Annotated in this window: 56 protein-coding genes and 1 pseudogene (2 of these 57 cut by a window edge); 43 read left to right on the top strand and 14 right to left on the bottom strand. The window is 53.4% G+C overall.

Features of this window, described 5'->3' with window-relative positions; translation table 11 throughout:
- From ptsP to A3EQ_RS0113575, 3 genes are all read left to right on the top strand, one after another.
- Nucleotides 1–1,602, top strand: partial view of a phosphoenolpyruvate--protein phosphotransferase gene (gene ptsP, locus A3EQ_RS0113585; RefSeq protein ID WP_020155722.1) — the 3' portion only. The gene continues 114 nt to the left of window position 1, outside the view; 1,602 of the gene's 1,716 nt are visible here — the last part of the coding sequence; its start codon lies off the left edge, out of view; its stop codon occupies nt 1,600–1,602.
- A 101-nt stretch (nt 1,603–1,703) separates the two neighbouring features.
- Nucleotides 1,704–2,483, top strand: coding sequence for an SDR family oxidoreductase (locus tag A3EQ_RS0113580; protein ID WP_020155721.1), 780 nt, complete (start codon nt 1,704–1,706; stop codon nt 2,481–2,483).
- Nucleotides 2,484–2,518: 35 nt separating this feature from the next.
- The gene (locus A3EQ_RS0113575; RefSeq protein ID WP_020155720.1) at nt 2,519–3,400 is read left to right on the top strand and encodes an NAD(P)-dependent oxidoreductase; all 882 of its coding nucleotides are present in this window, start codon (nt 2,519–2,521) and stop codon (nt 3,398–3,400) included.
- Between the two features lie 410 nt (nt 3,401–3,810).
- Here the strand turns inward: A3EQ_RS0113575 and A3EQ_RS0113565 are convergent, their stop codons facing one another.
- Complete coding sequence (locus A3EQ_RS0113565) at nt 3,811–4,947, bottom strand: aminotransferase A (protein WP_020155718.1); 1,137 nt, start codon at nt 4,945–4,947, stop codon at nt 3,811–3,813.
- A 289-nt stretch (nt 4,948–5,236) separates the two neighbouring features.
- On the opposite strand from A3EQ_RS0113565, the gene A3EQ_RS21120 reads away from it, so the two are divergent.
- Complete coding sequence (locus tag A3EQ_RS21120; RefSeq protein WP_169382704.1) at nt 5,237–5,692, top strand: chemotaxis protein CheW; 456 nt, start codon at nt 5,237–5,239, stop codon at nt 5,690–5,692.
- A 161-nt stretch (nt 5,693–5,853) separates the two neighbouring features.
- Here A3EQ_RS21120 and A3EQ_RS0113555 read toward each other — a convergent pair whose 3' ends face one another.
- Nucleotides 5,854–6,681, bottom strand: coding sequence for a metallophosphoesterase (locus A3EQ_RS0113555; protein WP_322786161.1), 828 nt, complete (start codon nt 6,679–6,681; stop codon nt 5,854–5,856).
- 942 nt (nt 6,682–7,623) lie between these two features.
- Between A3EQ_RS0113555 and A3EQ_RS0113535 the strand changes: the two genes are divergently transcribed.
- The 8 genes from A3EQ_RS0113535 (at nt 7,624) to A3EQ_RS0113485 (ending at nt 15,679) form a co-directional block, all read left to right on the top strand.
- On the top strand, nt 7,624–7,827 hold the full coding sequence (locus A3EQ_RS0113535) for a hypothetical protein (protein WP_020155712.1): 204 nt from the start codon (nt 7,624–7,626) through the stop codon (nt 7,825–7,827).
- Nucleotides 7,828–8,047: 220 nt separating this feature from the next.
- Nucleotides 8,048–8,290: a hypothetical protein gene (locus A3EQ_RS0113525; protein WP_020155710.1), complete on the top strand. Its 243-nt coding sequence runs from the start codon at nt 8,048–8,050 to the stop codon at nt 8,288–8,290.
- A 231-nt stretch (nt 8,291–8,521) separates the two neighbouring features.
- Complete coding sequence (gene cbpB / locus A3EQ_RS0113515; RefSeq protein WP_020155708.1) at nt 8,522–8,971, top strand: cyclic-di-AMP-binding protein CbpB; 450 nt, start codon at nt 8,522–8,524, stop codon at nt 8,969–8,971.
- Between the two features lie 133 nt (nt 8,972–9,104).
- The gene (locus tag A3EQ_RS0113505; RefSeq protein WP_020155706.1) at nt 9,105–9,986 is read left to right on the top strand and encodes a LysR family transcriptional regulator; all 882 of its coding nucleotides are present in this window, start codon (nt 9,105–9,107) and stop codon (nt 9,984–9,986) included.
- Nucleotides 9,987–9,993: 7 nt separating this feature from the next.
- Nucleotides 9,994–10,704 (top strand): 2,3,4,5-tetrahydropyridine-2,6-dicarboxylate N-acetyltransferase, encoded by a 711-nt coding sequence (gene dapD / locus A3EQ_RS0113500; RefSeq protein WP_020155705.1) that lies wholly within the window; start codon nt 9,994–9,996, stop codon nt 10,702–10,704.
- A gap of 109 nt (nt 10,705–10,813) precedes the next feature.
- The gene (locus A3EQ_RS0113495) at nt 10,814–11,935 is read left to right on the top strand and encodes an N-acetyldiaminopimelate deacetylase (RefSeq protein WP_020155704.1); all 1,122 of its coding nucleotides are present in this window, start codon (nt 10,814–10,816) and stop codon (nt 11,933–11,935) included.
- A 158-nt stretch (nt 11,936–12,093) separates the two neighbouring features.
- The gene (locus A3EQ_RS0113490; RefSeq protein WP_026499976.1) at nt 12,094–13,848 is read left to right on the top strand and encodes an ABC transporter ATP-binding protein; all 1,755 of its coding nucleotides are present in this window, start codon (nt 12,094–12,096) and stop codon (nt 13,846–13,848) included.
- A 7-nt stretch (nt 13,849–13,855) separates the two neighbouring features.
- Entirely contained in the window at nt 13,856–15,679 is a 1,824-nt protein-coding gene (locus A3EQ_RS0113485; RefSeq protein ID WP_020155702.1) for an ABC transporter ATP-binding protein, read from the top strand.
- A 658-nt stretch (nt 15,680–16,337) separates the two neighbouring features.
- On the opposite strand, the gene rnjA is transcribed toward A3EQ_RS0113485, so the two are convergent.
- From rnjA to A3EQ_RS21115, 3 genes are read right to left on the bottom strand one after another with little or no spacing between them, the layout of a single operon-like run.
- Nucleotides 16,338–18,005 (bottom strand): ribonuclease J1, encoded by a 1,668-nt coding sequence (gene rnjA, locus A3EQ_RS0113465; RefSeq protein WP_026499975.1) that lies wholly within the window; start codon nt 18,003–18,005, stop codon nt 16,338–16,340.
- Nucleotides 18,006–18,007: 2 nt separating this feature from the next.
- Nucleotides 18,008–18,217, bottom strand: a complete 210-nt coding sequence (locus tag A3EQ_RS0113460) for a DNA-dependent RNA polymerase subunit epsilon (protein WP_026499974.1) — start codon at nt 18,215–18,217, stop codon at nt 18,008–18,010.
- A gap of 30 nt (nt 18,218–18,247) precedes the next feature.
- Nucleotides 18,248–18,511, bottom strand: a complete 264-nt coding sequence (locus tag A3EQ_RS21115) for a hypothetical protein (protein WP_020155696.1) — start codon at nt 18,509–18,511, stop codon at nt 18,248–18,250.
- Between the two features lie 240 nt (nt 18,512–18,751).
- On the opposite strand from A3EQ_RS21115, the gene A3EQ_RS0113445 reads away from it, so the two are divergent.
- Nucleotides 18,752–19,513 carry a Cof-type HAD-IIB family hydrolase gene (locus A3EQ_RS0113445; RefSeq protein WP_040369478.1) on the top strand — a complete coding sequence of 254 codons (762 nt, stop codon included), beginning with the start codon at nt 18,752–18,754 and terminating at the stop codon, nt 19,511–19,513.
- 89 nt (nt 19,514–19,602) lie between these two features.
- On the opposite strand, the gene def is transcribed toward A3EQ_RS0113445, so the two are convergent.
- A complete protein-coding gene (gene def, locus A3EQ_RS0113440; protein WP_026499973.1) occupies nt 19,603–20,157 on the bottom strand; it encodes a peptide deformylase in 555 nt (184 codons plus the stop codon).
- Between the two features lie 197 nt (nt 20,158–20,354).
- On the opposite strand from def, the gene A3EQ_RS0113435 reads away from it, so the two are divergent.
- From A3EQ_RS0113435 to A3EQ_RS22235, 6 genes are all read left to right on the top strand, one after another.
- The gene (locus tag A3EQ_RS0113435; protein ID WP_020155692.1) at nt 20,355–21,011 is read left to right on the top strand and encodes a YkyA family protein; all 657 of its coding nucleotides are present in this window, start codon (nt 20,355–20,357) and stop codon (nt 21,009–21,011) included.
- 452 nt (nt 21,012–21,463) lie between these two features.
- Complete coding sequence (pdhA, locus tag A3EQ_RS0113430) at nt 21,464–22,612, top strand: pyruvate dehydrogenase (acetyl-transferring) E1 component subunit alpha (RefSeq protein WP_020155691.1); 1,149 nt, start codon at nt 21,464–21,466, stop codon at nt 22,610–22,612.
- A 3-nt stretch (nt 22,613–22,615) separates the two neighbouring features.
- Nucleotides 22,616–23,593 (top strand): alpha-ketoacid dehydrogenase subunit beta, encoded by a 978-nt coding sequence (locus tag A3EQ_RS0113425; RefSeq protein ID WP_026499970.1) that lies wholly within the window; start codon nt 22,616–22,618, stop codon nt 23,591–23,593.
- Nucleotides 23,594–23,665: 72 nt separating this feature from the next.
- Nucleotides 23,666–24,943, top strand: a complete 1,278-nt coding sequence (locus A3EQ_RS0113420; RefSeq protein WP_020155689.1) for a dihydrolipoamide acetyltransferase family protein — start codon at nt 23,666–23,668, stop codon at nt 24,941–24,943.
- A gap of 3 nt (nt 24,944–24,946) precedes the next feature.
- Nucleotides 24,947–26,356, top strand: coding sequence for a dihydrolipoyl dehydrogenase (lpdA, locus tag A3EQ_RS0113415; protein ID WP_020155688.1), 1,410 nt, complete (start codon nt 24,947–24,949; stop codon nt 26,354–26,356).
- A 244-nt stretch (nt 26,357–26,600) separates the two neighbouring features.
- On the top strand, nt 26,601–26,735 hold the full coding sequence (locus A3EQ_RS22235) for a GapA-binding peptide SR1P (RefSeq protein ID WP_370741120.1): 135 nt from the start codon (nt 26,601–26,603) through the stop codon (nt 26,733–26,735).
- A gap of 164 nt (nt 26,736–26,899) precedes the next feature.
- Here A3EQ_RS22235 and A3EQ_RS0113400 read toward each other — a convergent pair whose 3' ends face one another.
- Nucleotides 26,900–28,354 carry an aminotransferase class I/II-fold pyridoxal phosphate-dependent enzyme gene (locus A3EQ_RS0113400; RefSeq protein WP_026499969.1) on the bottom strand — a complete coding sequence of 485 codons (1,455 nt, stop codon included), beginning with the start codon at nt 28,352–28,354 and terminating at the stop codon, nt 26,900–26,902.
- Nucleotides 28,355–28,824: 470 nt separating this feature from the next.
- On the opposite strand from A3EQ_RS0113400, the pseudogene A3EQ_RS23305 reads away from it, so the two are divergent.
- Both A3EQ_RS23305 and A3EQ_RS0113380 read left to right on the top strand, forming a co-directional pair.
- Nucleotides 28,825–29,295: pseudogene (locus tag A3EQ_RS23305) on the top strand (DUF3885 domain-containing protein); the annotation flags it as partial.
- A 291-nt stretch (nt 29,296–29,586) separates the two neighbouring features.
- A complete protein-coding gene (locus A3EQ_RS0113380; RefSeq protein ID WP_026499968.1) occupies nt 29,587–30,558 on the top strand; it encodes an NAD(P)H-dependent flavin oxidoreductase in 972 nt (323 codons plus the stop codon).
- A gap of 402 nt (nt 30,559–30,960) precedes the next feature.
- Here A3EQ_RS0113380 and A3EQ_RS0113370 read toward each other — a convergent pair whose 3' ends face one another.
- Entirely contained in the window at nt 30,961–31,578 is a 618-nt protein-coding gene (locus A3EQ_RS0113370; protein WP_020155678.1) for a DUF1054 domain-containing protein, read from the bottom strand.
- Between the two features lie 303 nt (nt 31,579–31,881).
- Between A3EQ_RS0113370 and A3EQ_RS0113360 the strand changes: the two genes are divergently transcribed.
- A complete protein-coding gene (locus tag A3EQ_RS0113360; protein ID WP_020155676.1) occupies nt 31,882–32,685 on the top strand; it encodes an inositol monophosphatase family protein in 804 nt (267 codons plus the stop codon).
- 58 nt (nt 32,686–32,743) lie between these two features.
- Here A3EQ_RS0113360 and A3EQ_RS0113355 read toward each other — a convergent pair whose 3' ends face one another.
- Nucleotides 32,744–32,935, bottom strand: coding sequence for a YlaF family protein (locus A3EQ_RS0113355; RefSeq protein WP_235597199.1), 192 nt, complete (start codon nt 32,933–32,935; stop codon nt 32,744–32,746).
- 127 nt (nt 32,936–33,062) lie between these two features.
- On the opposite strand from A3EQ_RS0113355, the gene typA reads away from it, so the two are divergent.
- Nucleotides 33,063–34,889, top strand: a complete 1,827-nt coding sequence (typA, locus tag A3EQ_RS0113350) for a translational GTPase TypA (RefSeq protein ID WP_020155674.1) — start codon at nt 33,063–33,065, stop codon at nt 34,887–34,889.
- A gap of 251 nt (nt 34,890–35,140) precedes the next feature.
- A complete protein-coding gene (locus A3EQ_RS0113340) occupies nt 35,141–35,458 on the top strand; it encodes a YlaH-like family protein (protein ID WP_020155672.1) in 318 nt (105 codons plus the stop codon).
- 108 nt (nt 35,459–35,566) lie between these two features.
- Here the strand turns inward: A3EQ_RS0113340 and A3EQ_RS0113335 are convergent, their stop codons facing one another.
- The 3 genes from A3EQ_RS0113335 to A3EQ_RS0113325 all read right to left on the bottom strand — a co-directional run bounded on the left by A3EQ_RS0113335 (nt 35,567) and on the right by A3EQ_RS0113325 (nt 37,128).
- A complete protein-coding gene (locus tag A3EQ_RS0113335; RefSeq protein ID WP_020155671.1) occupies nt 35,567–35,770 on the bottom strand; it encodes a YlaI family protein in 204 nt (67 codons plus the stop codon).
- 173 nt (nt 35,771–35,943) lie between these two features.
- On the bottom strand, nt 35,944–36,537 hold the full coding sequence (locus A3EQ_RS0113330; protein ID WP_020155670.1) for a YhcN/YlaJ family sporulation lipoprotein: 594 nt from the start codon (nt 36,535–36,537) through the stop codon (nt 35,944–35,946).
- 99 nt (nt 36,538–36,636) lie between these two features.
- Complete coding sequence (locus A3EQ_RS0113325) at nt 36,637–37,128, bottom strand: molybdopterin-binding protein (RefSeq protein ID WP_020155669.1); 492 nt, start codon at nt 37,126–37,128, stop codon at nt 36,637–36,639.
- A gap of 247 nt (nt 37,129–37,375) precedes the next feature.
- Here A3EQ_RS0113325 and glsA point away from each other — a divergent pair, with 247 nt between their 5' ends.
- From glsA to pyc, 4 genes are all read left to right on the top strand, one after another.
- Nucleotides 37,376–38,305: a glutaminase A gene (glsA, locus tag A3EQ_RS0113320; protein ID WP_020155668.1), complete on the top strand. Its 930-nt coding sequence runs from the start codon at nt 37,376–37,378 to the stop codon at nt 38,303–38,305.
- A 616-nt stretch (nt 38,306–38,921) separates the two neighbouring features.
- Entirely contained in the window at nt 38,922–39,206 is a 285-nt protein-coding gene (locus A3EQ_RS0113305; RefSeq protein WP_020155665.1) for a YlaN family protein, read from the top strand.
- Nucleotides 39,207–39,365: 159 nt separating this feature from the next.
- Nucleotides 39,366–40,571, top strand: coding sequence for a putative lipid II flippase FtsW (gene ftsW / locus A3EQ_RS0113300; RefSeq protein ID WP_020155664.1), 1,206 nt, complete (start codon nt 39,366–39,368; stop codon nt 40,569–40,571).
- Nucleotides 40,568–44,008, top strand: a complete 3,441-nt coding sequence (pyc, locus tag A3EQ_RS0113295) for a pyruvate carboxylase (RefSeq protein WP_020155663.1) — start codon at nt 40,568–40,570, stop codon at nt 44,006–44,008. The genes ftsW and pyc overlap by 4 nt, the downstream gene beginning before the upstream one ends.
- 145 nt (nt 44,009–44,153) lie before the next feature.
- On the opposite strand, the gene A3EQ_RS0113285 is transcribed toward pyc, so the two are convergent.
- Entirely contained in the window at nt 44,154–45,092 is a 939-nt protein-coding gene (locus tag A3EQ_RS0113285) for a COX15/CtaA family protein (RefSeq protein ID WP_020155661.1), read from the bottom strand.
- Between the two features lie 346 nt (nt 45,093–45,438).
- Between A3EQ_RS0113285 and cyoE the strand changes: the two genes are divergently transcribed.
- The 7 genes from cyoE to A3EQ_RS0113250 all read left to right on the top strand — a co-directional run bounded on the left by cyoE (nt 45,439) and on the right by A3EQ_RS0113250 (nt 52,052).
- Entirely contained in the window at nt 45,439–46,365 is a 927-nt protein-coding gene (gene cyoE, locus A3EQ_RS0113280; protein ID WP_020155660.1) for a heme o synthase, read from the top strand.
- Between the two features lie 132 nt (nt 46,366–46,497).
- On the top strand, nt 46,498–47,568 hold the full coding sequence (coxB, locus tag A3EQ_RS0113275; protein ID WP_020155659.1) for a cytochrome c oxidase subunit II: 1,071 nt from the start codon (nt 46,498–46,500) through the stop codon (nt 47,566–47,568).
- A 109-nt stretch (nt 47,569–47,677) separates the two neighbouring features.
- A complete protein-coding gene (ctaD, locus tag A3EQ_RS0113270) occupies nt 47,678–49,564 on the top strand; it encodes a cytochrome c oxidase subunit I (RefSeq protein WP_020155658.1) in 1,887 nt (628 codons plus the stop codon).
- Nucleotide 49,565: 1 nt separating this feature from the next.
- Nucleotides 49,566–50,195 (top strand): cytochrome (ubi)quinol oxidase subunit III, encoded by a 630-nt coding sequence (locus tag A3EQ_RS0113265; protein ID WP_020155657.1) that lies wholly within the window; start codon nt 49,566–49,568, stop codon nt 50,193–50,195.
- 3 nt (nt 50,196–50,198) lie between these two features.
- On the top strand, nt 50,199–50,534 hold the full coding sequence (gene ctaF / locus A3EQ_RS0113260) for a cytochrome c oxidase subunit IVB (protein ID WP_020155656.1): 336 nt from the start codon (nt 50,199–50,201) through the stop codon (nt 50,532–50,534).
- 128 nt (nt 50,535–50,662) lie between these two features.
- Nucleotides 50,663–51,535, top strand: coding sequence for a cytochrome c oxidase assembly factor CtaG (ctaG, locus tag A3EQ_RS0113255; protein ID WP_020155655.1), 873 nt, complete (start codon nt 50,663–50,665; stop codon nt 51,533–51,535).
- A 55-nt stretch (nt 51,536–51,590) separates the two neighbouring features.
- Entirely contained in the window at nt 51,591–52,052 is a 462-nt protein-coding gene (locus A3EQ_RS0113250) for a DUF420 domain-containing protein (RefSeq protein ID WP_020155654.1), read from the top strand.
- Between the two features lie 49 nt (nt 52,053–52,101).
- Here A3EQ_RS0113250 and A3EQ_RS0113245 read toward each other — a convergent pair whose 3' ends face one another.
- Entirely contained in the window at nt 52,102–52,464 is a 363-nt protein-coding gene (locus A3EQ_RS0113245; RefSeq protein ID WP_020155653.1) for a YugN family protein, read from the bottom strand.
- A 640-nt stretch (nt 52,465–53,104) separates the two neighbouring features.
- Between A3EQ_RS0113245 and A3EQ_RS0113230 the strand changes: the two genes are divergently transcribed.
- The 8 genes from A3EQ_RS0113230 to coaD form a co-directional block, all read left to right on the top strand.
- Nucleotides 53,105–54,127: a CAP domain-containing protein gene (locus tag A3EQ_RS0113230; RefSeq protein WP_456059061.1), complete on the top strand. Its 1,023-nt coding sequence runs from the start codon at nt 53,105–53,107 to the stop codon at nt 54,125–54,127.
- Nucleotides 54,128–54,204: 77 nt separating this feature from the next.
- Nucleotides 54,205–54,576 (top strand): spore coat protein YlbD, encoded by a 372-nt coding sequence (gene ylbD, locus A3EQ_RS0113225; protein ID WP_020155649.1) that lies wholly within the window; start codon nt 54,205–54,207, stop codon nt 54,574–54,576.
- Between the two features lie 20 nt (nt 54,577–54,596).
- The gene (locus tag A3EQ_RS21105; RefSeq protein ID WP_020155648.1) at nt 54,597–54,854 is read left to right on the top strand and encodes a YlbE-like family protein; all 258 of its coding nucleotides are present in this window, start codon (nt 54,597–54,599) and stop codon (nt 54,852–54,854) included.
- Nucleotides 54,855–55,042: 188 nt separating this feature from the next.
- The gene (locus A3EQ_RS22550; protein ID WP_020155647.1) at nt 55,043–55,201 is read left to right on the top strand and encodes a hypothetical protein; all 159 of its coding nucleotides are present in this window, start codon (nt 55,043–55,045) and stop codon (nt 55,199–55,201) included.
- Nucleotides 55,202–55,806: 605 nt separating this feature from the next.
- Nucleotides 55,807–56,253, top strand: coding sequence for a YlbF family regulator (locus tag A3EQ_RS0113205; RefSeq protein WP_020155645.1), 447 nt, complete (start codon nt 55,807–55,809; stop codon nt 56,251–56,253).
- A gap of 25 nt (nt 56,254–56,278) precedes the next feature.
- Nucleotides 56,279–56,557, top strand: a complete 279-nt coding sequence (locus tag A3EQ_RS0113200; RefSeq protein ID WP_020155644.1) for a YlbG family protein — start codon at nt 56,279–56,281, stop codon at nt 56,555–56,557.
- A 296-nt stretch (nt 56,558–56,853) separates the two neighbouring features.
- Nucleotides 56,854–57,450, top strand: a complete 597-nt coding sequence (gene rsmD / locus A3EQ_RS0113195; RefSeq protein ID WP_020155643.1) for a 16S rRNA (guanine(966)-N(2))-methyltransferase RsmD — start codon at nt 56,854–56,856, stop codon at nt 57,448–57,450.
- Nucleotides 57,416–57,671 carry the 5' portion of a pantetheine-phosphate adenylyltransferase gene (gene coaD, locus A3EQ_RS0113190; protein ID WP_020155642.1) on the top strand. It continues 230 nt past the right edge of the window, so the window shows 256 of its 486 coding nt (coding positions 1–256); its start codon is at nt 57,416–57,418; its stop codon lies beyond the right edge, outside the window. Before rsmD ends, coaD begins: the two co-directional genes overlap by 35 nt.

Genomic DNA, 57,671 nt, shown 5'->3' with positions numbered 1-57,671 from the left:
GCGGAAATCGAACGGTTCCGGCAAGCCGTTGAAAAGGCGAAGAATGAACTGAATATCTTGAAATCCCAGACGGAAAAACGGCTCGGGAAAGAGCAGGGGGCCATTTTCGAAGCCCATTTGCTCGTCCTGTCGGATCCGGAATTCGTAGGTGCGGTAGAAGAAAAAATCAAAAGCGAAAGAAAAAATGCCGAGGCGGTTCTCGACGAAACCGCCAAAGGATTCATTCATATTTTAGAAAAATTGGACAATGAATATATGCGGGAAAGGACCGCCGATATCCGTGACGTGACGAAGAGGCTTATGGCCTATCTGCTGGATGTGTCCGTCCCGAATCCGGGCCTGATCTCGGAGGAAGTGATCATCGTTGCCAAAGACTTGACTCCCTCCGACACGGCCCAGCTTGACAGGAAATTTGTTAAGGGATTCACAACGGATATCGGGGGCAGGACTTCCCATTCCGCCATCATGGCCCGCTCGCTGGAAATCCCTGCGGTTGTCGGGACGAAGACGGCGACCGAGACGATTCAAGACGGGGATCTGCTCATTTTGGACGGGCTTTCGGGAGAAGTTTACGTCAATCCGACGGAAGAGCTTTTGGCGGCCTATAAAGAAAAACAAAAGCAATACGAAAAACAGTTGGCCGAATGGCGAAAGCTGGTCGGCGAGCCGACCGTCTCCAGCGACGGCCACCGGGTGGAGCTGGCGGCCAACATCGGCTCGCCCAAAGACGTCAAAGCCGCGCTGGCAAACGGGGCGGAGGGCGTCGGCCTGTTCCGGACCGAATTCTTGTACATGGATAAAACCGAACTGCCTTCCGAAGAAGAACAATTCGAAGCCTATAAAGCGGTGTTGGAAGGAATGAAGGACAAGCCCGTCATCATCCGCACCCTGGACATCGGCGGGGACAAAGAGCTTCCCTATTTGTCCTTGCCGAAGGAACTGAATCCCTTTTTGGGATTCCGCGCCATCCGCCTTTGCCTCGACCGGACGGACATTTTCCGCACCCAATTGCGGGCCCTTCTCCGGGCGAGCACATACGGCAAGCTGCGGATCATGTTCCCGATGGTCGCCACTTTGGATGAATTCCGGAAGGCGAAAGCCATCTTTTTGGAAGAAAAGGAAAAATTGCAGGCGGAAGGCGTCCCCGTTTCCGACTCGATCCAACTCGGCATCATGGTGGAAATCCCGTCGACGGCCGTTCTCGCCGACCTGTTCGCCAAGGAAGTGGACTTTTTCAGCATCGGCACCAACGATTTGATCCAATACACGATGGCCGCAGACCGGATGAACGAACGGGTTTCCTACCTGTACCAGCCCTATCATCCGTCCATCTTGCGCCTGGTGAAAAGAGTGATCGATGCGGCCCACAACGAAGGAAAATGGGCGGGCATGTGCGGAGAAATGGCCGGGGACGAAAAGGCGATTCCCCTGCTAGTCGGCCTTGGCCTCGACGAATTTTCCATGAGCGCTACGTCCATCTTGAAAGCCCGCGCGTTAATCAAGAAGCTTTCCAAGGCGGACATGGAACAATTGGCGGAAAAGGCCTTGAATGCGGCTACGACGGATGAGGTCCTGCAGCTCGTTCGCGAATCTTTGAATTAAAACCGATGGAAGCATTTCCGTCGGTTTTTTTATTTGCGGGCGTTTCTTGCGGTGATATTTTCCCTTATAATGGAAGAAAAGCGGAAGGAGGAATCGGGAAAATGGATTTTTCGGGAAAAACCGCGATCGTCGCCGCATCGAGCCAAGGTTTGGGAAAAGCGATTGCCGAAGCGCTGGCCCAAGGGGGGGCCAACGTGATGATTTCCGGAAGACATGAAGAAAAGCTGCGGAAGGTGAAGGAGGAAATCGGAAAAGACGCCCCGGGGGACGTTTCCTATTGCGCCGCCGATCTGACGAAAGGGGAAGATATTGAAAGGCTGGTGAAACGGACCGTCGAAAAATACGGCACCGTCGACATCCTGGTCAACAATTCGGGGGGACCGAAGGCCGGTTCCTTTGAGGAATTCGGCGATGAAGATTGGCAGCACGCCTTCGAATTAAATTTGCTTTCCTACATCCGGCTGATCCGCGCAGCCTTGCCCTACTTGAAAAAAAGGGGAGGCAAAATCATCAACATCGCCTCCTCGTCCGTAAAGGAACCGATTCCCGGACTGATTTTGTCCAACACCTTCCGGACCGGGATTATCGGCCTTGCGAAAACATTGTCCTTCGAAATGGCGCCTTACGGCATTTTGGTCAACACGGTCTGCCCCGGGAGGATCCTGACGGACCGGATCCGGCAGCTGGACCGGATCCATGCGGAAAAGGCGGGCGTTTCCGAGAATGAAGTCAGGAAACAGCAGGAAAGCGGCATTCCGTTGAAAAGGTACGGAACGCCGGAAGAGTTCGCAAAAGTGGTGGCCTTTTTGGCCTCCGACGAAAACACCTACATGACCGGCTCCACCCTGTTCGTCGACGGGGGAGCGGTGAAGTCGATCTGACCGGGATTCCGGAACGAATCAGAGGAGGGTTGCGAATGCCGGAACGAATCATCGGGTTCATCGGATTGGGCGTGATGGGAAAAAGCATGGCCCGCCGGCTTTTGAAGGCCGGATATCCGTTGTTCGTGTACACGCGGACGAAAGAGAAGGCTTCCGACCTTTTGCAGGAGGGGGCCGTCTGGAAGGACTCGCCGAAGGAAGTGGCGGAAGCGGCGGACATCGTGATCACCATGGTCGGCTATCCGGAGGATGTGCGAACGGTGTATTTGGGCGGGGAGGGGCTGATCCCGAACGGAAGACCGGGACAGTTTTTCATCGACATGACCACCTCATCCCCCGCGTTGGCCCAAAGGCTGTTTGCGGAAGGGAAAAAGAGGGGAATTCATCTTCTGGATGCGCCGGTATCCGGCGGGGATATCGGGGCGAAGAACGGAACGCTGGCGATCATGGTCGGGGGTGAAGAGGAGGCGTTCCGGGAGATGCTCCCGGTTTTCGAGACGCTGGGGAAAAGGATCGAACACATGGGCGGCGCGGGTTCCGGGCAGCATGCCAAACTGGCCAACCAAATTGCCATCGCCTCGAACATGGTCGGCCTTTGCGAAACCCTCGTCTATGCCAAACATGCGGGGCTGCCGATGGAAAAGGCCCTTTCCGTGATTTCCGCCGGTGCCGCCGGAAGCTGGAGCCTTGCGAATTTGGCCCCGCGGATCTTGGCGGGGGATTATTCCCCGGGATTTTTTATTAAACATTTCATCAAAGATATGAAAATCGCACTGGAAGAAGCGGAAAAAATGGGGCTTGCCTTGCCGGGGCTTGCCCTGGCCAAAAGATTGTACGAGGCTTTGGCCGAACGGGGGGAAGAAAACAGCGGCACGCAGGCTTTGATCAAATATTGGGACGGCAGCGGGAGAGAATAAAACCTTCCGGACAAGAGCGGCGGGGCGGCTCCGCAAGCGGGGGACGGCTTCGGGGCATCCCCCATATTTGGCGGGATGGAGGATTCGACTTTTCCGTCCCTTGCGGAAAAAGGCCCCTTTCGGGCCGGGGGTCTGCCCTTTTCGTTTTCCTCCTTTTTCCATTTTTCGCCGATCCCCTTGTCGTGCCGTCGGCCTGAAGAATAGAAGAACGTTTCAAGGAACGGGCGCGGGGAAGGATTTTCCTGCCCGCCTTCCGGACCCTTTTTGCCGCCCGTTCGGGCCGGGACGAAGAAGACGGAAAGGGAAGCCGTCTTGCGTGGATTCCCTGCCGCGGCGAAAGCGGAAGGCTGGGTTCCCCGCTCCCGGCACAGGTCATGCGGACCGGAGAAATGCAAGTTTTCTCCCATGGTTTATCTTGCTCCGGCCAGGCGGTCGAGCCCCTCTTTCAGCACGTCCATGGAACTGGCGTAGGAGAGGCGGAAATATCCTTCGCCGAAGGGGGAAAAGGCGCTCCCGGGGACGACGGCGACTTTATGCTCCCGCACCAGGTTCAAACAGAAATCGAAGGAATTGGCATTACCCGGTATCTTGACGAAAAAATAGAAGGCGCCGTCGGGAAGGACCGTTTCAAAGCCCGCTTCCTTGAGCCGTTTGTAGACATAATCCCTTCTTTTTTTATATTCTTCCCGCATCCTGGCCGGGTCATCCTTCCCCTTCGTCAAGGCTTCGACGGCCGCCCGCTGGGAGACGGAGCTGGCGCAGGAGACGTTGTACTGGTGCACTTTTAACATCTGCTTGGCCAAATCTTCCGGCGCAAAGAGAAAACCGATGCGGAACCCCGTCATCGAATGGGATTTGGACAAGCCGTTGATGACGACCGTCTGCTCCCGCAAGATTTCCCCGATGGAAACATGCGGCCCGCCATAAACGATTTCGCTGTAAATTTCATCCGCCAAAATGAACATGTTTTTCCCGCGGATGACCCGGGCGATCGCCGCCAATTCTTCCCGGCTGTAACTGACTCCGGTCGGATTGGCGGGATAGGAGAGGACGAGGCATTTGGTCCGGCCGGTCAAATGCCTTTCCAATGCTTCCGCCGTCAGTTTGAAGCGGAAAGGACGGGTGTCGATAAAGACAGGTCTGGCGCCGCAGAGCCGGATCAGCGGCTCGTAGCCGGGATAAACCGGTGCGGACAGGAGCACTTCATCCCCGGGGGAGAGCAGGGTGCGGAAGGCGATGTCGATGGCCTCCGTGGCGCCGACGGTGACGATCACTTCCTTTTCCGGGTCGTAGGACAGATGGTATTTTTCCTTTACAAAGTCCGCCGCCGCCTTTCTCAATTCCGGCATGCCCGCGTTGGCCGTATAGACGGTAAAGTTGTCGTCGATGGCCCTTTTCGCCGCCTCCTTCACATGCTCCGGGGTCGGAAAATCCGGCTGGCCGATCGTTAAAGAAACGATGTCCTCCACTTGGGAGGCGAGCTGAAAAAAACGGCGGATGCCGGAAATCGCTATGCTTTTTACTTGCGGATTGACCAAATGTTCCATACGATCGCCTCTTATCGATAAAATATTGTCCCTTTCATCATAGCCAAAAAACCTTCTTTTTTGAATACCGGAATCGGCTTTTCGGGCTAAAAGGGCCGGGATTTAAGCTGCTGCGGAAATCGCCATCTGATCTCTTCCGATCCTTGATCCAAGTTTACCGTTTTTCGCGGCGGGGAGACGGCCTGGGGCGCGGAAAATACCCCAAGACGATGAAAAGGGAAGGAATTCGGCCGATATAAGAGGTAGGTGCGCGAGCAAAGTAACGAAATGAAAGGAAATTGCGATGAGGATGGAAGAACGAAAGGTAGAAATGGAAAAAAACATCGTCGTCTTTGAAGTCGGCGGGGAAACCTTCGGCGCCGATATTTGGCATGTTCAGGAGATCATCCTTCCGGTGAAGGTGGTTCCGATCCCCAAATCCCACCCGTATTTGGAAGGGGTGGCCGAAATCCGGGGAGAGGTTTTGCCGGTGATCGACGCGGCCAAAGCCTTGGGGTTCGGCGAAGGAAGCGGTTCCGGCGGCGAGGACCGTTTTATGATCGCCAACGTCCTCGGACAAAAGGTCATTTTTCATGTCGACCGGGTTCTCTCCATCCTCCCCTGCCCGGAGGAGGAAACGGCGGGGACGGATGAATTGACGGCCTCCCTGGAAGGCTTGGTAACGGGCACGCTGAAGCGGGATGAGGGGATCATTTTGCTGCTTGATTTGGAAAAACTGGTCGGGCAAATCAAACAGCAGGGATAAAGATGAAGAAAAGGGGGTTCCGAAAAATCGGACCCCCTATCCTTTTGGGAAAAGGATGAGCGGCGGCTCAGCGTCCCTCTCCGCTTGCGCCAGCCACTTCCCTGGAATTTTTAATCGCCCCGGGGAAGGTGTTCCGAGTTCGTCCGGCATTTTCCGCCGCCTTATTCCGGTTCCAAGGTAAAAAACGTGATTTCCGGCCGGGAAAGGAAACGGAAGGGGAGCCTCGTCGTGCCCAATCCCCGGTTGACGTACAAGGTGAGCCCGTCCAATGCATATAAGCCTTCCACGTATTTTCTTCCGTACCGGGGGGTAATGACGGGCCCGACGAAGGGGATTTGGATTTGCCCTCCGTGGCTGTGGCCGCTGATCTGCAAATGGACCGGATAGCCCTTGGCGACATCCGCGTAATCGGGGGCGTGGGAAATCAGGATCGTGTACACTTCTCCCGGCTGCTGGGCCAGCGCCGCTTTCAGATCCGGCCTTCCCAGCATGCAGTCGTCGACACCCGCCAAAAAAATAAAAGACCGGCCTTTTGCCACGGGAACGGCGGTATTTTGCAAAACTTTGAAGCGGCTTTCTTCCATGATGTACCGGTATTTTTCCGTACCGTATCCCCCGTGGTCATGGTTTCCGAAAACGGCGAACTTGCCGAAGGGGGCGTCCAGGAGTCGGAGCAGTTCCACCGTTTCCCGGATTTGATGATAGGCGGATGGATTGTCCATCAAGTCCCCGGAAAAAATGATCATATCCGGATTTTCTTCCATGATGAGGGAGACGGCTTTCCGGAGGTGGGAAAGCTGGTAGTGGTAGCCGAGATGGGTGTCGCTGAACAGGGCGATTTTAAAACGCCAGAAATCGGCCGGGATGAGTTTGTGCCTGATGGTGAAGCGGGTGATTTCCGTCCAATAGGGCTCAATATGTTTCGAATAATAATATCCGCTCAACCCCGCAAGCAGGGTAAAAGCTCCGGTTTTCCCCAAAGTTTTCAAAAAGGTTCTCCTCGTCATTTTTTTTGGCATTTTTCTGTCCCGTTCCAACAATTTATCGATAATTCTATCCTAGCAAAAGAAATTGGGGAAAGGAAGGGCGTGTTCCGCGGGTTTTACGAGGAAAAATCTGCCGTGGGCAAGACCCCCGCCGCCGACGGGGCCGCTTCCCGGCCGTCGGTTCCGGAACCTTCTAATCTCGGAAAAGGCATTTTCAGGATAGGGAAGGGCCGCCGGCCGCCTTGGGTTTTTCCCACGCTGGGGCCGGAATTGCCTCCGGCCAGGGATGAATGCCGCCGCCGATTTACGCTCTTTCCCCGTCCGTCCAGTCTGTTTCGCGCCAAGGCGGGGCCGGGGCGCATGTTGCCGGACTGGGCGGTTTTGGGCCGACCGGCCGGCCTTTGCCGTCCGTCTTTCATTGCCCGGCTTGGGCGGCTTCTTGGAAATGCCCTTTCCCTCGGCCGGAATGTCCGGCATGGGTTTTCGGATCGTTCCGCATCGGGAGAAGGTTCCGTCTTTTCGCCGAAACGTCCAAGGAAAAGGCCGTCCCTTTGCCGCCCGTCCGGCGGAAACGGGAAAGCGCTTCTTCCTTCGCCTCGGTTCCGCAAATTCGATGGACCGGCATCCCGTCCGGAACCTTTGATCCGATAAATAAAAATCGTCCGACTCCGCATCGAACGTCCGGCAATTTCAGCGACCGGTCCATCATTTTAACATTCCGTGACATCAACGCGACATGAAAAATAACCGCCATCCCGGTTAAGGCCTCCGCCGGAAAAATGGCCGTCATCTTCTCCGGCGGCTGGGCCGGGCGGGGTTTCCCGGAACAGGGCAAATTTCTTCTCCGTTCCGTCCGCGGGTCGTATCATTTTACCGCAAAGAAAAAATATATTAAAATTAATATCCAAGGTGAAAGGAGAAAAGTTTTGCCAAAGGAGATCGCCGATGAACAGTTTTGAAATGATGTTGATCCCTTCCAATTACGGAATGATCAAAGTCTATATTTACGGTTTTTATCCGCCCAAAGGGATGGGAAAGGTCTATGCATCCTTGGACGACACCGTCGTTTCCTGCAAGGGGACTTGCAAAAAAAAGACGATCATCAGGGCCCTGTCGAAATTGAACGAGATTTTATCCAATCAAAAATGAACCGTTTGAAAGGACGCCCATTTCCGGCGGACGCCGCGCAAAGGGCGTCCGTTTATTTGCCGCGGTTTCCCGGGCCCGTCCGTTTTCTCCTGTCCCCGCCATATTCTTATTCGCGTCCTCCTTGCGGATCCATGTATAGCGGCGGAGGAAATTAGGCATCGTAAGGATGAAGACTCCCTGAATTTCGCCGCAAAACCTTACAGCGAAGGAGGACGTCACGGTGGACGGAAATTATGCCTATATGGTTTTCCTCGCCTTCCTTTTCAACCTCTTCGCCCTGATCTACACCATAAGGGCGGCAAGGGCCCAGGCCTTGGCGAAGGATGAAAGGGACAGCGAGATCCCGAAAATCGTCCGGGAACGCCCCTATTTGAAAAACCCGGTTTTCCTTTCCTATGTGCTGTTTGCCTCGGCCACCCTTCTCCTCATCTTTTTCCTGCTGTTCCGTTTCGGCTCCTATTGAAAAAGGAGCGGGGAAGCCGCGGAAGGGCGCGGACATGGGCTTCGGCGGAGGCCGCCCCTTCATCCGCAAACCGGCTGTTCCGCCGTCATTCCCATGCCTTCCTGACGGGAAGCTTCCCCTGCTTCGTTTTTCCCGTCGAACGGGGAAAAAATCTGTCATAGAATTCTTTAGGTAAATATTTTTCAACTATGATAAAATTGGGGTGAAAAAATCAATCGGGGAGTTATCGAAATGATCAATGTGCAGACGGAATTTTTTTTTGAAAGCGAAGTCCGGAACCTGATCATTCCTTCCGAACGGGTGGCCCATGTCCAGCTGGGGAACAATCTGGAACATGCCTTATTGGTGTTGACAAAAAGCGGTTATACGGCCATTCCCGTCTTGGATACAAAATTTAAGCTGCACGGGCTGATCAGCACGCCGCTGATCCTCGAAGCGATCATGGGGCTTGAACGGATCGAATTTGAAAAGTTGGAAGAAAAAAAGGTGGAAGACGTCATGAACAAGGACATCCCCACGTTAAGGGCCGATGACCCGGTCAGCAAGGGGATGAAGCTTTTGATCAATCACCCCTTTGTCTGCGTCGTTGATGACCGGCGCTTTTTTGAAGGGATATTGACCAGGAGGGCCCTGTTGAAAAAATGGACCGCTTTCCTGTACGAGAATCACCAAAAAGAATGAGAAACGGGATTTCCGTAAACCGTCCCCGGCCTTTCGCCCCCAGGCGGGGGAGGTCGTTTTTATCCATTTTTTCTTTGCCGGGAAAGCATTTCTTGGTATACTGATGATAAGAAAAACTTATTAAGGTGAAACTATGAATTTTTCCGATTTCCAACTGCTGACCGTCTTGGCCAAGGAACGGAATATGCGGAAAGCCGCGGAACGGCTGTTTGTGTCCCAGCCCGCCCTGTCGCAAAGGCTGCAGACGATCGAAAAGGAATGGGGCAGGCCGTTGTTTTTGCGTTCCCATAAGGGCCTTGCTTTGACGCCTGCGGGGGAGTTGGTCGTCGAATACGCCCGGAAGGTTTTGGAATTGGAGGAGAAGGTCAAGGAAGACATTCAGGCGATGGAATCGGAAGTTTACGGAAAGCTGAAAATCGCCTGCGCTTCCATCGTCGGGCAGCATTGGCTGCCCAAGGTGTTAAAAAAATTCGTCGAAAGGTATCCCTATGTCAAAATCTCCCTGATCACCGGATGGAGCAGCGAGATTTTAAAGGCGATGTACGAGGACCAGGTGCATGTCGGCATCATCCGCGGAACCCCCGACTGGAAAGGGGTCAAGATGCACCTGTTTAAAGACCATCTTTATCTCGTCGACTGCGAAATAAAGCGGATCGAAGACGTATTGGTGACGGACCGTCCCTTTGTCCAATTCAAGAGCGATTCCAATTATTTTCAGGAAATCCAGGACTGGTGGCACCGGCGGTTCCAGACGCCGCCGAAAAGCACGATCATCGTCGACCAGATCGAAACGTGCAAACAGATGGTCGTCAATGGGATCGGGTACGCCATTTTGCCGGAAATCACCCTGGACGGGCTATCCGACCGACTGTACAAGATCCCCCTCGTCAACGAGGACAACACCCGGCTCGGCCGCGATACTTGGCTGATCGGATACAGCAACTATTTCCAATTAAAACAGGTAGATGCCTTTGTGAAAATCGTCCAAGAATCGATACAAACGGGAAAGGAATGAAGAAACGATGAAAATGGCAGATGCCAACGAAATCATTTCCTTTATCCAAAACAGCAAAAAAACGACGCCGGTTAAGGTGTACATAAAAGGGGACCTGGAAAAAATCGATTTCCCCGCTTCGGTGAAAACCTTCCTTTCCGGAAGGAGCGGCGTCCTGTTCGGCGAATGGCGCGAAGTGGACCAGCTGCTGAAGGATAACGCCTCCCTCATTGAGGACTACGTGATCGAAAATGACCGGCGCAATTCCGCCATCCCCCTGCTTGACCTGAAATCGGTCAACGCCCGGATCGAGCCGGGGGCCATCATCCGCGAGCACGTCACCATCGGCGACAACGCGGTCATCATGATGGGGGCGGTGCTCAATATCGGCGCCGTGGTCGGAGAAGGGACGATGATCGATATGAATGCCGTGCTCGGGGGGAGGGCGACGGTCGGCAAAAATTGCCATATCGGTGCCGGAGCCGTTTTGGCCGGCGTCATTGAACCCCCCTCCGCAAAACCGGTCATCGTGGAAGACGATGTGTTGATCGGGGCCAATGCCGTGATCCTCGAAGGGGTCACCGTCGGGAAAGGGGCCGTCGTCGCCGCGGGGGCCGTCGTCACGGACGATGTCCCGCCTTATACCGTCGTTGCCGGGGTCCCGGCCAAGGTCTTGAAGACGATCGACGAAAAAACGAGGGCGAAGACGGAGATCAAGCAGGAACTCCGGCAGCTGTAAAGGCGAAAAGTCCGGCGGGACGGCGGAGGCAAAGGGACAGCTTTCGCCGCCCCGGTTTCCGGGCGGTTTTTCGGCTGCCGAATACAGCCGCGGGAAGGAAGTAGATCCGATGATTGACCTTGTTTCCATCCGCCGGAATCTGCACCGGATCCCGGAACTGGGTTTCCAGGAATATAAAACCCAGGAATATTTGCTCCGCCACCTCAGCCGCTATCCGAAGGACCGGATCGAGTGGAAGACATGGCGGACGGGGATCCTCGTCCGGATCCCCGGAACGGCGGGGAACAGGACGATCGGTTACCGGGCGGACATGGACGGGCTTCCGATCCGGGAAGAAACCGGGCTGCCCTTCGCCTCCGTCCATGAAGGGAGGATGCATGCCTGCGGGCACGACATCCACATGACGGTCGCCTTGGGGCTCATCGATCATTTCGTCCGCAGCCCGATCCCCGACCATCTCCTTTTCGTCTTCCAGCCGGCGGAAGAGGGGCCGGGGGGCGCGGAACCGATGCTGAAATCGGAGCCCTTTCGAAAATGGAGGCCGGATTGTATCTTCGCCCTCCATATCGCCCCCGAATATCCGGTTGGAACGGTCGCCGTGAAAAAAGGCTTGCTTTTTGCCAACACCTCGGAAGTTTTTATCGATCTCATCGGGAAGGGAGGGCACGCCGCCTATCCCCATCTCGCCAACGACATGGTCGTCGCCGCGGCGCATCTCGTCGGGCAGATCCAGACGATCGTTTCCCGGAATACGGATCCTTTGGAAAGCGCCGTCGTCACGATCGGGAAATTGACGGCGGGCACCGCCCAAAACGTTATCGCGGAATCGGCGAGACTGGAAGGGACGATCCGGACGCTGAGCCCGGAAACGATGGAAAGGACGAAGGACCGGATCCGGCAGTTGGTCCGGGGAATCGGCGAATCCTTCCGCTGCGAGGCGAAAATCGATTTCGGGGCGGCCTATTATCAAGTGGTCAATGACGAAAGATGGACGGAAGCGTTTATCCGGGTCGTCCAAGAGCTCCCCTTCGTCCGCTTGGAGGAGTGCAGGGCGGCGATGACCGGGGAGGATTTCGGATTCATGCTGAAGGAGATCCCGGGCTTCATGTTTTGGCTCGGCGCCGAATCCGCCTTCGGGCTGCATCATTCCCGTCTGGATCCGAAGGAAGCGTGCATCGAGGTGGCCGTGAAGACGATGACCGCGTTCATCGAAAAAATCGGAAGGGAATGAATTCCGCAAGACCGGCGAAAACCGGTCTTTTTTCGTTTCCTGGGGCCGCTCGGCGCGGAGAAGTTGAAATAAAAAAATAATAAAAAAGAGTGGAAAAAAATTTCGAAACCCGTTATATTTATGTATACGTCTTGTTTTTCTTGAGGGGGTTGGTCAGCATGGACACCTTTCGAAAGCTGAAAAGCTATTATTTGCCCTACAAAAAATATTTTTACCTTTCCACGGTCTTTTTGATTTTCGTCACCGCCATCACGCTCATTTACCCCGTCATCTTGCAAATCACGATCGATGAGGTCGTCCGGAAAGGGAAATATCAGTATATTCCTTACCTGTCAATCGGTTTCGTCCTCATCATGGCGGTCAAAGGAATCATGACCTACATTCAGCAATATTGCGGGGACTTGTTCGGCATCTCGGCCGTTTATCGTTTAAGAAACGCCCTGTATAAGAAACTGCAATATTTGCCCTTCCGTTTTTACGACAACGCAAAAACCGGCGACCTGATGTCCCGCCTGACGGCCGATGTGGAAGGGATCCGCTTTTTCCTGTCCTACGGGATCGCCGAACTGATCCGGTTTCTTTTGCTTGTCGGAACGAGCATCGCCATCATGCTTTATTATTCCGTGCCGTTGACGGCCGTCACCGTCCTGTCCCTTCCCTTTTTGCTCGTGGCCGTCCGCAAATTCGATCGGGCGGTCCATCCCGCTTTCCGGGCCGTCCGGAAATCATTCGGCCGGCTGAATACGAAGGTCCAGGAAAACATCAGCGGGATTCATACGGTGAAGGCCCTTTCCAAAGAAGATTTTGAAATTGAAAGATTCGATGAATTCAATACGGATTTCCGGGAAAAAAACATTTTTAACGCCAATATTTGGGCAAAATATTTTCCCTTGATGGAATTTATCGGCAATCTTTCCGTCGTGCTTTTGCTTTCCTACGGGGGCCTCATGGTCATCAACGGCCGGCTGCAGCCCGGGGAGCTCGTCGCCTTTTACAGCCTGGTCGGATTTTTGATCTTCCCGATCATGAACCTGGGATTCATCATCAACATGTTTTCCCAGGCAAAAGCTTCCGGCGAGCGGCTTTTGGAAATTCTTGAGGAACCGGAGGATATCCGGGAAAAGCCGGATGCGGTCCGTAACGTCCGTTTCCGGGGAGAAGTGGAGTTTCGCGGGGTAACGATGAAGTACACCGGCGACAACCAGGAGGCTGTCGAAGACATCTCCTTCCACGTCCGCCCTGGCCAGATTATCGGGCTGATCGGCCCGACCGGTTCGGGAAAGACGACCATCACCCAATTGCTCGCCCGCTTCTATGAACCGCAGAAGGGGGAAGTGCTCATCGACGGGAGGAATATCAAGGACTATTCCTTGTACACTCTCCGCTCCCAAATCGGGTATGTGCCGCAGGAATCCTTCCTCTTTTCTTCCACGATCAAGGCCAACATCGCCTACGGCAGGCCGGATGCGACGATGGAAGAAATCATCGAAGCGGCGAAACGGGCCCAGGCCCATGACTTTATTATGGAATTGCCCGACGGTTATGACACGGTTCTCGGCGAGCGGGGATTGGGCCTGTCGGGGGGACAGAAACAGCGGATCGCCATCGCCCGGGCCATCTGCATGAATCCGAGCATTTTAATCTTGGATGACGCGACCAGCGCCGTGGACATGGAAACGGAATTCGCCATCCAAAAGGCGCTGCGGGAAGTGATGAAAGGCCGGACGACCTTCATCATCGCCCACCGGATCTCCTCGCTGAAGCATGCCGATGAGATTCTCGTCTTGGAAAACGGGAGGATCGTCGAAAGGGGCACCCACGAATTTTTGCTGCAAAACGGGGGCCTTTACCGGCGGATTTACGATATCCAATACCGCGATCAAGCCGCGGTGTTGCAAACGCAAACGGAGTGATGCGAAAATGGAAGCCGAACGGAGAAAAATCAATCCGAACGTCTTGCACCGATTCCATTATTCCCAGGACCAGGTGATCGAAAAGCCGTTCAACTGGAAACAGATGGTCCGCCTCCTGGGATATATGAAGCCCTATGCCAAAAATTTGCTGCCCCTTGCCGTCGCCGCGGTATTTTTGACGATGGCCGTCCGCCTCGTCATCCCGATCTTGATCGGCGTTTACACCATCGAAAAGGCCATCGTCGAAAAGAACAGGGAAATGCTCATCCTTCTCGTCGCCGTGATCTTCGTCCTGTATTTGCTTTCTTACGCGGCCAACGTGTTCCGGATCCGCTGGATGAACCGGCTCGGGCAAAACATCATCTACGATTTGCGGACGCATCTGTTCACCCACGTCCAAAGTCTGTCCCACCGGTTTTTCGATTCCCGTTCGGCCGGGTCGATCCTGGTCCGGATCATGAATGACACCAACTCCTTGCAGGAACTGTTTACGAACGGGGTCATCAATTCGTTGATGGATTTTCTCATGCTCTTGGGCATCATCGCCATCCTGTTCTCTTTAAGCCCTGAGCTTACCCTTGCCGTGATGATCGTCGTCCCGCTGATGTTTTTCATTTCCACGAAATTGCGGCGAAATATCCGCCGTTCCTGGCAGATCGTGCGGCTGAAGCAATCGAAGCTCAATTCCCATCTGAATGAAAGCCTGCAGGGGATCCGCATCACCCAGGCTTTCACCCAGGAAGTGGAAAACATCGCCTTCTTCGACGGCATCAATACGGAAAATTTTGAAAGCTGGCGGCAGGCGACGAAGAAAAACGCCATGTTCCGCCCGCTTGTGGAAATGACGAACGCCTTGGGAACGGCCGTGCTGCTTTGGTACGGCGCCCATCTGTTAAAAACGGGGGAAGTGACGATCGGGGTTTTCGTTTCCTTCGCCTTTTATTTGGGCATGTTCTGGGAGCCGATCTCCCGGCTCGGCCAGGTGTACAACCAATTGCTCATCGGGATGGCTTCTTCGGAAAGGATTTTCGAATATTTGGATGAAAAACCGATCGTCTCGGACAAAAAGGATTCCGTCGAGCTGAAGAAGATGAACGGCCATATCCGCTTCGAGAATGTTACATTTTCCTACGACCAGAAACGGCCGGCCTTGAACGGGATCAATCTGGAAATTTTGCCCGGGCAAACCGTCGCCCTCGTCGGGCATACCGGCTCGGGAAAAACGACGATCGCCAATTTGATCAGCCGCTTTTACGATGCCACGGGGGGCGTCGTCCGGATTGACGGATACGATATCCGGGACATCGCCTTAAAAAGTTTGCGGCGGAATATCGGCATCGTCCTGCAGGAAACCTTCATCTTTTCCGGCACCATTCTTGAAAACATCCGGTTCGGCAGGCCCGATGCCACCGATGAGGAAGTGAAGGCGGCGGCGAAGGCGGTCGGGGCCGATCTCTTCATCAACAAACTTCCCAAAGGTTACGAAACGGAAGTGGAAGAGCGGGGGAATGTGCTGTCCGTCGGCGAAAGGCAGCTCCTGTCCTTCGCCCGGGCATTGCTTTCGGATCCGAAAATCCTGATTTTGGATGAAGCGACGGCAAGCATTGACACCGAATCGGAAGTCCGGATCCAAGAGGCGCTGAAAACCCTGTTGAAAGGGAGGACATCGGTGATCATCGCCCACCGCCTTTCAACGATCCGGGATGCGGATAAGATCTTCGTGCTGAACCACGGGAATATTATCGAAGAAGGTAACCACGACCAGCTGATGGCACAGAAAGGGGAATATTACAAGCTGATTCAGGCCCAGTATAAAATGCTGCAGGCCTAGAGGGCAGGAGAACGGATATTGGCGGAATTTTCCCCGCCATCGGTTCGGCGGGGATCCCGGCCGCCTTCCAGGGGGGGCGGGCCGGGCTTTTCGCCGGCGGAAGGGGTGCGACAGGCCGCACCTTTTTCGCCGGCTTTTTTATTTGGCCGCCTTTTTCCCGATTTCCTCGCCGGCGTTCCCGGACAGCTTCCCATGGGCGAAAACCGTGGAAAGGGGCATGTTTTCCGGACGACGGACATCGCTTTTTCCCCTATTTCCCCGTTTTCCGGAACCGGACGATGCGGGTGGATCGGCTTCGGAAATGTTATGCATGACGGCGAAATCGCGTAACGCGCATCAAGAAGGCTTCAGGGGCTTCGGAAAGGATTCGATGACGAATCCGGTTTCCATTGGAGGAGATGAAGGCAAGGGGAGACGGGAACGGGGGAGTTGCCGTTTCGTTCATTGTTTTTATCAACAGGGATAACGCTAAGGGGGAGACCGGTAAGGCAAGCCGCCGGTGCTTGCGGGATGAACCGGTTTTTCCTTAGCGGCCCTTCGGATGGAAAGGAAGAGGCCGGGCCGAAAGGGGAGACCCGGCCCGGCCGGCGGCCGCCTTTTGCAGCGGGGGCGGGTGCGGAGTTTTCCGCCCCGCCATGCCCGCTTTTTTTGCGGCCGCTTATATTTCCATGATGATCGGCAGGATCATCGGCCGCCGTTTCGTTTTTTCATACAGGAACGGCCCTAAAATTTCCGTGATTTCATTTTTGATTTCTGACCACATGGTTGTCTTTTTCCCCATGATTTTTTCCAGATGCTTTTTGATCAGCGATTGCGCTTCGCTGATTAAATCGCCCGACTCCCGCATGTAAACGAATCCGCGGGAGATGATGTCCGGCCCGGCGGCGATTTTGAATTCCTTCATGTTGATGCTGACGACGACGATCACGAGCCCTTCTTCCGACAGGATTCGCCGGTCGCGAAGGACGATGTTGCCGATGTCGCCGACGCCGCTTCCGTCGATGTAGATGGAACCGGACTGGACTTTGCCGGCGACGTAGGCGGAATCCTTGCTGAGGGCGAGGACCTCGCCGTTATCCATGACGAAGCAATTTTCTCCGGGGATCCCGCAGTCCTCCGCCAGTTTTTTGTGCGTGATCAGCATCCGGTATTCCCCGTGGACGGGCATAAAAAATTTCGGTTTCATCAGGCGGAGCATCAGCTTTTGTTCTTCCTGGCCCCCGTGGCCGGAGGTGTGGATGTTGTTCAAGGAACCGTAGATCACATCCGCGCCGGCGCGATAGAGCATGTTGATCGTGCGGTTGATGCTCGTCGTATTGCCGGGGATCGGCGACGATGAAAAGACGACCGTGTCCCCTTGCATGATCTGGATTTGCCGGTGGGTGCCGTTGGCGATCCGGGATAAGGCCGCCATCGGTTCCCCCTGGCTTCCGGTGCACAGGATGGTGATTTGGTTCGCCGGAAGCCGGTTGATTTGCTGGGCGTCCACGAAGGTGTTTTTCGGGCAGCGGATGTAGCCGAGTTCCCGGCCGATTTCAATGGCAGCTTCCATGCTTCTTCCGAAAACGGCAATCTTTCTCCCGTTTTGTACGGCGGCTTCCGTCACTTGCTGCAGACGGTGGATGTTGGAAGCGAAGGTGGCGAATATGATCCGCCCTTCCACCTTGCGGAAAATTTCCTTGATGCTTTCTCCGACCTTCCGTTCCGACATCGTAAATTCGGGTATTTCACTGTTCGTGCTGTCGGATAATAAACAAAGCACCCCTTCTTTGCCGATTTCGGCCATCTTTGTCAAATTGGCCGTTTCTCCAACCGGGGTGAAATCGAATTTGAAATCACCGGTGTGGACGATATTGCCTGGCGGCGTCTTGATGACGATTCCGTAGGAATCGGGGATGCTGTGTGTGGTGCGGAAAAAGGTGACGGAAGTTTTTCGGAATTTGATCACGTCGTCTTCCTTGATTTCATGGAGCCTGGCCCGGCGCAGCAATCCGTGTTCTTCCAATTTGTTCCGGATGAGCCCGAGCGCCAGCTTTCCCCCGTAAATCGGGATGTTGACTTCCCGCAGCAGGTACGGGATGCCTCCGATATGATCTTCGTGGCCGTGGGTGATGAACAACCCTTTGATTTTTTCCGCGTTTTTCACCAAGTATGTGTAGTCCGGAATGACATAGTCAATACCTAGCAATTCATCTTCCGGAAACTTGATTCCGGCATCGATGACGATGATCTCGTCCTGGTATTGAACCACGTAGGTATTTTTGCCGATTTCGCCCAAACCCCCGAGGGCAAAAACGGCCGTCTGGTCATTTTTCACAAATTTCATGTTCATAGCTCCAATAATTTAAAATTCGGGCTTTTCTTTTCGTACTCCAGGTGCGCTTCGCTCAGGGCCTGGATGTATTCGATGTTATACGGGGTTCCTTCCATTTTTTTCCGGACTTCTCGCTCCGATTCCGCTTCGATATACACAGCCTTTGTCTTTTCGCGGACCGGAATCTGGTCGGCGTTTTCCTGTACGAAAACTTTAAATATCAATTCGATCACTCCTTTTGCAGCCTTGCAGCTTTATTCATTATAGCGGAAAAACGCATTTCTTACACGAAGAACCGTCATTTGCCGGTCGGAAAGGGAAGCTGCCAAAGAAAAAAAAGACAAGGAAAAGACAACCTGTATGTAAAAAACAAGGGCTGATTTAAGGGAGGTGAAACCTTCGGAAGGAAGGTTTTCTCTTTTAAACAGCCCTTCGTTTACGCGATCAATTTTTTCCGAAGCAAATCTCTCCACCGTTCCAAAAGCTTTTTCTTCAGCTTTTTTAACATCGCGGATCACTCCCTGTCTTTTATTTTAGCCCAACCGGTATCAAAGATAAAGGGTTCTAGCAAAAGTTTTATCCGGCGGCTCGGGAACCCGATGTTATTAATGATGTTTTTAATTATATTATATGACTTTTCCCTGCGGATTTTCATGCCTGAAACTGGAATTTTCGACGGAATGATTGACAAGAAAATAGCATCTGTTATAGCGTAAAATTATAGCAGCGTAGAACAGGAGGTATGGATATTGGGGAAAATGGTCTTTTTCGACGTGGACGGGACGCTTTTGAACAGCCGGAACGAAGTGCCCCCGGCGACGGTCGACGCCATCCTTCGCCTGAAGGAAAAGGACGTCAAAGTTGCCATCGCCACCGGACGCGCCCCTTTCATGTTCGAATTCATCCGGGAGCCATTGGGCATTGACACCTTCGTCAGCCTGAACGGCCAATACGTCGTCGTCGACGGCCGGCCGATCTTCCAATTCAAAATGGATCCCCGCCATATTGAAAGATTGCTGGAAAAAGGGAAGGAAAAGGGCCATCCCTTCGTCTTTATGTCCCATGACCGGATGTGCGCCACCATGAACGGCCACAGCTACATCAAAGAGAGCATGAGAAGCATCAACGTGCCCGAACCCGGCTATGATCCGGAGTTCTATAAAAAGGGACCGGTTTACCAGATGCTCCTTTTCTGCGAACCCGGCGAAGAGAAAGAATACGAAGCGGAATTTCCGATGTTCCGGTTTCTCCGCTGGCACCGGTACGCCCTGGACGTGATGCCGAAGGGCGGCTCGAAGGCCGAAGGCATCCGCCGGATCAGCGAATATTGCCGGATTTCCAAGTCGGATATTTTCGCCTTCGGAGACGGAATGAACGACATCGAAATGCTCCATTTTGCCGGAAAAGGGATTGCGATGGGCAACGCGCCGGACATCGTCAAAAGATACGCCGATTACGTCACGAAACATGTGGACGAGGACGGCGTCTATCACGGTCTGATAGCCGCCGGTCTGCTGTAGCCGCCCCGAACCGAACCCCGCTCGCTGCCGGTTCCGGCGGGATTTCCGATGTTCCCGGGACGATTCGGCGGCAGGCCTTTCCGCGGCGCCTATTGTCCGACAGGGATGGCATTATCAATCGGTTTGAACGGGTTTTCCTTGTCGATATGATCGTAAAACAGGATGCCGTTCAAATGGTCGATCTCGTGCTGGAATACGATTGCCGCATATTCTTTCAGGCGGAGCCGCAATTTTTTTCCTTCTTCGTCATAGGCTTCCACCGTAATTCGCGCATAGCGGGGCACATATCCCGGAATATCCTCGTCGACGGACAGACAACCTTCCCCGGAAACCAGGTAGGCTTTTTCCACGGAATGGCTGATGATCTTCGGGTTAAAAAGGATGTGGCTGTATGTTTTCCCGCTGTAATCTTCAAAATGGACGGCGATGATCCTTTTGGAAACGTTGATTTGCGGCGCGGCCAGCCCCACGCCCGGACGCAGTCCGTAACGGGCTGCGATTTCCTCGTTTTGGCTGTTTTGCACATATTCCATAAGCAGTTTTCCCGTTTCAATGTCTTCCTTCGACGGGGGAAGAGGGACTTCCTTGGCCACCTTCCTTAAAGTAGGGTGCCCGTCGCGGATGATATCTTTCATCGTGATCATCGGCTTCACTCCCGTCAAACGCATTTTCAACGTAATATAGTCTAGCAAAGTTTTCCCCGTCTGTGAATGAAGACGGATCGCTTTCGAATACATAATATAATATCCGATAACGAATCAGAAAGGAACCGCCCGGAAGGGAAATCACCGCTCTATCGCGAACAAACCGGCGGTATCCGACAGGAAACGGAGGCATTGTGGTGAACATCCGCAGAACTTGGCCCTTGTTTTTCGTCATCATCCCGCTGATCGCCGGGTGCGGCCTTTTCCAATCGACGGCGGAAAAGATGTATGAACGGATGGAAAAGGTCGTCTCCATCGAGGATGGGTTTAAAAACGAGCAGGAGCGCCTGATCGAACTGGAGAAGAAAGAGAAGGAAATTTACGATGAGATCTTGTCCCTCGGAATGAAAGACCGTGACAAGATCGCCCGATTGTCCGATGAGGCGGCCGGGATCGCCAAGCAGAGGGAAGAATGCCTGGAAAAAGAAAGAGAGAGCATGATCCGGGCCGAAGAAGAGTTTAAAAAGCTGACCAAGGACATCGAAAAACTCGACGACGAGAAATTGAAGAAAAATGCGGAAAAAATGTACGACACGATGATGAAACGCTACGAATTGCACGAGGAACTTTATCGAAAATATAAGCAGGGCATCGCCTATGACCGGGAGCTCTATGCCATGTTTAAGGAGGAAAACGTGAAGCTGGAGGACCTGGAGGATCAAATCAACAAGATCAACGGGATCTATCATGAGGTGATCGAACTGAACGGGCAATTCAACAAACAAACGGAAGCGTACAATGAGGCAAAGGTTCAATTTTACAAAGATGCCGGTTTGGATGTGAAAACCGAATAAGCCGACCAAGGCTTATTTTTTTTTGCGAAACCTGTATTAATACTGTGTTAAACAGGAAAAATCCTTTTTATTCTGAAATAGTTTTCCGGGGCGTGAGGGGTTGGAAAATGAAGGGGCCGAAGGGGATTTTCGTTTTTACTAAAATAACGTTTGATTCCCGAATCGGCCCGCAGGCGGGCGGCTAAGTGAAAAAAATATATAACAGATACATGGATTAATATATAACAGATTTATTTTTTTGAAAAAATGAAACGTTTTTGTGAATATTGTTCCAGTTGAATTCATGATGATTGACGAAGAATTCGACAAAGTGTAAACTAAAATTGTGGTGAGATTGTAATAATATTTTTGCGCGAACGATTAATACAGTTTCGCCTCCCACCGCCTCCTTTTTTCGCGGGAACAGTTTTTCGGTTTGCGGATGAAAACCCTTTTATCTGGAAAACTATGATATGGAAGAATGTTATGGAAAGGATGAAGTGAACAAAATGGCTCCGAACACGAATAAGGTATTGGATGCGGCCAAGCAATTCGAGTCGATCGAGAAGGAATTTCAGACCTTCCAAATCTTGAATGAGGATGGGGAAGTGGTGAATGAAAGCGCCGTCCCCGATTTGACGGATGAACAGCTGCAGGAATTGATGCGCCGGATGGTGTTCACCCGCATTTTGGACCAACGGAGCATCTCCTTAAACCGTCAGGGACGTTTGGGATTCTATGCGCCGACGGCCGGCCAGGAAGCTTCCCAAATCGCCTCCCATTTCGCTTTGGAAAAAGAAGACTTTATTTTGCCCGGTTACCGGGATGTTCCGCAAATCATCTGGCACGGACTGCCGCTTTACAAAGCCTTCCTGTTCTCCCGCGGCCACTTCGTCGGAAACCAAATTCCCGAAGGTTTGAACGTGGTGCCTCCGCAAATCATCATCGGCGCCCAATACGTGCAGGCGGCAGGGGTGGCCCTCGGCCTCAAGAAGAGGGGGAAGAAAGCCGTCGCCGTCACCTATACCGGAGACGGGGGAACTTCCCAAGGGGATTTCTACGAAGGCATCAACTTTGCCGGAGCGTTTAAAGTTCCCGCCATCTTCATCGTCCAAAACAACCGTTTCGCCATTTCCACGCCCGTCGAAGTGCAAACGGCGGCCAAGACCCTGGCCCAAAAAGCCGTTGCAGCCGGAATCCCTGGCATCCAAGTGGACGGCATGGACCCGCTGGCGGTATATGCGGCGACGAAGGAAGCCCGCGAACGGGCGATCAACGGCGAAGGCCCGACCCTGATCGAAACGCTGTGCTACCGTTACGGGCCGCACACGATGTCCGGCGACGACCCGACCCGCTACCGTTCCAAAGAATTGGACAACGAGTGGGAAAAGAAAGATCCTTTGGTCCGTTTCCGGAAGTATCTTGAAAAGAAGGGCCTCTGGAACGAAGAAATGGAACAAGAAACCATCGAAAAAGCGAAGGAAGAGATCAAGGAAGCGATAAAGAAGGCGGATGAAACGCCGAAGCAAAAAGTGACGGACCTGATTTCGATCATGTTTGAAAAATTGCCCGCCAACCTGCAAGAACAATACGAAATATACAAAGAAAAGGAGTCGAAGTAAAAGATGGCTCAAATGACAATGGTTCAAGCGATTACGGATGCCTTGCGCACGGAATTGAAAAGGGACCCGAACGTCCTCGTCTTCGGTGAAGACGTGGGGGTTAACGGCGGGGTTTTCCGCGCCACGGACGGGCTGCAAAAGGAATTCGGCGCCGACCGCGTTTTCGACACCCCCTTGGCGGAATCGGGGATCGGCGGTCTGGCCATCGGCCTTGCCCTTCAAGGTTTTCGCCCCGTTCCCGAGATCCAATTTTTCGGTTTCCTTTTTGAAGTGATGGATTCCATCGCCGGCCAAATGTCTCGCTACCGTTACCGCACCGGCGGCACCTACCAAATGCCGATCACGGTCCGTTCGCCCTTCGGCGGCGGCGTTCACACGCCCGAATTGCATTCGGACAGCCTGGAGGGGTTGGTCGCCCAAGTGCCGGGTCTGAAGGTCGTCATTCCGTCTACCCCTTACGACGCCAAGGGGTTGTTGATCTCCTCCATCCGCGACAACGATCCGGTCGTCTTCCTGGAGCATTTGAAGCTTTACCGTTCCATCCGCGGCGAAGTGCCGGAAGGAGAATATACGATCCCCCTCGGCAAAGCGGATGTCAAACGGGAGGGTAAGGATCTGTCCATCTTCGCCTACGGTGCGATGGTGCATGAATCGCTGAAGGCCGCAGCGGAATTGGAGAAAGAAGGCTATTCCGCAGAAGTGGTCGACTTGCGCACGGTAAGCCCCCTCGATGTGGAAACGATCGTCGCTTCCGTGGAAAAAACGAACCGGGCCATCGTTGTCCAAGAAGCCCAACGGCAAGCCGGAATCGCCGCCAACGTCGTCAGCGAAATCAACGAACGGGCGATCTTGAGCCTGGAGGCGCCGGTTTTGCGCGTGACGGCACCGGATACGGTTTATCCTTTCTCCCAGGCGGAAAACGTTTGGCTGCCGAATGCGAAGGATATTTATGAAACCGCGAAAAAAGTGCTCACGTTCTGATCGCGCTGTCTGCGGAGGAAAACGGCGAGGCGCCGGCTTCCTCCCATTCCGAATATTACAGGAGGGATAATTGTGGCATTCCAATTCAGATTGCCGGACATCGGAGAAGGAATACATGAAGGTGAAATCGTCAAATGGTTCGTCAAGCCCGGTGACGAAGTCAAAGAAGACGATGTGCTTTGTGAAGTTCAAAACGATAAAGCGGTCGTGGAAATCCCCTCTCCCGTGGAAGGGAAGGTTTTGGAAATTCTCGTGCCGGAAGGGCAAACGGCCGTCGTCGGCGATGTGCTTGTCACCATTGATGCGCCGGGATACGAAGACATGCAATTTAAAGGGGATCATGGGGAAGAACCCGCGAAAGAAGCCGGTTCCCAAGCGGAAGTGAAGGAAGAAGCGGCGGCTCCGCAAACGGAAGAGAAGGCCGAGCCGAAACGCCGGGTCATCGCCATGCCCAGCGTCCGGAAATACGCCAGGGAAAAAGGCGTCGACATTCAGCTTGTCACCGGCTCGGGTCCGAACGGGCGGATTTTGAAGGAAGATATCGACAACTATTTGGCCGGAACAGCAAAAGCGGCCCCCGCGGAAACCGAGGCGAAGGAAACGGCGGAAAAACCGGCGCCCGAAACGGCGGCTGCGACCGGCGAAGTGCTGCTGGAAACCCGGGAAAAGATGAGCGGAATCCGCCGGGCGATCGCCAAGGCGATGGTCCAATCCAAACATACCGCCCCCCATGTTACGCTCATGGATGAAGTGGATGTCACGAAACTCGTCGCCCACCGGAAGAAATTCAAAGAAGTGGCCGCGGAAAAGGGCATCAAACTGACGTTCCTGCCTTATGTCGTCAAGGCTTTGGTCAGCGCCCTCCGGGAATACCCGATATTGAATGCGTCCATCGACGATGAAGCCGAGGAAATCATCCACAAGCATTATTACAATATCGGAATCGCGGCGGATACCGAACGCGGCTTGCTCGTCCCGGTCGTCAAGGATGCCGACCGCAAATCCATGTTCGCCATCGCGAAAGAAATCAACGAGCTGGCCCAAAAAGCCAGGGAAGGGAAGCTGGCCCCGAACGAAATGAAGGGATCCTCCTGCACGATTACCAACATCGGTTCGGCAGGCGGACAATGGTTTACTCCCGTGATTAATCATCCGGAAGTTGCTATACTGGGAATAGGACGTATTGCAGAGAAGCCGGTCGTGCGCGACGGTGAAATCGTGGCGGCCCCCGTCTTGGCGCTGTCCTTGAGTTTCGACCACCGGATCATCGACGGCGCAACGGCGCAATATGCCCTCAACCATATCAAACGGTTGTTAAGCGATCCCGAACTTTTGTTAATGGAGGCGTAAAAAATGGTAGTTGGAGATTTTCCGATTGAAAAGGACACCATAGTCATCGGGGCCGGTCCCGGCGGGTATGTGGCGGCGATCCGCGCGGCCCAGCTCGGCCAAAAGGTAACCGTCATCGAAAAGGGGGAACTCGGCGGCGTCTGCTTGAACGTCGGCTGCATCCCTTCCAAAGCCTTGATCAATGCCGCCCATAAGTATGCGGACGCGAAAGAATCGGGTGACATCGGCATCTTTGCGGAAAACGTGAAGGTGGACTTTTCCAAGGTTCAAGAATGGAAGGCCGGTGTCGTCAAAAGGCTGACCAGCGGCGTAGGCACCTTGTTAAAGGGAAATAAGGTGGAAGTGGTCAAAGGGGAAGCCTATTTTGTCGATGCCAACACGCTGCGGGTCATCAACGGCGATTCCGCCCAAACCTTCACCTTTAAAAATGTCATCATCGCAACCGGTTCACGGCCGATCGAATTGCCCGCCTTCAAGTTTTCGAAACGGGTGCTCGATTCGACCGGCGCCTTGAATCTCCCCGAGATCCCGAAGAAGATGGTCATCATCGGCGGGGGCTACATCGGCACGGAACTCGGCTCCGCCTACGCCAATTTTGGCACGGAAATCGTCATCATTGAAGGGGCGGACGAAATTTTGCCCGGCTTTGAAAAACAAATGTCCGCCCTCGTGAAAAAGAACTTAAAGAAAAAAGGCGCGACCATCATTACGAAGGCTTTGGCGAAGGGCGTGGAAGAAAAGGAAGACGGGGTCGTCGTCACCTATGAAGCGGACGGAAAGGAAGAAAGAGTGGAAGCCGATTACGTCCTGGTGACCGTCGGCAGACGCCCGAACACGGATGACATCGGATTGGAACAAATCGGCGTCGAATTTGTCGGCAAAGGCCTGATCAAAGTGGACGAACAATGCCGCACAAACATCCCGAACATTTACGCCATCGGCGATATCGTCCCCGGCCCCGCCCTCGCCCATAAGGCATCCTATGAAGGGAAAGTGGCCGCGGAAGCGATCAGCGGGCACCCGTCCGCCGTCGACTACCTGGCTATCCCTGCGGTGTGCTTCTCCGATCCGGAATTGGCCACCGTCGGCTATACGGAAGAGCAGGCGAAGGCGGAAGGAATTGAAGTGACCGTCGGGAAGTTCCCCTTTGCGGCCAACGGCCGTTCCCTTGCCTTGAACAATTCCGACGGTTTCCTGAAGCTCGTCACCCGGAAGGAAGACGGTTTGGTCATCGGCGGGCAAATCGCCGGCCCCGGCGCTTCCGATATGATCGCCGAAATCGGTTTGGCCATCGAAGCGGGGGTAACGGCCGAAGATATCGCCATGACCATTCACGCCCATCCGACCCTCGGCGAAATCACGATGGAAGCCGCGGAAGCCGCTTTAGGATCGCCGATCCATATCTTGAAATAAAGCGGACAAGAAAACCGCTTCAAGCCTTTCGAGGCTCGAAGCGGTTTTTATTTTTCCCCGGTTTCCGCACCGCCTCGGCGGCGGCCGCCGGTCCGGCCGGACCTTTCGCCGTGGGCTGTGATCCGGTTTCCCCGCAATTCCTGTTACATATGTCATAATTCACCAATATGACATTTTTTATATTGACAACGTTTCCAATTAGTTATATTATAAGATCAATTAGTATGACATATTTAGTTGCGGGGTGAGCGGATTGGGCATTCTTGTCTGCCAGGAATGCAACGCAACCATCGAGTATTTTGAAGACGAAAAAGTTTCCGTACTGTACGGGAAATGTCCTCATCCCCATTGCCGAGGGGAGGAAGACGGGGATGAATAAGGAGGCAGGGCCGACCCGCAAGGGAGCGCCCCGCTTTCCTTGGCCCGCCTGACGACGCCGAACAGGCGGCATGATGAAAAAAAGGGAGCGTTCGCTCCCTTCTTGTTTTCGAATGGAAATTCGCCCGGGCGCCGGGCTTCCAGCTTATCCAACGGACGCAAACCCTATTCTTTTATGACGCGCAGCCATTTCAGTTCCCGGTCTTCCGGTCCCTGCACCGGAAGACCCGCTTCCATATTTTTTTGAATATAGTACAGGTTTTCTTCGGTGATCATTTCACCGGGGATGAAGATCGGGATGCCCGGGGGATAAACCATGACGAATTCGGCGCTGATGCGCCCCGCGGATTTTTCAAAGGGGACGGCTTCCGTTTCCGCGTAAAAGGCTTCCCTCGGGGAAAGGGCGAGTTTCGGTATTTCCGGGAGCAGGACCTGGACGTCCTTTTTCGCCGCCTGGGGAAGGAAGGTTTTTACCATGTCCTTCAAAGCTTCGATCAAAAGGTCCGCTTCCCTTTTTGTATCCCCGAACGTGATGATGCACAGCACGTTGTACAAATCGGAAAGCTCCACTTCGATGTTATGGGCTTCCCGCAAATATTTTTCCGCATCGTGGCCGGAAATTCCCAAGTCTTTGACGCAGATGGTCAGCTTGGTCGGATCCAAGTCATGGACCGCTCCGCTCCCCAAGATTTCCTTGCCCATGCAACGCAGGGGAGGGATTTTATTGATTTCTTCCCGCAAATAATCGGCCAGGCCGATGGTTTTTTCCAGCAGTTCCCTTCCCCGGGTGGCCAGCTGTTTCCGGGCCGCATCCAAGGAGGCCATGAGCAGGTAGGAGGTGGAGGTGGTCGTCAGCATGCTTAGGACGGCGCGGACCCGGTCGACATTGACGAGCCCTTCCTTGACGTTTAAAATCGAACTTTGCGTCATCGATCCGCCCAATTTATGGACGCTTGTTGCGGCCATATCCGCACCCGCCTGCATGGAGGAAAGAGGCAGCCTTTCGTGAAAATGGATGTGGGCGCCGTGGGCCTCGTCCACCAGGACGGGCACCCCGTAAGAATGGGCGATGTCGACAATTTGCCGCAAATGGCAGCAAACCCCGAAATAGGTCGGATTGATGACCAACACGGCCTTGGCGTCGGGATGTTCTTCCAGCGCCCGTTTCACGGCGCCGGGGGAAATGCCGTGGGAAATGCCGAATTCATGATCGACTTCGGGATGGACAAACACCGGGGTCGCTCCCGAGAAAACGATGGCCGCCATCACCGATTTATGCACATTCCGGGGGACGATGATCTTGTCATGCGGACCGACAACCGCCATGATCATCGCCATGATGGCGCCGGAAGTCCCCTGCACGGAAAAGAAGGTGTGATCGGCACCGAAGGCCTCCGCGGCGAGCTCCTGGGCTTCTTTGATGATCCCTTCCGGATGGTGCAAATCGTCCAACGGCGCGATATTGATCAAGTCCATGGACAACGCGTTCTCTCCGATAAAATTGCGGAATTCCGGTTCGATTCCGAACCCTTTTTTATGGCCGGGAATATGGAACTGGACGGGATTTCTTTTTATGTGCTCAACGAGCCCTGTAAACAATGGCGTGAGTTCCTGTTTCAACGGGATGTTCACCTCGGTGTCTGGGGATAAAATGGGACTCTGAAAGTAAAACAAAATGAATTATACCAATTCGTCCTTTCTTTTTCCAGTCATAAAAAATGGATAAGGGCCGCCGCAAAATCCCGGCCATTGTCGCGCCCGGTCCTCGTTCGCCGGCGGTTGGTGCAGGGGAAACAGGCACCGGGCATTATCGGGAACGACAAAAACGTTTTCGTTTGCGCCGGTCCAAGTTTCCATTTTTCGCTTCGTCCCGATGAAATCCATAGGAGTTGAACGGTGGGGTGTGGGGTGTAAAGATGCGGTTAAACGAATTTATGCGAGAAAAATTTCCGGATTTGGAACTGAACCCGCCTTTGTTCTATTAATGGCCGATGGGCATCCGGTCCGAATCGGGGGTCGAGGGGAAAAGGGAATATGAAGCCCGCAACCGCGCCCATTTGCAATGATGTCAGCAAAGGGCCGCCTTATTTGCGTCCCTGCATCCGCCGGCGGACAATATATTTTTCGCGATCGATGTGAATGATGACGGCAAAGGGAGAACCATAAAACGCAAATTAAGGAATTTTTCTCCCTTTGTTCAGAAATCGTTTCCGGATAAAATCGCCCATCAGGAAATGCCCTATATTTTCCCGGAAGATGACGAGGAAGGGAGGTGCAAGACGCTCGGTTTCACGTGGAGATGCAAAACATCGGATGTCAAATCCGCGCCGATGGGAAAAGCGGTTTGCGATCAAGATTTGGGCGTGAAACCGGGCATTTCAAACCGCGTCTATTTTATCAATATCGGCAAGGGAACGATTTTTCACATCTGCGATGACCGGGGCTGCGACTTATCGGCGGCTCCCCCCGAAACGATAAGCGGCGTTGATAAAAGATACAACGGCTGGATTTTAGATTATGACAGGCCTGAAATCGAAAAGAGATTCATCGGATATTTGTGATAAGGGAAATTCCCCTTCATCGGACCGTTCCCTGTTTTTCATGAAAACCGGCCGGCGATGTCCGCTTTTCCCTCGGCCGAAATGCCCGCCCGCGTTTGCCGGCCCGTCCCCTGCTCCATTTCCGCCTTGGGAGCGGACGTCTTCCCCGCAACCTTGGCCTTTGTCCCGGCAAATTTTTACCGTTTTTTGAACATCCGTCCCCATTCCGGGGATCAACTTACCATTTATTCCTTGACCTGATATACTCAAAGGAGGGGAGAGAAAATGCCAAAGAGACGGGAGGAAAAAATGATGAACTGGACTACCCGAGTAACGGAACTGTTAAACATCCGCTATCCGATCATCCAGGGAGGGCTTGCCCATTTGGCATACAGCGAACTGGCCGCCGCCGTATCGAACGCGGGGGGGCTTGGCCAGATTACCGCCATGTCCCTTGAAAGCCCGGAGAAATTGCGGGAAGAGATCCGGAAAGTGAGGCAGCTGACCGATAAACCTTTCGGGGTGAATTTTGCCATCGGGCAGCACGGCCGTCCTTTCTTGGATTATTTGCAGGTGGCGGTCGACGAAAAGGTTCCCGTCGTTTCCGTAACCGGCGGCAACCCGACGCCCTTTTTCCAGGCGCTCGAGGGAGTGAAGGTGAAGAAGCTGGTGCTGGTGGCCGCCAAGCGGCAGGCGCAGAAGGCGGAAGAGCTCGGCGCGGATGCGGTCATGGTGGTCGGCCAAGAAGGAGGGGGCCACATCGGCAAGCATGATTTGTCCACCTTCGTATTGGTTCCCCAAGTGGTCGATGCCGTCTCCATTCCCGTGATCGCCTCGGGCGGGATCGGCGACGGACGCGGACTGATGGCTGCCCTTTGTTTGGGGGCGGAAGGGATTGAAATGGGCACCCGCTTCGTGGCCACGAAGGAATGCGTCCATGCTCACGAAAAATATAAGGAAGCCCTTGTGAACGGGGATGAAACGAGCACCGTCATCATCAAGCGTTCGCTGGGAGCGCCGGCCAGGGTCCTGCATAACAGCTGGGCGGAGCGGATCCTTGAATTGGAACGGGAAAACGCCACCTATGAGCAATTAAAGGACTATATATCCGGGGAAGCGAACAAACGGTTCGCCTGGGAAGGAAAAACGGAAGAAGGTTTCGTCTGGGCGGGGCAGGTCGTCGGCCTGATCAAGGATGTCCCTTCCGTAGCGGAGCTTTTTGCCCGAATGATCAGGGAAGCGGAGGAAATCCGGAAAAAATGGATGCGGGAACCGGGCGTTTGAAGCCTTCGGATGCCGGCTCCTTCCGGAACAGCAGAAAGGAATCCGGAACCGTCCCATCATCGGGGAGCGCGATCCCCATTAACCGGCCGGCCGGCGGGCCCGGGCGCCCGCCGGTTTTCGGCAGCCGAAAAGCCCGTGCGAGGGCGGCGGCGTAAAATCGTCCGCCGGGGCTTTTCGGGGTCCCTTTCGGGATCGGGGACGTATCCAGAAGCAGGAATGCGCCGGCATCCCGCCGGCCGCGGAAAGGTACATGAAGCGGGGCACGGGATGCCTTTTGCCGGCGTCCCCGGCCGCGCTGACGGTATGGAATTTCGCGGGGAAGAGGCTGTGCCGGCAATCGGCGGAGAGGCCGCCCGCCTCCGCCTTCCTTTGCCGCCCGGTGAAGGGGCCCCGCATTAACAATTAAGAAAAGGATGCCCGATAAACCGGAACGAGGGTTTCAAAGGTTTCTACGATGATTTTTTCCAATTCCTTCCCCTTGTGCAAAACCGGGTCTCCCCGATGGATATATTTCCCCAGCAAAAACTCTTCCTTCTTCACGCCAACAAACCGTTCCAGCATCTTTTGCAGATCCGCTTCCCGCAAAAACGTTCCCTCTTTTTTCGTATGGTCGGCGGACACGACGAAATCTCCGGGGACGGTTTCCTTGATCATTTTCAGGTTTTCCAGCAATTTTTCGCCGAACCGCCGCTTGTTTTCCAGTTCATTGATGTAGGCCAGCCAGATGAATACCCGGTCATCAAACAATCCCACTTGGAAATGGGGCATTTTTTTATAGCCGCGCTTGTCGACGGAAAGGGCCAGCCATGTATCCGCGGGAGGATTCACTTTCCTCCTGGCATGTTTGGCGATATGCAAAAACATTTCTTCTCCGGTCATGTGCGAAAGCCGGGGCGCCAATTTTTCCCCCAACGCCCGGAATTTCGGCTGGATCCTGGCCCTGATCCCCTCCATCCGCTTCTCCAAACCGCCGATATGAAAAACCTCGAAGTCCTCATCGACAAATCCCTGAAATTCCACTGGTCATCCTCCTTCGTTTTTCGAATGAGCCTTCCGGCAAAGCCGGGAAGGCGATAAGGACTTACTTTAAAAATAACAATTGGTGCGGCAAAATGCCAATGGGTTGTTCCTGTTTTCCGGCGGAAGGGCGGGCTGATCCGGTGCCTCTTGCCGTTTCATCCTTTCCCGTCTCCGATAAAGCCTTCTTTAAGCCCTATTTCCGGCGAAAAATCGTAAGGCCGTCTCCGGGTTTTTTGCCGGAAGCCTTCCGTTCTGTGGTAAAATAGGTGGAGGGTAAGGATTTCATCTGATGGAGGGTAGCTGATGATCGATTGGAAACAGGTTGACCGCAACGCTCAGGATTGGATACGGGAGGCGGGTGAACGGATCCGCCGGGCGTTAAGCCAAGATTTCGATATTTTTACCAAATCCAATAAAAACGATTTGGTGACCAATATCGACCGGGAAACGGAACGGTTTTTCGTCAATAAAATCCGCCAAACCTATCCCGGCCATCAAATCGTGGGCGAGGAAGGATTCGGCGATGATCCGGCGGAACTCGGCGGGGTGATCTGGGTCGTCGATCCGATCGACGGCACGATGAATTTTGTCCATCAAAAACGGAATTTCGCCATATCCGTCGCCGTTTTCGAAAACGGCGCGGGAAGGCTGGCCTATATTTATGATGTGGTCCGGGATGAATTGTACCATGCGGTGAAAGGGGAGGGGGCCTATTTCAATCACCGGCCGCTGCCGAAGCTGACCGAAAGGCCGGTGGAGGAAGCCATCTTGGGCATCAACCCGACTTGGCTGGTCAAAGATTCCCCCGGCGTCAAGGAATGCATCATTCCGATGGTAAAGAAGATGAGGGGAACCCGTTCGATCGGATCCGCCGCCATCGAGATCGGTTATGTGGCGGCCGGATGGCTTGACGCCTATATCAGTCTGAAGCTTTCCCCGTGGGATTTCGCGGCGGGCATGATCATCGTGGAAGAATTGGGCGGAAAAGCCACGAAATTGACGGGGGAACCGCTGTCGATCTTGGAAAAAAGCTCCGTCTTTCTTGCGAAACCCGGTCTGCATGAAAAGCTTCTGGAAACTTTTCTGGCCACGTATCAGGGTATTTAACGGATAAAAAGCAATAAAAAAACAAGAGGATGGGCCGCGCGCCGGCCTTCCTCTCGTTTTACAATTTCCCTTCTTCTCTCCATTTTTTCTTCGTTTGAAAGCCGATTCCCATGATGAAGAAAAGGAAAACTAGAAAGAAGAAGCCCAAAGCCGCGTTCCGCAGGCTGATGGAAAACCCGATGCCCGCCATGGCGAGAACCGCCAATACGGCGTAGAAAAGGAAGATCCATTTCATATCTTTCACGGCCATTCCTTCTTTCCGTAAGATCGGCATTTCCGTTCCATTTTATTTTACAAAAGGAACGGCTTTTTTTCTACTCTCCTTTTTTGTTGTGCTATAATATTCTCGCTGATTTTTTCAGGAGGAAACGGAGAAAATGAAACTGCGTGAAGACATCCGGAATATTGCCATCATCGCCCATGTCGATCATGGAAAGACGACTTTGGTGGATCAAATGTTGAAACAGGCGGGGATGTTCCGGGCCAACGAGCAGGTCCGGGAACGGATCCTCGATTCCAACGACCTCGAACGGGAACGGGGCATAACCATATTGGCGAAAAATACCGCCGTTCAATATAAAAACGTAAAAATTAACATCCTGGACACCCCGGGCCATGCGGATTTCGGGGGCGAAGTGGAGCGGATCATGCGGCTCGTCGACGGCGTTTTGCTCGTCGTGGACGCCTTTGAAGGGTGCATGCCGCAGACCCGCTTCGTCCTTAAAAAGGCGCTGGAACAAAAGGTCACCCCGATCGTCGTCATCAATAAAATCGACCGGGAAAATGCCCGCCCGGAAGAGGTTGTCGACGAGGTGCTCGATCTGTTTATCGAGCTGGGCGCCGACGAAGATCAGCTCGATTTTCCCGTCGTTTACACGTCGGCCGTCAAAGGAACGGCCGGCTTGGATCCGCGGGAACAGGATTCTTCGCTGGAGGTTTTGTTCGAAACGATCGTCCGGACGGTGCCGGCGCCCGTCGACAACCGGGACGAACCGCTGCAAATGCAAGTGGCGCTACTGGATTATAACGATTACATCGGCCGGATCGGGATCGGAAGGATCTTCCGGGGCACGATGCGGACCGGGGAGCAGGTCGCCCTGATGAAGTTGGACGGGTCGGTGAAACATTTCCGGGTGACGAAGATGTTCGGCTTTATGGGACTGAAGCGGGTGGAGATCGAAGAGGCTTATGCCGGCGATCTCGTGGCCGTTTCCGGGATGGGGGACATTTTGGTCGGGGAGACGATCTGCCCTGTGGAGGCCCCCGATCCCCTTCCGCCCCTAAGGATCGATGAACCGACGTTAAAAATGACCTTTCTCGTGAACAACAGTCCCTTTGCCGGAAGGGAAGGAAAATTTGTCACCGCCCGGAAGATTGAGGAAAGGCTGAAATTGGAGCTGCAGACGGACGTCAGTTTGCGGGTGGAGCCCACCGATTCCCCCGACGCCTGGATCGTTTCCGGCCGCGGGGAGCTGCATCTGGCCATCCTGATCGAGACGATGCGCCGGGAAGGGTTTGAATTGCAGGTCTCCAAACCGGAAGTCATCGAAAAGGAAATCGACGGCAAGATTTGCGAACCCTTCGAAAGGGTGGTCATTGACGTGCCGGAAGAATATTCCGGCCAGGTCATCGAGTCCCTCGGCAGGCGGAAAGGAAATCTGCTGGATATGCGCCATGCCGGAAACGGCCAGGTCCGGCTCGTCTATTCCGTCCCTTCCCGGGGACTGATCGGGTATCAGAGCGAGCTGATGTCGTTGACGAGGGGCTATGCGATCTACAACCACTCCTTCGAGGAATACCGGCCGAAACTTCCCTTCGAAATCGGCCGGAGGGAGCGGGGGGTCCTTGTCGCCTTGGAGACGGGAACCGCGTCGACGTACGGGATCCTGCAGTTGGAAGACCGGGGTACGATTTTTGTCGAACCGGGGACGGAAGTATATGAAGGGATGATCGTCGGGGAGCATAACCGGGAAAACGATCTGACCGTCAACATTTGCAAAACGAAACATGCGACCAACATCCGTTCGGCGACGAAGGAACAGACGCAGATCATGAAAAAACCCCGGATTTTTACCCTGGAAGAGGCCCTTCAATATCTGGATGACGATGAATATTGCGAAGTGACCCCCAAATCCATCCGGCTGAGGAAAAAAATATTGAATAAAAGCGAGCGGGAAAAACTGACGAAAAAGCGGAAGATGTAAATGCCGGAAGAGGGCGGCCGAAAGGCCGTGCGGGAAACGGGCCCGCCTCGGCGTTTCCCCTAGGCCGGGAAGAGGTTCAGTTCCCCGCGCGCCGGAAAAATCCGGTAGGGAAGCCGGGATAAGGAGGCCTCATTCTTCTTACGGATGAAAACGTCGGATCCAAGCCCGAACCGGCCGGAAAAGATTTTTACAAATCCTTCCGCATCATGTACAATGGATTTGGCTAGGCAATGATCAAAGGGGGCATTCCGTTGGAGGATATTCAAAGCCGTCTGTCGCCGATTCCCAGACTGCTGCGGGTGGACGAGAACCCGGATTCGGGGATGTGGATTTTATATATCCTCATCGTTTTTTTATGCATCATCGCTTATAAATTGGGCTTTGCCCGGAAATTGCCGCTGTTGAAATCGGTGATCGTTTACCTGTTTCTTATCCTCGGGAGCACGATCCTTACCTTTCTGGCGATTTTCCTTCCGGTGGCGGAGGGGCTGATCGTCATCGCCCTCGTCCTTGCGGTCTACCGGTTCAGAAGATGGCGGGAAGGGGCCCGGGAAAATCCGGGCGAATAGCCGGCTTTCCAAACAAAACGCAACCGTCTCCTGTTCCATGGAGACGGTTGCGTTTTTTCCGTTTAAAACAAGAGGGAAATCTTCCGCGCCGTACCGCATTTAGGTCATTTAAAACCAGTCATCATCCTTTTTCTTCATCGGATAGGTGCGAAATTTTCCCGTGGCCAATCTTTCCTTCGTTTTTTTGCTGATTCTGTCGTGGCATTCTTGGCACATATACGTATGAATCGGACGGTTTCTCAATTTTTTCGCCAGCGGCGACTCGTCATCAATCGTTTCCATTTTATCGCACAAAATGCATTTTACGATCATCCTTTGACCTCCGTATGCTCATCCATGGAAATAGTATAGCATAAAGAAGCCGGATGCAGAGAAAAAAAGCCGGAAACAAAAGCCGCCGTCCTCCGCCTTTAGCAGATGCGGATCAAGTGCCCTTCTTGCGCCCTCCCGGTCCTCCGGCGAGGCCGCCGGTCCGTCCTTTTCATTTATTCCTGTCGGCTTCGTTCCTGACCGTTGCCCGGATTTTGCCTATCCCCGTCGTTCGGTGTTTCCTTTTCCCGTTTCGCCGGGTCCTTCGGCACCGGCTTATCCAGATCGCCGGGCACCTCCGGCATCACCCGGCCGACGATGTCCGCCAATTCCTCCATGATCCCATTGACCGGCCTGCCGTCGATAATATCCTTCCGCATTTCATCCAGCCTCGCGTTCAGGTCCGGGTCGGCGACGATAACGGCATTGGCTCCCCGGGGATCGTTTCTCAGGACTTTTGCGACCGCGTATTTGATCGTGCCGACTTCGGATCTTTCCAAATCCTTGTCCACATCAATCCCGACGACGGCAAAACGGCCCAAGACGACGGCCCTGGCATTTTTGACGCCATTGACTGCCTCTGCCAATTCCGCCAAATGATCCGCGGTTTTTACATTTTCCTCCCTGTTTTCGTTCACGGTTTCCCCCGTGTTTTCCGTCCGGTTTTTCACAGGGAAATAGCCTTGTTTCTCCGGGGCGTTATTTCCTCCCATGCAGCCGGAGGAAAGGAGCAGAAAAAGAAATGACAAGAAAAGGATGCGATTTTTCACCGGTTGTTCCCTCGCCTTCCGCCTTGTTTCTTTTATTTTGCGGAAGATGCCCGGATTTATGCATAAAAAAGCGCCCCGGGTCGCGGGGCGAGGGACGCGCTATTCGACGATGAAGCCGGTCACGTTTTTTATCGGACGGTCCCGGTTGGAACCGTCGCCGAAATAGACGTGGACCGGGCCGTCTTCCCTTAAAGGCTTTCCTTCTTTGGAAAAACCGAGGATGAATTCCATCGCTTGGTCCAGGGAGACGGTCACGTCTCCGTCTTTGGATTGGACGGTTACGGCTTTTGCCTCGGGCAGCGGTTCGGCGTTATTCAGAAAAGGCCGGAAGGGGATGCCGAAGGTTCCCGTCAAGACCTTCATCTTCTCAAATTTCCGCTCCGTCTTCAACGTCGGCGGAGAGACGGACCCTTCCTGGATCTCCCGTTCCCAATATTTGGCCGTCTTTTTCTCTTCCTCCTCTTCCTTGGAAAAGATCGGTTCGTTTTTGTCGAAATAGGTCAATAGATCGACCCGGCGATCGTCAAAGATCCATACCCCAGGATCCAGCGTGATCGTAAACTTCACTTTTCCCTTGATCTGCAAAATCATGGACAACACCCCTTTTCCGTCTGCCCCAAATGCCGGCCGCGGCTTCCCTTTGCTGAGGCGCGCCGCGGCAACGGCATGGGCGCCTAAGAGAAGTATACATGGAAAAGGGGACGAATGCACGGAAAACATAAATGGGAATGATAAAAGGGACGGGCATCCCGCCGGATACAAAGATGTCCGCATCCTGTCTCCGCCGCTTTTGTCCCGCTTCCGTCAAAGCGGAGAACTCTTTCTCGGAGGTGATCCGATGGACAGACTTTTGGCCCCCGGCGTGCTGGAGGGACTTGCGGAAAGGGCCAGACCATGGGCAAAACAAGGGAAGACGGCCGCTTACATTCCGGCCTTAAGCGGGGCGGATCCGGAAGTTTTTTCCGCGGCCTTGTTCACCGTGGACGGGTTAAGCCGGACCGCCGGGGACCGGCCGGCGGCATTCACCCTGCAGAGCGTTTCGAAGGTTTTCATGCTCGCCTATGTGCTGGAGCAGAAGGGGGAGGAAAGGCTGTTTTCCAAGGTGGGCATGGAACCGACGGGCGAACCTTTTCATTCCCTGGAAAATCTCCAGTTCGACGCCTACGCCATGCCCCCCAATCCTTTGGTCAACGCGGGGGCCCTTGCGGTCACGGGCCTTGCCGAGGGAAAAGATTTGGAGGAAAAATGGGCCCTTTTTCAGGCCTTCGTCCGGAGGCTGGCGGGAAAGGAAATCGCCTTCAACCGGGAAGTGGCCGAATCGGAGTATGAACACGCCTTTTTAAACCGTTCCTTCTGTTATTTTCTGAAACAGCACGGGATCATCGAAGGGGATGTGGAAGAATTGATCGCCCTCTATTCCCGGCAATGCGCCCTAGAAATGGATTGTCTGCTTTTGGCGAGGATCGGCGCCGTTTTTGCGGGAGGCGGACGCGATCCGGAAACCGGGAAGGGGCTCATCTCGGAAAAAACCGCCCGTATTTGCCGGGCGCTGATGGCGTCCTGCGGCATGTACAATGCCTCGGGGAAGTTCGCCGTCAAGGCCGGCGTGCCCGCCAAAAGCGGGGTGTCCGGCTGCATCATGGCCGTCATCCCCGGCAGGCTGGGCATCGGCGTCTATTCCCCGGGGCTCGATGAAAAGGGGAACAGCCTGGGCGGATGGAAATTTTTAGAGTTGCTGAACCAAGAATACCGAATCGGCATCTATTGAATCCTGCAAACCGGTCCGGCCGTCCGCCGGGCCCTTGCCTTCGGGGCGGCGGGAAGCGGTCGGGAACGCCCCGCCTTTTCCGCCGGGAGCGCACCGTCCGCGATCCGGGGGATGATGGCCGTCGTTCTTTGAGATCCCTTTGTCCCCCCTTTTTGGGTAAAACCTCCCGCAGCGGTTTTGGCTTTCTTCCGCGCACCGTCCGCTGATTCCGCCGGCTGGTCCGGCCGTGAAAAAATGTCCGGCACCGGAAAAGCCCGGCATTCCGATGACCGGCGCCCCATGAGCAAATTTTTGTCCGGAAGGGAAAAAATGGGTCAGCTAAAAAGGCCGCCATCCGGAAAAAAACGCACCCCTGCAGGAATAAACCCGGCAATCCTCCCGGCACTGCCGCCCTCGGCGGCCGGCCGCTCTGCAGGGTCCGGTTGCCGAGATTTGCGGAGATTTCCAGGCGGTTTCTTCAGATGTCCGTGACGGAGGGGCCGGTCCTTTTCCATCATTTCCGTTCCTTGCCGGCGAACGGGAAAGGTAATGCCGGTCGTGAATTTCCTTGCATTTTTCTTATATAAACTGTAGAATTTTAAGAAGAATGGTCTTGTTTTCCTGTGAGGGAGGGATAATGGTGGCGTCTCAGCTGAAAGTGGATTTTCGGGAGAGGGCGTATACGCTTTTGAAAGAAGATGCGGAAAAAATTTTTAAATTGATACAAGTTCAGTTGGATCACTTAACGATGCCCCAGTGCCCCTTATACGAAGAGGTTTTGGATACCCAAATGTTCGGGTTGTCCCGTGAAATAGATTTCGCCGTACGGCTTGGACTGATCGACGAAAAGGAAGGGAAAGAAATCCTCGGGTCGGTGGAAAGGAGCCTTACGGAACTGCGGGAGGCAACCCTGAAAAAATAACGGAAAGCCAAAGCTCAAACAGTTGTTTAACAATTGTTTGGGTTTTTTATTATAAGCTTCTTAAAAGTGCCATACTTTTTTATTTTTTTATTAAATTGTTATATACTATATTGATATTTTTTGATAAAATGTATAACATAATTAAAGGCAGGAAGGAAAATGGTCAAAAAAATCCTCAGATCCTATGATTATTCGCTCCTGTTCGTTTACCTGATCCTTTCGGTTTTCGGGCTGGTCATGGTCTACAGCTCGAGCATGGTCATCGCCGTCCAAATTTACGGGGAAGAAAGCGATTATTTTTTTCACAAACAAACAGTGAATTTTCTTCTTTCCTTTTTCGTGTTTTTGCTTTTTGCCGCGGTTCCATACAAGCTGTATAAAAGCAACAAATTTTTGGTCCCGATGGTCCTCCTGTCTTTGTTTGCCTTGTTGAGCCTCTTTTTTTTCGGGAATGTGGTCAACAACGCCCAGAGCTGGTTCATGCTCGGCACGAGAAGCATCCAGCCTTCGGAATTCGTCAAGCTGGCGGTAATCATCTATTTGGCCGCCGTCTATGCGAAAAAACAGTCGTATATCCATGATTTTAACAAGGCGGTGGCTCCGCCGCTCGTCTTTTTGATCCTGTCCTGTTTCTTGACGGCCGTGCAGCCGGACATCGGAACGGCCATCATCATCTTCTTTACCGGCGCCGTCATCATTTTTTGTTCCGGGATGGGATGGAAAAATATTTTCCGGCTCGTCATGATTTTTGCGGTATTGGCCGTCGTTTTTTCCCCGATCATTTTGGCGAAACGGGATGTCATCTTTTCCGAGGAGCGACTCGGAAGGATTTACGGATACCTCGATCCCTTCGCCTATGAACAGGGTGAAGGCCATCAGCTGGTCAACTCCTATTTGGCCATCGGCTCCGGCGGATGGAAAGGGCTCGGGCTCGGGAGAAGCATCCAAAAACTGGGCTATTTGCCGGAAGCCCATACGGACTTCATCATGGCGATCATCGCGGAAGAATTGGGGGTTTTCGGCGTCCTTTTTGTCATCGGCTCTTTGGCTTACATCGTTTTGCGGGGGATATTCATCGGGCTCCGCTGCCGGGATCCTTTCGGCAGCCTGCTTGCCTTCGGGATATCGGGGATGATCGGCATTCAGGCCTTCATCAACCTGGGCGGGGTATCCGGGCTGATCCCGATTACCGGGGTCACCCTCCCCTTCGTCAGCTACGGCGGTTCATCCCTGCTCATGCTGGGCATGGCCATGGGCATATTGATGAACGTTGCCATGTTTACCAATTATGAAAGAAAACATGCCAAAAAGCGGAAAGAACAGGGATCGCTTTTCAAGTTCAGGGAAAGGGTGTATGGGAGATGAGAAAGATCAACAAATGCCTGGTTGCCAACCGTGGGGAAATCGCCATCCGGGTCTTCCGGGCATGCACGGAATTGAACATCCGCACCGTCGCCATCTATTCGAAGGAGGATTCCCGTTCCTACCATCGGTACAAGGCGGATGAAGCCTATTTGGTCGGCGAAGGGAAAAAACCGATCGAGGCCTATCTGGATATCGAGGGGATCATCAAAATCGCCAAGGAAAATGAGATCGACGCCATTCATCCCGGCTACGGCTTCCTGTCGGAAAATATCCAATTCGCCAGGCGCTGCCGGGAAGAGGGGATTTTATTTATCGGCCCGGAACCGGAGCAGCTCGAAATCTTCGGGGACAAGGTCAAGGCCCGGAAGTATGCGGAAAAGGCCAATATTCCCGTCGTTCCCGGCAAAGAAGTGCAGACGTTGGAGGAGATCCGGGATTTTGCCCGGGACTGCGGATACCCGATCATCATCAAGGCGGCATTGGGCGGCGGCGGCCGGGGGATGCGGATCGTCAGGGACGAATCGGAGTTGAAGGACGCCTTTGAAAGGGCCAAGTCCGAAGCCAAGTCGGCCTTCGGGAGCGGCGAGGTCTATGTGGAAAAATATTTGGAGAAACCGAAGCATATTGAAGTGCAAATTCTGGCCGACCGGCACGGCAACATCGTCCATTTGTACGAAAGGGATTGTTCCGTCCAGCGCCGCCATCAAAAAATCGTGGAGATCGCGCCCGCCGTCAAGCTGTCCCCGGAGCTCCGCCGGCGGATCTGCGACAGCGCCGTCAGGCTGATGCGTTCAACGGGCTATACCAACGCGGGCACGGTGGAATTTCTCGTTTCCGGCAATGATTTTTACTTCATTGAAGTGAATCCGCGCATCCAGGTGGAACACACCATCACTGAGCTCATCACCGGCATCGACATCGTCCAGGCGCAGATCCTGATCGCCGAAGGGTACACGTTGAAAAACGAAAAAATCGGCATCCGCAGCCAAGAGGACGTGAAGCTGAACGGCTATGCCATCCAGTGCCGGATCACGACGGAAGATCCCCTGAACGGGTTTTTGCCCGACACGGGGCGGATCAACGCGTACCGGACCGGCGGCGGGTTCGGGGTGCGGATCGACACGGGGAACGCCTATCAGGGGGCGGTGATCACCCCTTATTACGACTCCCTTTTATTGAAACTTTCCACATGGGGATTGACCTTTGAAAGCGCAGTAGCGAAAATGGTCAGAAATTTACAAGAATTCCGGATAAGGGGGATCAAGACGAACATTCCTTTTTTGGAAAACGTGGTCCAGCATCCGAAATTCCTCGCCGGGGAAATCGACACCACCTTCGTGGACACGACGCCGGAGCTGTTCGAATTTGCCAAGAGGCTTGACCGCGGCAACAAAATGCTCAGCTATATCGCCAACGTGACGGTCAACGGGTTTCCGGGGATCGGGAAGGTGGAGAAGGGGGACTATCCGCCTCCCCGGGTGCCCGAGGTCGGGAAAAAGGACCTCTCCAGGCTTTCCGGTACGAAACAAATTCTGGACCGGGAAGGGCCGGAAGGCCTTGTCCGCTGGATAAAAGAGCAAAAGGAAGTGCTGATCACCGACACCACCTTCAGGGATGCCCATCAGTCCCTGTTGGCGACAAGGGTCCGGACGATAGACCTCCTCCGGGCGGCGGAACCGACCGCCGTCCTTCTCCCCGAGCTGTTTTCGCTGGAGATGTGGGGGGGCGCCACCTTCGACGTGGCCTTGCGCTTCTTGAAAGAAGATCCGTGGGAACGGCTGCAGCTGTTGAGGAAAAAGATCCCCAACATCCTTTTCCAGATGCTGTTCCGCGGTTCCAACGCGGTCGGGTACACCAATTATCCCGACAACGTCATCAAGGAATTCATCGCCTATGCCGCGGAAGCGGGCATGGACATTTTCCGCATCTTCGACAGCCTGAACTGGGTAAAGGGAATGGAAGTGGCCATTCAAGCGGTGCGGGATGCGGGCAAGGTTGCCGAAGCGGCCATCTGTTACACCGGGGACATCCTCGATCCGGCGAGGCCGAAATACGATATCCGGTATTACAAGGATCTCGCCAAGGAATTGGAGAACCTGGGCGCCCATATTTTGGCCATCAAAGATATGGCCGGGCTGTTGAAACCGGAGGCCGCCTACCGGCTCATTTCAGAGCTGAAGGAAACGGTGGACATCCCGATCCATCTCCATACCCACGATACGAGCGGAAACGGCATTTACATGTATGTCCGTGCCTGCGAAGCGGGCGTCGACATCATCGACACGGCGATCAATGCCATGTCCGGGCTGACTTCCCAGCCGAGCATCAACACCTTGATGTATGCTTTGGAAGGGTCGGATCGAAGGCCGAAACTGTCCATGGCAGCCCTGAATCAGATCTCCCATTATTGGGAAGATGTGCGGAAATATTACCGCCATTTCGAAAGCGGGATGCTCGCCCCCCATCCGGAAGTGTACGATCACGAGATGCCCGGGGGCCAATACAGCAATCTGCAGCAGCAGGCCAAGGCGGTCGGGCTCCTCGACCGTTGGGAAGAAATCCTCGATATGTATAAACGGGTCAATTTCCTTTTCGGCGACATCGTCAAGGTGACCCCTTCCTCGAAGGTCGTGGGGGATATGGCCCTGTTCATGGTGCAAAACGATTTGAACGAGGAGGACATCATCGAAAAGGCCGATTCCCTCGACTTCCCGAATTCGGTCGTCGAGTTTTTCCAAGGGTATATCGGCATTCCCCCCGGAGGCTTCCCCAAGGAGCTGCAGAAGGCGATATTGAAGGATAAAAAACCGCTTCCGAAAAGGGCGGGCGAGCTGTTGGAGCCGGTCGATTTTGAAGAAGTGAAGAAAACCCTCCGGCCCGTCCTCGACAGGGAGCCGGAAAAGCGGGATTTGCTGTCCTATGCCATGTATCCGAAGGTGTTCCTCGACTACGCCGAAAGCTTGAAGAAATTCGGCAATTTGTCCGTTTTGGACACCCAGACCTTCTTCTGCGGGATGAAGATCGGCGAAGAGATCGAGGTGGTGATCGAGAAGGGGAAAACGTTGATCGTCAAGCTTGTATCGATCGGCCAGCCCCAGAAGGACGGGACGCGGATCGTCTACTTTGAACTGAACGGCCAGCCCCGGGAAATCGTCGTGAAAGACGAAAGCGTGCAAACGGACGTAAAAGAGCGGATCAAAGCCGATCCGGCCAATGAAAGCCATATCGCCGCCATGATGCCCGGGGTCGTCTTGAAGGTTCTCGTCGACAAAAACGATAAAGTGTTCAAAGGGGATCATCTGCTGATCATCGAATCGATGAAAATGGAAACCACCGTCCAGGCGCCGTTTACGGGGACGGTGAAAGAAATCCACGCCGGAAACGGGGATTCGGTAAAACAGGGGGATTTGCTGATCGAATTGGAAAAGGAAAAATGAGGGGCCGTTTCATGGATCTGCGCCGGGTGCGGGATCGGTTTGCCGCCGGGAAAGAAAGGCCGGAAAGGCGGACTCGCGCGGTTCGCCTTTCTTGGCGCAAACAAAAGGGGCTGCAGGGAAACTTCCTGCAGCCCTTTCGGCGCGTTCAGCGGGAAAGGTTGACCGGAGGGCCGGCGTTTTTCATCTCGTTCAACCGGCTCCGGTAGACGAGCAGCAAGAAATAGGTGATCAGCCCGAAAAGGCAGGAAATGAACAGGGCGTGCATCAATGCGATGAACAGGTTCAGCTTGGTAAAGATGATCAGCGCGCCGGATAAAACTTGCAGGCTGGCCAGGAGGAAGGCGATGATCCAGCCGTAATAGATAACCGGCTTGTCCTTGTAGCGGCGGATGCCGTAAAGCATGATGGCGAAGATCCAAAGGTAGAGCAGCCCCGCCGCGAAACGGTGCCCCATTTGCACCCATTCAAAAAGGTTGCCCGGAAACTCCAGGCGGCCGCGGCAGAGCGGCCAGCCGGAACAGATCATGCTCGCTCCGGTGTGGCGGACGAGGGCGCCGGTATAGACGACGAAAAAAGCGTAAACCGAAACGGCGACGGTATTTTTTTTCATGAATCCGTCAAGGATGAGCCGGTCCGCCGCAAATTTTTTGTCAATTTCATGGATTAAAATGGCGAGCAAGAGGACGGCGGAAAAGGAGATGAGCGAAATGCCGAAATGGGCGGCCAATATGTAATCCGACTGCCCCCAGATCACCCTCGCGGCGCCGATCAGGCTTTGCAGGACAAGGAATAAGACGGAAACGACGGCCAAAAATTTGGTTTCCCGGATGTGGCCGATTTGCTTCCAGCTCCAATAGGCCAAAAGAAGGACGAGGATTCCCACGATGCCGGAAACGGCCCGGTGGGAGAACTCGATGACCAGTTGCGGCGTTATTTCGTCCGGGATCCATTTCCCTTTGCAGAGGGGCCAAGACGCCCCGCAGCCGTCGCCGGATTCGGTCTTCGTTACCAACGCCCCTCCGAGGAGGACAAGCAGCATCCCGATGGTCGTGATGTTCGCCAGCCATTTCAGCCTTGGTTGCAAAGCATTCACCCACTTAGCAAAATATTATCTTGAACTATCGTACAAAACAATTCGCCTTTATACAAGTAATAAACCTAAAAACAGCATTATTATATTAAAAAAAGTATTGAAAGTTTATGGAAACTCTGGTAGTAATATAGATGAGGAAAAGGTTTATTGAAAACATGTGCGGTTTTTGTCTTTCAACCCCTTTGTCACAAATTAGACAAAAAATATTGTTGTAAAACTTTTTGCATTTTCTTTTTTTTTGTTTAATGTATAAAGAGAAGGGTAAAAGGACTTGATCCGGGACGCGAAAGGTCCGTTTTCGGCATAGATTTGCAGGAGGAAGGGGGGGACAGGACAGATGGGCCATCCGAAAACCCTTTACGGGACGGCTCCGGCCGAAGAGAAAGGCAGGGAAAATACATTCGTGAAAGATTTTTTGGCGCTGATCAAGATCGGCATCGTCCATTCCAATTCGATCACCGCTTTCGCCGGGCTGTGGCTTGCCGTTTTTTACAACGATCCCGATTTCCATGTATTGCAGTATCTCGACAAGATCGTGTTCGCCATGATCGGGGTATGGCTCGTGATCGCCGGTTCCTGCATCATCAACAATTATCTCGACCGGGACATCGACCGCTTCATGTCAAGGACGAAACGGCGCCCCACGGTGACGGGATCCTTTTCCCCAAGGTTCATCATCGGTCTCGGACTAAGTTTTTTGGCCATTGGCACCCTTTTTCTCCTGATGGCGTCCGTCACTTCCGCCGTCCTCGGTTTGATCGGTTCGTTCATTTACATCTTTCTCTATACGATGTGGACGAAGCGGAAATACACTTTGAATACGGTCATCGGCAGTTTTTCCGGCGCGATGCCTCCGCTGATCGGCTGGGCGGCGGTCGACAGCGATTTGCATTTCGCTGCCTGGGTCTTGTTTTTGATCATGTTCATTTGGCAGCCGCCCCATTTTTTGGCCCTGGCGATGCGGAAGTCGGAGGAATACCGGAAAGCCGGCATCCCGATGCTCCCCGTCGTTTACGGGACGGCGATGACGAAAAGGCAGATCATGGTCTGGATCCTCTGCCTGCTGCCGTTGCCCTTTTATTTGCATTCTTTGGGAATCCCCTTTCTGATTTTGGCAACGATATTAAATATCGGATGGTTTGTTCTCGGACTCGTCGGATACAAAAAGGGAAACGAAAATCAGTGGGCGTCCAAGATGTTTGTGTACTCCCTGAACTATTTGACGATTCTCTTTGTTTCCATGGTGATCGCACCTCTGTTATAATGCGGGTTTGCATCCGGCAAGCCCCTTTACATATCGGGAATTAACACTATTGACACGGTGAAAAAGGGTGAAAACGGGGTTTTGGAGCGGCCCTTTGCTACAGAAACATTGTCGAAAGAGGGGATTGGTGACATGATGAAAAAATGGCGTCTGATCTTTTTATCCGCCTGTGCGGCGCTCTTTCTTTCCGGCTGCGGCGAGCCCTATTTATCGGCATTGCGCCCCGCCGGCGAAGTGGCGGAAAAGCAGTTCAACCTGCTGCTGTTGGCTACGTCGATTATGGTGTTCGTCGTTTCGGTTGTCGTCATCATCTATTTGATCGTTCTTTTGCGTTTCAGAAGGAAAAAAGGGAATGAAGACCGGATCCCGAAACAGGTGGAAGGAAGCCATGTTTTGGAAATCGTGTGGACGATCATCCCGATCCTCCTCCTCCTGATCCTGGCCGGGCCTACGATTGCGGAAACCTTTAAATTGGCCGATGTCAAAGGGATGGAAAAAACGGATAAAGAGGGAAACCGGGATGCCTTGGTGGTCAATGTGCGCGCCAACCTGTACTGGTGGGAATTCGAGTACCCGGATTTGGGCATCGTCACCTCCCAGGATTTGGTCGTTCCCACGGATGAAAAGGTCTATTTCGTCTTGAAGGCTTCCGATGTGAAACACTCCTTCTGGATCCCCGCCGCGGGCGGAAAAATGGATGCAAATACCGATAATGTCAACAAATTTTACCTTGTCTTCGACTCGAAAAAAGCCGATGAGGCAGGCAACCTGTTCTACGGAAAATGTGCGGAACTGTGCGGTCCTTCCCACGCGTACATGGATTTCAAGGTGAAAGCGATTCCCCGGGAGGATTTCGACCGCTGGGTAAAAGCGATGCAGAACGCGAAAGCCCCGGTGGCTGAAACCCCGCTGGCCAAGGAAGGGGAAAGGCTGTTCAAAGAAAACAACTGCCTGGCCTGCCATGCGGTCACTCCGAAGGATACCCGTCCGGAAAAGGCGAGGACCGCACCGAACCTGGCCGACTTCGGAAACCGTTCAAGGGTGGCCGGCATTCTGGAATTCAACAAGGAAAATATAAAGAAATGGCTGAAGGATCCGGAAGCGGTCAAACCGGGCAACCTGATGGTTTACCCGCATGATCCGTACACGGAGGAAGAACTGGATGCCTTGGCCGAATATTTGATGAGCTTTAAGGTTCAATGATGACGCGGTGTGCGGCCGGCTCCGGCCCGGTTTCGCACATCGGCGTCCGACAGGACCTTTTCGGACTGCCTGATGCGTCGACGGAACATTTCACAAAGGAGGGTTCACTTTGGCGACTGCCGCAGTGAAAAAAGGGTTTCGAGCGGGTCTATGGGAGTACCTGACCACGGTAGACCATAAAAAAATCGCCCATCTTTATTTGGCCGGCGGAAGTTTTTTCTTCCTGCTCGGCGGCGTTGAGGCCCTGCTCATCCGTTTGCAATTGATGAAACCGGAGAACGATCTCCTGAATGAAGAACTGTATAACCAAATCATGACGATGCACGGGACGACGATGATCTTCCTGGCGGCCATGCCGCTCCTGTTCGCCTTCATGAACGCCGTTGTCCCGCTGCAAATCGGCGCGAGGGACGTGGCTTTTCCCTTCTTGAACGCGCTGGGCTTCTGGCTGTTCATGTTCGGCGGTTTGTTCTTGAATCTGTCCTGGTTCTTGGGGGGAGCCCCCGATGCGGGATGGACTTCCTACGCTTCGCTGTCGCTGCACTCGCCGGGCCACGGGATCGATTTTTACACGCTCGGTTTGCAGATTTCCGGTTTCGGAACATTGATTTCCGGGATCAACTTTTTGGTTACGATCATCAACATGCGGGCGCCGGGCATGACCTTTATGCGGATGCCGCTCTTTACGTGGACGACTTTCGTGGCCTCCGCCCTGATCCTGTTCGCGTTTCCCCCGCTGACCGTCGGCATCTTTTTCCTGATGTTCGACCGGCTGTTCGGCAGCCACTTCTTCGATGTGGCGATGGGCGGAAACACGATCATCTGGGAGCACCTGTTCTGGATTTTCGGCCACCCGGAAGTGTACATCCTGGTCCTGCCGGCATTCGGCATTTTCTCTGAAATCATTCCGACCTTTGCCCGGAAACGGCTGTTCGGATATTCATCCATGGTGTTCGCCACGGTGCTGATCGGGTTTTTGGGCTTTATGGTGTGGGCGCACCATATGTTCACGACCGGGATGGGCCCCGTCCCCAACGCCATCTTTGCCGTGGCGACGATGGCCATCGCCGTTCCGACGGGCATTAAGATCTTCAACTGGCTGCTGACGATGTGGGGCGGAAGCATCCGGATATCCGTTCCGATGCTTTGGGCGCTCGGATTCATCCCCTCTTTCGTCATCGGCGGGGTCACAGGGGTCATGCAAGCCGCTGCTCCCCTGGACTATCAATTGCACGATTCCTATTTCATCGTGGCCCACTTCCACTACGTCATTCTCGGCGGGGTCGTCTTTGCCATCTTCGCGGCAGCCCATTTCTATTGGCCGAAAATGTTCGGCAAGATGTTGAGCGAAAAATTGGGCTACATTACTTTCGTCTTCTTTTTCACCGGTTTCCATCTGACCTTCTTCGTCCAGCATTTCCTCGGCCTGCTGGGCATGCCGCGGCGGGTTGCCAGCTACTTGGGCGGACAAGGATGGGATCTTTACAATTTCATCAGCTCCGTCGGGGCGATTATGATGGCGATCGGGGTCATCGTGCTGCTGATCAACGTGGTCGTTTCTTCCCTGCGCAAAGAAAAGGCCCCGAACGACCCGTGGGGAGACGGCAGAACGATCGAATGGGCGTTGCCTTCGCCGCCGCCGTTCTACAACTTTAAGCAGATTCCCCTCGTCAGGGGGCTGGATGCCTATTGGCTGGAAAAAATGGAAGGGAGAAAAGAGCTGACTCCCGCGGAACCTTTGGGCGACATCCATATGCCCAACAACTCCATCATGCCGTTTATCATCTCCTTGGGGCTTTTCATCGCGGCCTTCGGGGCCATGTACAACCCGTTGAACCAGGTCGGAGACGGGAAGCCTTGGGCCTTGCCGGTCTTGATCATCGGCCTCGCCATCACCTTCGGGACAATGTTCTTGCGTTCCGTCAAGGATGATTACGGATACCATATCCATAAAGAAGATTTGATCGACGATACGGAAAAGGGGGCCAAGGCGTAAAATGAATGTCGAGGAAAAATTTACCCCGCAAACCTGGCCGGAATTGCCCGAAAGACAAACCCTGGACGGGAAAAATAAATTCATCGGGTTCTGGCTCTTCCTGGGAGGCGAAACGGTCCTGTTCGCTTCCCTCTTCGCCACCTATTTGGCCTTAAAGGACAAGGTACCCGATGATTCCCATTATTTGGCCAAGGACCTGTTCAGCCTGCCGCTCGTTTTCGTGATGACGATGCTTCTCTTGACCAGTTCTTTGACCAGCGTCTATGCGATTTACCATATGCGCAATTTCCATTTTAAAAAGATGCAGGCATGGTTTTTCATCACCGTCCTTTTGGGCGCGGGCTTCCTTGCCTTAGAGATTTACGAATTTAACCATTACGTTCATGAATTTCATCATACGTTCCGGAGCAGCGCCTTCGGCTCAGCCTATTACACGCTGGTCGGCACCCACGGCGCCCACGTGCTGTTCGGGCTCTTGTGGATCATCACCCTGCTTTTAAGAAATGCGAAACGCGGCCTGAACCTTTACAACGCTCCCAAATTTTACGTGGCCAGCCTGTATTGGCATTTCATCGACGTCGTTTGGGTGTTTATCTTTACCGTCGTCTATCTCATGGGTAAGGTGGGATGAAAAATGGCACAGGAAGGCGTCAAGAAATCGAACGCGAGGATCAGCTATGAATACCGGCGCAAAAAGAATGCGGAGGAAATGCGGTATCAGGTCGTTTCCTTCACGCTGATGATCTTTCTGACCATCCTTGCTTTTGTCGCCGTCGGTTCCGGCAAATTTCATCCGGATTTTGTCGTTCCCTTCATTCTCCTTTTGGCCGTCATCCAAGTTCTTTTTCAGCTCTTTTATTTCATGCACATGAGCCATAAGGGGCATGAATTGCCGAAGTTTTTCCTTTACGGGGGCGTATTTGCCGGATTTTTAACCGTGCTTGCCATGGTCACGATCGTCTGGTGGTAATAGATTGCCCGGCGGGAATCCGCCGGGTTTTTCATATCGGGCGCATGGAAGCTGCCGGTTCCGGTTCTTTGCTTGTTCTGCATTTCCTTTGTATAATGAAATGGGAGGCGGGGACGAGGTGACATACATTGTTTAGACTTGATCAATTTGGATTCCGGGCGTTGTGGAGCCCGTATTTTTTCATCATTTTGCTCCTCTTGACCCTTTTATACTTTGCGTTCCTTTTCAGGCATCAAAAGCGTGTGGAAGAGGAGGGCTTGAGCAAAAGACAAGGGGTTTTGTTCGTCTTTTCCGTCTTATTGTTGTATCTCATTAAGGGATCGCCCCTCGATTTGCTCGGGCATCTCATGTTCACGTTCCATATGGTGCAAATGGCCTTATTGTATCTGCTGCTGCCGCCCTTGTTCATTGCCGCCGTTCCCGATTGGCTGTGGAAAAGGATCATCGGCCTTCCCTTTGTCAAACCGGCGTTCCGGCTTTTCACCAAACCGATTTTGGCCCTCGTTTTGTTTAACGGCCTGTTCTCCTTTTACCATGTGCCGTTTATTTTTGACTTCGTCAAGACGAACGTGTTCTATCACGAATTGTACACGGCGGTGTTGTTTTTCTTCGCCATCATCATGTGGTGGCCCCTCGTAAACCGGGTGGAAGAGGAAAGCGAATTGTCGGGCCTGAAAAAGATTGCCTACCTGATTGCGGATTCGATCCTGCTCACTCCCGCCTGCGCCCTGATCATTTTTTCGGGAAAGCCTTTGTATCAAACGTACTTAAGCGGGGAATTATGGGTTAAATCCCTCCATTTGTGCGTACCCGCGGATATGCTGGCTTCCCTCGGGCCGATCGACCCGGAAGTTTTCCAAATCATGCCTCCTTTGTATGACCAGCAGCTGGGCGGCGTCATCATGAAGCTCTTGCAGGAGATCATCTACGGATCGGTTTTGATTTACGTGTTCAGAGAATGGTACCGGAAGGAAACGGAGGAGCCTGACCCGGGCTTGTGACGGTTCGGGAAAGGCTTTTCAAAAATAGAGAGAAAACGAAGAGGGGGTGAACGGCATGGAACTTGCGCTCTTGCCGACGATCAGCACGTCGTGCATCGTGCTGAGCGCCATCTTTGTGGCCATCGGCGTGTGGGCCATCAAGCGGAAGGACAGGCAGACCCATGAACGGATGATGAAGCTCGGCGCCCTTTTCGCCGTCCTTTTCTTCCTCATTTATTTGGGCCGGACCGTCTTTGTCGGCAATACGTCCTTCGGCGGGCCGGACCATCTGAAGCCTTATTACTTCCTGTTTTTAATCTTTCACATTGTATTGGCCATTCTCGGCGCGGTCCTCGGCATCCGGACGTTGTGGCTGGCGAGCAGGGAACGGTTTGACAGCCATAAGAAGATCGGCCCCGTCACCAGCATCCTTTGGTTTTTTTCCGCCGGCACCGGAGTCGTTGTTTACATCCTGCTTTATGTCCTTTATCCGGGCGGACAAACCACATCTTTAATCAAAGCCATCTTCGGCTTTTAGGATCGGAAAAAGCATAAGAAAAAAGCAAGCGCGGCTGACGCTTGCTTTTTTATGCTTCATTGAACGGCTCCAAATCCTTTTTTACCTCTTCAAGGATCTGGTTGCATTTTTCCACCAGGCGTTCCGGGAAATATTCATCATCGCCATATTCCACACCGTGGGGATAGTAATATTTCCCTAAAATCGGCTTCAACAGCTGGATATAGGCGTCGTGGGCGCCCACGTCCCCTTCGGTCGCATAGCCTTGCACGCGCAAATAATAGATGCCTTCCTTGATATCGAACTTCCGGTCGTATGTAACCCTTTCATAATCCCATTGCCCGGCGCGGATCAGCCCGTGTTTCGGCAAGATTTCGTCCAGTTTGTTCAGGTCGACCCGGAATTTTTCCAGACCGGTGTTTTCAAAGCGCAATTTTCTCCCTCCTCAGGCAATAGAAACGGTTATAATAGAATTTCCTTCCATATTATAATAGTGGATTGCGGGCGATGTTGCAATGTATGGAAATGAAAAAGGATTGAAAAAACGGGGAATTTTTTTCCGCCGGGTCATCGGAAACGGGATATGGAAAATTTTTCCGGCGCCGGATCCGTCCCGCAGGCGAAAAAGAGAAGGAGCCTGCAACAAAATGTCCCGTATGCGTAAAATTTTCCCGGTGCGGAATCACCCGACAGGAAAAAGAAAAGGCGTCCTGCCGTTAAAGTGTCCGCCGCAACACTTCCAAAGGAGGCGCCTTCTTTGCTATGAAATCCTAAGGGTTCCGCGAAGCCGTTGAAGGGAAAGAGAATTTGCTGCCGCTGATGCGGCGGTTTTGGCGGATGCTCCGGACGAGCCGGCGGGCGGCCAGAAAGCGATAGCAAGGGGAAGGCCGGGAAAAGAAGACGATGTTCCGTTATTTTTGTATAATGATTAGAGAATACTTTTTTCTGGAACCTGCATCATCCCGCTGTTCTATTTCTGCGAAAAACCGGCATATACCTTTACCAACCGGAAATGTGGGGGGATTCCGCTGAAAAGTTTATTGAAGTTGCTCATCGCTCTGACGGTCATATTCGTGTTGAGCATCGCCTTCAACATCATCTATTCCAGGGACAAAGAAGACGTGTTGATCGATAAGCGAACGGATCCGACGGAAGATCATAGTTTGAACCGGGAAGATGTGAAGGAGAAAAAAAAGTCGGAACGGCCCTCCGACGGAATCTCCGTTTATATCGGCCAATCCGTGGACAAACTGCAGCAAACCTACGGCATCCCCGACCGCATCGAACCATCCTTTTACGGGTATGACTGGTGGATCTATCATCCCCAGGACGATAAATATATGCAAGTCGGGGTGAAGGACGGACGGATTGTCACCATCGCCCTGGCCGGAAAGGAAATCAAGGCGGAACCGTTCCGGATCGGCGAAAAGCTGCAAAGCATCTACCAGAAGGTGGATATGGAACCGGAAGTGGAGATCCGCTATGAAGGCGGGATCTACCGTTTTGAGATCCTCGAAGAGGATTTGAATTACCGTCCCCTGGTTCCCCTCGGGGATATTTACGCCCAGCTGTACCTGGACAAGTTTACCGGGAAACTCCTGTTCATCCGCTTCATGGACAAAAGGACGCTGCTGGAAATGAAACCGTATGACTTGACGTATGTGGGGANACTGGTGGAACCGGAAGAACTCTCCGAAGAGGATAGGCTGAAGGCGGAAAAGGGGACGGAGCGGCAGATTTTCGATTTGACCAATCTGATCCGTTCATCCCACCAGCTGTCTCCTTTAGCCTGGGACGACAAGGTCGCGGAGGTGGCCCTCAATCACAGCAAAGACATGTTCGAAACGGAAACCTTTTCCCATGAATCGAAAGGGTACGGAACGCTGGCCGACCGGTTGAAGGCCAACGGGGTTTACTATGAAAAAGCCGGCGAAAACATCGCCTACCAATACAGCGACAGCATCGCCGTCGTGGCCGGATGGCTCAACAGCAAAAGCCACAGGGAGACGATGCTGGATGAGGAGTTTACCCATCTCGGGGTCGGCGTCTACCAAAAATATTATACGGAAAATTTTATCCGACGAACTTGGGAGTAGGAGCCGCTACCCCGGGTTTCCTTTTTCTCCGCGCCGACATAATGTAGGGGTGAAAAAACTTTCGAGGTGAAGAAGAGTTGGCCGAGAAAAAATTGCACCCGTCCGTGAAGCGGTTCAAACAGTTTGTGAAAGATCACCCCCATTTGATCGAGCAGGTGCGGAGCGGAAAAACGACTTGGCAAAAAGTCTATGAAGATTGGACCATTTTGGGGGAAGACGATGATTTCTGGCAGAATGCGGATTACAATCAAAAAGGGGGAAAGGAATTAAAGCTGGATTTCCTCCAGCCTTATTTGGAAAAACTGAAGAAAATGGACGTTGATCAAATCCAGGGCTACATCGGAAAGGTCAGCGAAACGCTGGAATTGATCCAAGGCTTTCTGCAATCTGAAGGCCAGCCCGGGCAAGGGGAAGGGAAAAACCGTCCCTTCTCCTTCCGCAAAGATTGAGACGCCGGAGGCAATCCTTTATGAGGCAAACCTTGATGTCCATCATCCGTTCCGATGAGCGGCTCCATCTCTTCATCCGCCGGAATCCGTCCTGGTACCGCCGCCTCTCCCGGGATCCGCTGGAATTTGAAAATTTCAAAAGGGAAGCCGGCCGTTTTTCCCGGATGTCCTGGCCGGAAAAAATCTTTCAATTTTCCAACGGCCTGCAAATGGCGCAAATGATGTTCGCCCTTTTTTGGCCGACGGACGCCGGCGGAAAAGGGCAGGAACCGCGCTGATCGGTTTTTTAGCCGCGCAGGAAAAGGGCCGGAAACCGGCGGAACGGGCTTCATTTCCCCGATAAAGGGGGAATTTTTTTTGGCCTTCCGGGCCAAATTCCCGGGAAACGGCCGCTCCTTCGTGTATTTCAGGGATCCGGCGGGAACAATAAGGAAAGAAAGGTCGTTTTTCCGAAAGGAGCGGTTCCATGAAACAGATGCTGCTGATCGTTCTCCTTTTGCTTTCCGCCTGCGCGGGAAAGTCCCCCGAACCGGAATCGGAAAGGAACAACCGGATGGAAATCGACCCGATTCAGATGGAAAACCAGCCCGCCAAGCCGGCTCACACCTTCCATGAAGCCGAATAATGCCGGGGCCGAAGAGCGGGCGGAGGGGGCCTCCCGAAAAAAGGCGGGAACAGGGACGGCTGCGGTTCTTATCCTTATTGGAAAATGGCGTCCCCGAAAAAGGGATCGGAGGCCGCCTATCGCCGCCGCAAGATTTTGGAGGGAATTATCCAGAAAGGGCGGACGAGTCCGGCCTCCCTTTTCCCGGCGGCCATTCCGCCATCCTTCGGGCCCGCGCCTCCGCCAGGTTTTCCGACGGGCCCGGGGCCGGAAGGTCCGGCATCCCGGCAAGATCCGGCCTTTCCTTTAAGATTTGGTTGTTCGAAAGCCAAGCCAAAGCTTCCCTTGTTTGGCAAAGGGACAAACCCCGATCGGCCCGTCCGCAATTTGAAGAACATCATCCGGCGCCCGAGGGGCTGTCCGGCATTTTCAACGGTGGGCCCACCATCCTAATTTTTTGTCCGAAGGGGAAATTTTGCCCGGCATGACAGAACCGCCATCCCGGAAAAAGCGGCCGTCTCCGAACAATTGCCCGCCGTCGCTTCTGGCGGCTGCCCCGGGACAGCAGGCGCATTCGTTCTACATATTCAAGAAATGTGGTATGATAAAAATTGGAGGTGGGTTTTTTGATAGCCACGATCGAAAAAGTGGAGATTCTCGATGCCGCAGAGCAGTTGGCGCGAATGATCCTAGACAGCGAACTGGCCGACAAATACCGCGAGTGTTACTATAGAATGAAAACCGATCCGAATACCCAGTCCCGCATCCGGCGCTTTGCCAGGATGAAGGAACGGTACGAAGAGGTGCAGCGTTTCGGCAGGTACCATCCCGATTATAAACAGGTCATGGCGGAACTTCGCCAGGCGAAAAGGGAGATGGACCTGGACGAAAATGTCGCCCGGTTTAAAAGGGCGGAAAACGAACTGCAGGATCTGCTGGACCAAATCTCGGTGATGATCGGGAGGGCCGTCAGCGAAAATGTGAAGGTTTCCACGGGGAACCCCTTTTTTGAAACGGCCGGAAAAACCGGCTGCTCCATCGGGGGAAGCTGCGGCTGTTCCCGGGCTGTATAATTCTATAGCGTTTGGGGTAATGCCTATGCTGTTTGGACAAAGACAAGGAATCATCGTTTGGGTGCAGTCCACGAAAAACGCGAGGATGTTGCGAAAATTCGGCAATATCCATTATGTCTCCAAGAGGCTCAAATACGTGGTCTTGTACTGTGATGCGGACCGGGCGGAAGAGACGATGCGCAAAATCCAGTCTCTTCCCTTCGTGAAAAAGGTGGAATTGTCCTTCAAGCCCTTTTTGCGGACGGAATTTGAAAATTCGAAGCCAGACAAGGCGAAGGAATACGATTATAAATTGGAATCGTAAGAGGGAAGGCCATTCCCTCTTTTTTTGATCAAAAAAATAAACCCTGCATTTCGCTGCAGGGTCCCTTCAGGCCGATGAGCCCGAAGGCAAAGGGAGAGGAGAAACCGGAGGAAGAACTTATGGGGATCGTTAAGTCTTCTCCGCGGTTGGCAACAACATCCGCAAAGGATGTTGTCATTTTCCATTATGGCCAATTTCTTTCGGACTATACATGGCGGATGACAAAAAATGATGGCCCTTGCATGAAAATAGCAAAACTTGTAAACTAAATGTGCATAACGTGAAGAGGTGGACCCGTGAGAGTCATATCCGGTTCGAAAAAGGGAAGAAAATTGCACGCCGTTCCCGGCTGGAACACGCGGCCGACCGCCGACAGGGTGAAGGAGGCCATCTTTAACATGATCGGCCCGTATTTTTCCGGGGGAATGGGCCTGGATTTGTTTGCCGGAAGCGGCGCCCTGGGAATAGAGGGGCTGAGCCGCGGATTGGACAAGGTCATTTTTGTCGACCATGACCGGAGCGCGGTTCAGACGATCAAACGAAATCTGGAACTTTGTGATCTCGCTCAGCAGGCGGAAGTGTTTAAAACCGACTGGAAACGGGCGTTGGCCTCGATCGCCCGCAGGAAACTTTCCTTTCAAGTCATCTGGTGCGATCCGCCTTATCAAATGAACGTGTACCGGGAGGTCATGGCCTGGGCGGATCAACACGGGACGCTTGCGGAAGAAGGGGTTCTCGTCTGCGAGCACAATCGGGAACTCCCTTTGCCGGAAAAATGCGGGGATTTGATCCGCTTCAAGCACGGGGAATACGGCATCACCGCGGTTTCCGTTTATATCAAGATGGGAGGGGCGCAAGATGGAACGGATTGCCGTCTGTCCGGGCAGTTTTGACCCGATTACGAACGGCCATGTGGACATTATTAAAAGAGGGGCAAGGATCTTTGATAAGATCTACGTCTGCGTCTTGAACAATTCGGCGAAAAAGGCCTTGTTTTCCGTCGAAGAGCGGCTTGAGCTGATCAAGGACGCGACGAAGGAGATCGGCAACGTCCACGTCGATGCATACAACGGCCTGTTGGTGGATTATGCCAAAAAGGTGAACGCCCAAGTGA

This window comes from Caldibacillus debilis DSM 16016, from assembly GCF_000383875.1.
Classification (GTDB): domain Bacteria; phylum Bacillota; class Bacilli; order Bacillales; family Caldibacillaceae; genus Caldibacillus; species Caldibacillus debilis.
Note: the sequence above shows the minus strand (reverse complement) of the source record. Positions and strands in the feature narration are given on the sequence as shown.

Excerpts from the sequence above, each read along its gene's own strand:
- A3EQ_RS0113380 (WP_026499968.1), top strand. The coding sequence starts at position 29,587 with ATGAACTGGACTACCCGAGTAACGGAACTGTTAAACATCCGCTATCCG.
- A3EQ_RS0113575 (WP_020155720.1), top strand. The coding sequence starts at position 2,519 with ATGCCGGAACGAATCATCGGGTTCATCGGATTGGGCGTGATGGGAAAA.
- glsA (WP_020155668.1), top strand. The coding sequence starts at position 37,376 with ATGGACAGACTTTTGGCCCCCGGCGTGCTGGAGGGACTTGCGGAAAGG.
- A3EQ_RS0113445 (WP_040369478.1), top strand. The coding sequence starts at position 18,752 with ATGGTCTTTTTCGACGTGGACGGGACGCTTTTGAACAGCCGGAACGAA.
- A3EQ_RS0113265 (WP_020155657.1), top strand. The coding sequence starts at position 49,566 with ATGAATGTCGAGGAAAAATTTACCCCGCAAACCTGGCCGGAATTGCCC.
- cyoE (WP_020155660.1), top strand. The coding sequence starts at position 45,439 with ATGGGCCATCCGAAAACCCTTTACGGGACGGCTCCGGCCGAAGAGAAA.
- A3EQ_RS0113580 (WP_020155721.1), top strand. The coding sequence starts at position 1,704 with ATGGATTTTTCGGGAAAAACCGCGATCGTCGCCGCATCGAGCCAAGGT.
- ftsW (WP_020155664.1), top strand. The coding sequence starts at position 39,366 with ATGGTCAAAAAAATCCTCAGATCCTATGATTATTCGCTCCTGTTCGTT.
- A3EQ_RS0113335 (WP_020155671.1), bottom strand. The coding sequence starts at position 35,770 with ATGATCGTAAAATGCATTTTGTGCGATAAAATGGAAACGATTGATGAC.
- A3EQ_RS0113495 (WP_020155704.1), top strand. The coding sequence starts at position 10,814 with ATGATTGACCTTGTTTCCATCCGCCGGAATCTGCACCGGATCCCGGAA.
- A3EQ_RS21120 (WP_169382704.1), top strand. The coding sequence starts at position 5,237 with ATGGAAGAACGAAAGGTAGAAATGGAAAAAAACATCGTCGTCTTTGAA.
- A3EQ_RS0113485 (WP_020155702.1), top strand. The coding sequence starts at position 13,856 with ATGGAAGCCGAACGGAGAAAAATCAATCCGAACGTCTTGCACCGATTC.
- pyc (WP_020155663.1), top strand. The coding sequence starts at position 40,568 with ATGAGAAAGATCAACAAATGCCTGGTTGCCAACCGTGGGGAAATCGCC.
- def (WP_026499973.1), bottom strand. The coding sequence starts at position 20,157 with ATGATCACGATGAAAGATATCATCCGCGACGGGCACCCTACTTTAAGG.
- cbpB (WP_020155708.1), top strand. The coding sequence starts at position 8,522 with ATGATCAATGTGCAGACGGAATTTTTTTTTGAAAGCGAAGTCCGGAAC.
- typA (WP_020155674.1), top strand. The coding sequence starts at position 33,063 with ATGAAACTGCGTGAAGACATCCGGAATATTGCCATCATCGCCCATGTC.
- A3EQ_RS0113305 (WP_020155665.1), top strand. The coding sequence starts at position 38,922 with ATGGTGGCGTCTCAGCTGAAAGTGGATTTTCGGGAGAGGGCGTATACG.
- A3EQ_RS0113360 (WP_020155676.1), top strand. The coding sequence starts at position 31,882 with ATGATCGATTGGAAACAGGTTGACCGCAACGCTCAGGATTGGATACGG.
- A3EQ_RS0113425 (WP_026499970.1), top strand. The coding sequence starts at position 22,616 with ATGGCTCAAATGACAATGGTTCAAGCGATTACGGATGCCTTGCGCACG.
- A3EQ_RS0113490 (WP_026499976.1), top strand. The coding sequence starts at position 12,094 with ATGGACACCTTTCGAAAGCTGAAAAGCTATTATTTGCCCTACAAAAAA.
- rnjA (WP_026499975.1), bottom strand. The coding sequence starts at position 18,005 with ATGAAATTTGTGAAAAATGACCAGACGGCCGTTTTTGCCCTCGGGGGT.
- dapD (WP_020155705.1), top strand. The coding sequence starts at position 9,994 with ATGAAAATGGCAGATGCCAACGAAATCATTTCCTTTATCCAAAACAGC.
- ctaF (WP_020155656.1), top strand. The coding sequence starts at position 50,199 with ATGGCACAGGAAGGCGTCAAGAAATCGAACGCGAGGATCAGCTATGAA.
- A3EQ_RS22550 (WP_020155647.1), top strand. The coding sequence starts at position 55,043 with ATGAAACAGATGCTGCTGATCGTTCTCCTTTTGCTTTCCGCCTGCGCG.
- coxB (WP_020155659.1), top strand. The coding sequence starts at position 46,498 with ATGATGAAAAAATGGCGTCTGATCTTTTTATCCGCCTGTGCGGCGCTC.
- pdhA (WP_020155691.1), top strand. The coding sequence starts at position 21,464 with ATGGAAGAATGTTATGGAAAGGATGAAGTGAACAAAATGGCTCCGAAC.
- A3EQ_RS0113250 (WP_020155654.1), top strand. The coding sequence starts at position 51,591 with ATGGAACTTGCGCTCTTGCCGACGATCAGCACGTCGTGCATCGTGCTG.
- lpdA (WP_020155688.1), top strand. The coding sequence starts at position 24,947 with ATGGTAGTTGGAGATTTTCCGATTGAAAAGGACACCATAGTCATCGGG.
- A3EQ_RS0113505 (WP_020155706.1), top strand. The coding sequence starts at position 9,105 with ATGAATTTTTCCGATTTCCAACTGCTGACCGTCTTGGCCAAGGAACGG.
- A3EQ_RS0113565 (WP_020155718.1), bottom strand. The coding sequence starts at position 4,947 with ATGGAACATTTGGTCAATCCGCAAGTAAAAAGCATAGCGATTTCCGGC.
- A3EQ_RS21105 (WP_020155648.1), top strand. The coding sequence starts at position 54,597 with ATGAGGCAAACCTTGATGTCCATCATCCGTTCCGATGAGCGGCTCCAT.
- A3EQ_RS0113200 (WP_020155644.1), top strand. The coding sequence starts at position 56,279 with ATGCTGTTTGGACAAAGACAAGGAATCATCGTTTGGGTGCAGTCCACG.
- A3EQ_RS0113325 (WP_020155669.1), bottom strand. The coding sequence starts at position 37,128 with ATGATTTTGCAGATCAAGGGAAAAGTGAAGTTTACGATCACGCTGGAT.
- A3EQ_RS0113535 (WP_020155712.1), top strand. The coding sequence starts at position 7,624 with ATGAACAGTTTTGAAATGATGTTGATCCCTTCCAATTACGGAATGATC.
- A3EQ_RS0113355 (WP_235597199.1), bottom strand. The coding sequence starts at position 32,935 with ATGGCCGTGAAAGATATGAAATGGATCTTCCTTTTCTACGCCGTATTG.